49 protein-coding genes and 1 tRNA gene (1 of these 50 cut by a window edge) are annotated in these 57,671 nt (G+C 41.6%); 25 read left to right on the forward strand and 25 right to left on the reverse strand.

From position 1 onward, the window contains the following. Window positions 1-992 precede the first annotated feature (992 nt). The 5 genes from DQW11_RS03565 to DQW11_RS03585 all read right to left on the reverse strand — a co-directional run bounded on the left by DQW11_RS03565 (window position 993) and on the right by DQW11_RS03585 (window position 8,679). Window positions 993-5,471 carry an HYR domain-containing protein gene (locus DQW11_RS03565; RefSeq protein ID WP_113922614.1) on the reverse strand — a complete coding sequence of 1,493 codons (4,479 nt, stop codon included), beginning with the start codon at window positions 5,469-5,471 and terminating at the stop codon, window positions 993-995. A 612-nt stretch (window positions 5,472-6,083) separates the two neighbouring features. Next, window positions 6,084-6,722 (reverse strand): response regulator transcription factor, encoded by a 639-nt coding sequence (locus tag DQW11_RS03570; protein ID WP_113922615.1) that lies wholly within the window; start codon window positions 6,720-6,722, stop codon window positions 6,084-6,086. Between the two features lie 225 nt (window positions 6,723-6,947). Further along, window positions 6,948-7,205 carry a YtxH domain-containing protein gene (locus tag DQW11_RS03575; protein WP_113922616.1) on the reverse strand — a complete coding sequence of 86 codons (258 nt, stop codon included), beginning with the start codon at window positions 7,203-7,205 and terminating at the stop codon, window positions 6,948-6,950. Between the two features lie 189 nt (window positions 7,206-7,394). Beyond that, window positions 7,395-7,467, reverse strand: a tRNA-Gly gene (locus tag DQW11_RS03580). Between the two features lie 117 nt (window positions 7,468-7,584). After that, window positions 7,585-8,679 carry a DUF1573 domain-containing protein gene (locus DQW11_RS03585; protein ID WP_113922617.1) on the reverse strand — a complete coding sequence of 365 codons (1,095 nt, stop codon included), beginning with the start codon at window positions 8,677-8,679 and terminating at the stop codon, window positions 7,585-7,587. Between the two features lie 71 nt (window positions 8,680-8,750). On the opposite strand from DQW11_RS03585, the gene trpS reads away from it, so the two are divergent. Continuing rightward, a complete protein-coding gene (trpS, locus tag DQW11_RS03590) occupies window positions 8,751-9,734 on the forward strand; it encodes a tryptophan--tRNA ligase (protein ID WP_113922618.1) in 984 nt (327 codons plus the stop codon). A gap of 421 nt (window positions 9,735-10,155) precedes the next feature. On the opposite strand, the gene DQW11_RS03595 is transcribed toward trpS, so the two are convergent. Continuing rightward, window positions 10,156-10,578 carry a hypothetical protein gene (locus DQW11_RS03595; RefSeq protein ID WP_113922619.1) on the reverse strand — a complete coding sequence of 141 codons (423 nt, stop codon included), beginning with the start codon at window positions 10,576-10,578 and terminating at the stop codon, window positions 10,156-10,158. Between the two features lie 57 nt (window positions 10,579-10,635). Continuing rightward, window positions 10,636-11,979 carry a polysaccharide deacetylase family protein gene (locus DQW11_RS03600; protein ID WP_113923197.1) on the reverse strand — a complete coding sequence of 448 codons (1,344 nt, stop codon included), beginning with the start codon at window positions 11,977-11,979 and terminating at the stop codon, window positions 10,636-10,638. A gap of 96 nt (window positions 11,980-12,075) precedes the next feature. Here DQW11_RS03600 and DQW11_RS03605 point away from each other — a divergent pair, with 96 nt between their 5' ends. From DQW11_RS03605 to DQW11_RS03615, 3 genes are all read left to right on the forward strand, one after another. Continuing rightward, a complete protein-coding gene (locus tag DQW11_RS03605; RefSeq protein ID WP_113922620.1) occupies window positions 12,076-12,513 on the forward strand; it encodes a DUF6526 family protein in 438 nt (145 codons plus the stop codon). Then, window positions 12,506-12,910: a nuclear transport factor 2 family protein gene (locus DQW11_RS03610; protein ID WP_232826664.1), complete on the forward strand. Its 405-nt coding sequence runs from the start codon at window positions 12,506-12,508 to the stop codon at window positions 12,908-12,910. Before DQW11_RS03605 ends, DQW11_RS03610 begins: the two co-directional genes overlap by 8 nt. A 159-nt stretch (window positions 12,911-13,069) precedes the next feature. Continuing rightward, entirely contained in the window at window positions 13,070-13,477 is a 408-nt protein-coding gene (locus tag DQW11_RS03615) for a hypothetical protein (RefSeq protein WP_113922621.1), read from the forward strand. A 349-nt stretch (window positions 13,478-13,826) separates the two neighbouring features. On the opposite strand, the gene DQW11_RS03620 is transcribed toward DQW11_RS03615, so the two are convergent. Next, complete coding sequence (locus DQW11_RS03620; protein ID WP_113922622.1) at window positions 13,827-15,188, reverse strand: AGE family epimerase/isomerase; 1,362 nt, start codon at window positions 15,186-15,188, stop codon at window positions 13,827-13,829. A 127-nt stretch (window positions 15,189-15,315) separates the two neighbouring features. Between DQW11_RS03620 and DQW11_RS03625 the strand changes: the two genes are divergently transcribed. The 3 genes from DQW11_RS03625 (at window position 15,316) to DQW11_RS03635 (ending at window position 18,451) form a co-directional block, all read left to right on the forward strand. Then, entirely contained in the window at window positions 15,316-17,190 is a 1,875-nt protein-coding gene (locus tag DQW11_RS03625) for a mucoidy inhibitor MuiA family protein (protein WP_113922623.1), read from the forward strand. A gap of 99 nt (window positions 17,191-17,289) precedes the next feature. After that, a complete protein-coding gene (locus DQW11_RS03630; protein WP_157966023.1) occupies window positions 17,290-17,901 on the forward strand; it encodes a hypothetical protein in 612 nt (203 codons plus the stop codon). Then, a complete protein-coding gene (locus DQW11_RS03635) occupies window positions 17,882-18,451 on the forward strand; it encodes a hypothetical protein (protein ID WP_113922625.1) in 570 nt (189 codons plus the stop codon). The genes DQW11_RS03630 and DQW11_RS03635 overlap by 20 nt, the downstream gene beginning before the upstream one ends. On the opposite strand, the gene DQW11_RS03640 is transcribed toward DQW11_RS03635, so the two are convergent. The 4 genes from DQW11_RS03640 to DQW11_RS03655 all read right to left on the reverse strand — a co-directional run bounded on the left by DQW11_RS03640 (window position 18,452) and on the right by DQW11_RS03655 (window position 25,448). Then, entirely contained in the window at window positions 18,452-20,065 is a 1,614-nt protein-coding gene (locus tag DQW11_RS03640; protein ID WP_113922626.1) for a GMC family oxidoreductase, read from the reverse strand. A 90-nt stretch (window positions 20,066-20,155) separates the two neighbouring features. Continuing rightward, window positions 20,156-21,838, reverse strand: coding sequence for an AMP-binding protein (locus DQW11_RS03645; protein WP_113922627.1), 1,683 nt, complete (start codon window positions 21,836-21,838; stop codon window positions 20,156-20,158). A gap of 134 nt (window positions 21,839-21,972) precedes the next feature. Then, window positions 21,973-23,130 (reverse strand): acyl-CoA dehydrogenase family protein, encoded by a 1,158-nt coding sequence (locus tag DQW11_RS03650; protein ID WP_113922628.1) that lies wholly within the window; start codon window positions 23,128-23,130, stop codon window positions 21,973-21,975. Between the two features lie 782 nt (window positions 23,131-23,912). Then, window positions 23,913-25,448 (reverse strand): M20/M25/M40 family metallo-hydrolase, encoded by a 1,536-nt coding sequence (locus DQW11_RS03655; protein WP_113922629.1) that lies wholly within the window; start codon window positions 25,446-25,448, stop codon window positions 23,913-23,915. A 157-nt stretch (window positions 25,449-25,605) separates the two neighbouring features. Here DQW11_RS03655 and DQW11_RS03660 point away from each other — a divergent pair, with 157 nt between their 5' ends. From DQW11_RS03660 to DQW11_RS03680, 5 genes are all read left to right on the forward strand, one after another. Further along, window positions 25,606-26,583 (forward strand): phosphotransferase, encoded by a 978-nt coding sequence (locus tag DQW11_RS03660; protein ID WP_113922630.1) that lies wholly within the window; start codon window positions 25,606-25,608, stop codon window positions 26,581-26,583. Beyond that, window positions 26,580-27,863 (forward strand): ADP-ribosylglycohydrolase family protein, encoded by a 1,284-nt coding sequence (locus DQW11_RS03665; protein WP_232826665.1) that lies wholly within the window; start codon window positions 26,580-26,582, stop codon window positions 27,861-27,863. The genes DQW11_RS03660 and DQW11_RS03665 overlap by 4 nt, the downstream gene beginning before the upstream one ends. Before the next feature lie 160 nt (window positions 27,864-28,023). After that, complete coding sequence (locus DQW11_RS03670; RefSeq protein ID WP_113922631.1) at window positions 28,024-28,272, forward strand: DUF6364 family protein; 249 nt, start codon at window positions 28,024-28,026, stop codon at window positions 28,270-28,272. Continuing rightward, a complete protein-coding gene (locus DQW11_RS03675) occupies window positions 28,272-28,688 on the forward strand; it encodes a type II toxin-antitoxin system VapC family toxin (RefSeq protein WP_113922632.1) in 417 nt (138 codons plus the stop codon). The genes DQW11_RS03670 and DQW11_RS03675 overlap by 1 nt, the downstream gene beginning before the upstream one ends. A gap of 55 nt (window positions 28,689-28,743) precedes the next feature. Continuing rightward, the gene (locus DQW11_RS03680; protein ID WP_113922633.1) at window positions 28,744-29,694 is read left to right on the forward strand and encodes a polysaccharide deacetylase family protein; all 951 of its coding nucleotides are present in this window, start codon (window positions 28,744-28,746) and stop codon (window positions 29,692-29,694) included. 171 nt (window positions 29,695-29,865) lie between these two features. Here the strand turns inward: DQW11_RS03680 and DQW11_RS03685 are convergent, their stop codons facing one another. From DQW11_RS03685 to DQW11_RS03700, 4 genes are all read right to left on the reverse strand, one after another. Further along, complete coding sequence (locus DQW11_RS03685) at window positions 29,866-30,453, reverse strand: DUF3244 domain-containing protein (protein WP_113922634.1); 588 nt, start codon at window positions 30,451-30,453, stop codon at window positions 29,866-29,868. 391 nt (window positions 30,454-30,844) lie between these two features. Beyond that, window positions 30,845-31,351 carry an acyl-CoA thioesterase gene (locus tag DQW11_RS03690; RefSeq protein WP_113922635.1) on the reverse strand — a complete coding sequence of 169 codons (507 nt, stop codon included), beginning with the start codon at window positions 31,349-31,351 and terminating at the stop codon, window positions 30,845-30,847. Window positions 31,352-31,556: 205 nt separating this feature from the next. Then, the gene (locus DQW11_RS03695) at window positions 31,557-32,753 is read right to left on the reverse strand and encodes a succinylglutamate desuccinylase/aspartoacylase family protein (protein ID WP_113922636.1); all 1,197 of its coding nucleotides are present in this window, start codon (window positions 32,751-32,753) and stop codon (window positions 31,557-31,559) included. Beyond that, window positions 32,750-34,600, reverse strand: a complete 1,851-nt coding sequence (locus tag DQW11_RS03700) for a CBS domain-containing protein (protein ID WP_113922637.1) — start codon at window positions 34,598-34,600, stop codon at window positions 32,750-32,752. Before DQW11_RS03700 ends, DQW11_RS03695 begins: the two co-directional genes overlap by 4 nt. A 216-nt stretch (window positions 34,601-34,816) precedes the next feature. Between DQW11_RS03700 and DQW11_RS03705 the strand changes: the two genes are divergently transcribed. From DQW11_RS03705 to DQW11_RS03730, 6 genes are all read left to right on the forward strand, one after another. Then, window positions 34,817-35,554, forward strand: coding sequence for a class I SAM-dependent methyltransferase (locus DQW11_RS03705; protein ID WP_113922638.1), 738 nt, complete (start codon window positions 34,817-34,819; stop codon window positions 35,552-35,554). A 31-nt stretch (window positions 35,555-35,585) separates the two neighbouring features. Beyond that, window positions 35,586-36,515 (forward strand): bile acid:sodium symporter family protein, encoded by a 930-nt coding sequence (locus tag DQW11_RS03710; protein WP_113922639.1) that lies wholly within the window; start codon window positions 35,586-35,588, stop codon window positions 36,513-36,515. 18 nt (window positions 36,516-36,533) lie between these two features. Then, entirely contained in the window at window positions 36,534-37,541 is a 1,008-nt protein-coding gene (locus DQW11_RS03715; protein WP_113922640.1) for a lysophospholipid acyltransferase family protein, read from the forward strand. 269 nt (window positions 37,542-37,810) lie between these two features. Next, entirely contained in the window at window positions 37,811-38,905 is a 1,095-nt protein-coding gene (gene hppD / locus DQW11_RS03720; protein WP_113922641.1) for a 4-hydroxyphenylpyruvate dioxygenase, read from the forward strand. Window positions 38,906-39,094: 189 nt separating this feature from the next. Next, complete coding sequence (locus DQW11_RS03725; protein ID WP_113922642.1) at window positions 39,095-40,828, forward strand: phospho-sugar mutase; 1,734 nt, start codon at window positions 39,095-39,097, stop codon at window positions 40,826-40,828. A 200-nt stretch (window positions 40,829-41,028) separates the two neighbouring features. Further along, on the forward strand, window positions 41,029-41,592 hold the full coding sequence (locus tag DQW11_RS03730; protein ID WP_113922643.1) for a hypothetical protein: 564 nt from the start codon (window positions 41,029-41,031) through the stop codon (window positions 41,590-41,592). Window positions 41,593-41,657: 65 nt separating this feature from the next. On the opposite strand, the gene DQW11_RS03735 is transcribed toward DQW11_RS03730, so the two are convergent. Next, complete coding sequence (locus DQW11_RS03735; RefSeq protein ID WP_113922644.1) at window positions 41,658-42,596, reverse strand: succinylglutamate desuccinylase/aspartoacylase family protein; 939 nt, start codon at window positions 42,594-42,596, stop codon at window positions 41,658-41,660. A 77-nt stretch (window positions 42,597-42,673) separates the two neighbouring features. Here DQW11_RS03735 and murB point away from each other — a divergent pair, with 77 nt between their 5' ends. Beyond that, complete coding sequence (gene murB, locus DQW11_RS03740) at window positions 42,674-43,687, forward strand: UDP-N-acetylmuramate dehydrogenase (protein ID WP_113922645.1); 1,014 nt, start codon at window positions 42,674-42,676, stop codon at window positions 43,685-43,687. Here murB and DQW11_RS03745 read toward each other — a convergent pair. Beyond that, on the reverse strand, window positions 43,684-44,175 hold the full coding sequence (locus DQW11_RS03745) for a deoxycytidylate deaminase (protein ID WP_113922646.1): 492 nt from the start codon (window positions 44,173-44,175) through the stop codon (window positions 43,684-43,686). The genes murB and DQW11_RS03745 overlap by 4 nt on opposite strands. A 178-nt stretch (window positions 44,176-44,353) precedes the next feature. On the opposite strand from DQW11_RS03745, the gene DQW11_RS03750 reads away from it, so the two are divergent. Next, complete coding sequence (locus DQW11_RS03750) at window positions 44,354-44,635, forward strand: DUF202 domain-containing protein (protein ID WP_113922647.1); 282 nt, start codon at window positions 44,354-44,356, stop codon at window positions 44,633-44,635. Window positions 44,636-44,823: 188 nt separating this feature from the next. After that, window positions 44,824-45,708 carry a Ppx/GppA phosphatase family protein gene (locus DQW11_RS03755; RefSeq protein ID WP_113922648.1) on the forward strand — a complete coding sequence of 295 codons (885 nt, stop codon included), beginning with the start codon at window positions 44,824-44,826 and terminating at the stop codon, window positions 45,706-45,708. 39 nt (window positions 45,709-45,747) lie between these two features. Here the strand turns inward: DQW11_RS03755 and ppk1 are convergent, their stop codons facing one another. Then, entirely contained in the window at window positions 45,748-47,871 is a 2,124-nt protein-coding gene (gene ppk1 / locus DQW11_RS03760) for a polyphosphate kinase 1 (protein ID WP_113922649.1), read from the reverse strand. A 125-nt stretch (window positions 47,872-47,996) separates the two neighbouring features. Further along, window positions 47,997-49,955, reverse strand: coding sequence for a DNA topoisomerase (ATP-hydrolyzing) subunit B (gene gyrB, locus DQW11_RS03765; protein WP_113922650.1), 1,959 nt, complete (start codon window positions 49,953-49,955; stop codon window positions 47,997-47,999). Between the two features lie 378 nt (window positions 49,956-50,333). Between gyrB and DQW11_RS03770 the strand changes: the two genes are divergently transcribed. The 3 genes from DQW11_RS03770 to DQW11_RS03780 all read left to right on the forward strand — a co-directional run bounded on the left by DQW11_RS03770 (window position 50,334) and on the right by DQW11_RS03780 (window position 53,166). Continuing rightward, window positions 50,334-51,086 carry a bacteriorhodopsin-like gene (locus DQW11_RS03770; protein ID WP_113922651.1) on the forward strand — a complete coding sequence of 251 codons (753 nt, stop codon included), beginning with the start codon at window positions 50,334-50,336 and terminating at the stop codon, window positions 51,084-51,086. A 63-nt stretch (window positions 51,087-51,149) separates the two neighbouring features. Then, window positions 51,150-52,301, forward strand: a complete 1,152-nt coding sequence (locus DQW11_RS03775; RefSeq protein ID WP_113922652.1) for a lycopene cyclase family protein — start codon at window positions 51,150-51,152, stop codon at window positions 52,299-52,301. Next, window positions 52,288-53,166 (forward strand): Brp/Blh family beta-carotene 15,15'-dioxygenase, encoded by an 879-nt coding sequence (locus DQW11_RS03780; protein WP_113922653.1) that lies wholly within the window; start codon window positions 52,288-52,290, stop codon window positions 53,164-53,166. The genes DQW11_RS03775 and DQW11_RS03780 overlap by 14 nt, the downstream gene beginning before the upstream one ends. On the opposite strand, the gene DQW11_RS03785 is transcribed toward DQW11_RS03780, so the two are convergent. From DQW11_RS03785 to DQW11_RS03795, 3 genes are read right to left on the reverse strand one after another with little or no spacing between them, the layout of a single operon-like run. After that, window positions 53,157-53,522, reverse strand: coding sequence for a CoA-binding protein (locus tag DQW11_RS03785; protein ID WP_113922654.1), 366 nt, complete (start codon window positions 53,520-53,522; stop codon window positions 53,157-53,159). The two genes, DQW11_RS03780 and DQW11_RS03785, sit on opposite strands and share 10 nt — an antisense overlap. 5 nt (window positions 53,523-53,527) lie before the next feature. Then, window positions 53,528-54,484, reverse strand: coding sequence for a GNAT family N-acetyltransferase (locus DQW11_RS03790; protein ID WP_113922655.1), 957 nt, complete (start codon window positions 54,482-54,484; stop codon window positions 53,528-53,530). 11 nt (window positions 54,485-54,495) lie between these two features. Next, a complete protein-coding gene (locus DQW11_RS03795) occupies window positions 54,496-55,311 on the reverse strand; it encodes a 1-acyl-sn-glycerol-3-phosphate acyltransferase (protein WP_232826691.1) in 816 nt (271 codons plus the stop codon). 231 nt (window positions 55,312-55,542) lie between these two features. On the opposite strand from DQW11_RS03795, the gene DQW11_RS03800 reads away from it, so the two are divergent. Then, on the forward strand, window positions 55,543-56,376 hold the full coding sequence (locus DQW11_RS03800; RefSeq protein ID WP_113922657.1) for an SDR family NAD(P)-dependent oxidoreductase: 834 nt from the start codon (window positions 55,543-55,545) through the stop codon (window positions 56,374-56,376). Between the two features lie 49 nt (window positions 56,377-56,425). On the opposite strand, the gene surE is transcribed toward DQW11_RS03800, so the two are convergent. Together surE and DQW11_RS03810 are read right to left on the reverse strand one after the other, a co-directional pair. Continuing rightward, the gene (gene surE / locus DQW11_RS03805; RefSeq protein WP_113922658.1) at window positions 56,426-57,208 is read right to left on the reverse strand and encodes a 5'/3'-nucleotidase SurE; all 783 of its coding nucleotides are present in this window, start codon (window positions 57,206-57,208) and stop codon (window positions 56,426-56,428) included. Between the two features lie 5 nt (window positions 57,209-57,213). Further along, window positions 57,214-57,671, reverse strand: the 3' portion of a protein-coding gene (locus DQW11_RS03810; protein ID WP_113922659.1) for a hypothetical protein. 178 nt of this gene lie beyond the right edge of the window; 458 of the gene's 636 nt are visible here — the last part of the coding sequence; its start codon lies beyond the right edge, outside the window; its stop codon occupies window positions 57,214-57,216.

The raw sequence follows: 57,671 nt of genomic DNA on the forward strand, positions 1-57,671 counted from the left end.
AAAGGTTTCCTGAAATGGTTTCCCACCAAGTCACGGAGGCGCAAAGGAAAAGGTTCAAAGATTGGGGAAATTGGTTCACGCAAAGACGCATAGGCGCAAAAGAAATATTACCACTGAGGGCACTGAGCTCACAGAGAAAAAACCCTCCCTTTTTTAAGTCCAAAAATCTCAATTTACCCTCTGAAGTCTCTGAGCCCTCTGTAGTGAGTAATTTTATCGACTAATTTGGAGATACAAAAAAATCCCCTTCCGGATATCTCCGAAAGGGGTTCTTATAGTTTTTATAAAAAAGCTACCGTTAGTTTTTTTCCAAGTACCCGGCAGAACAGTATTGGAGTTGAATTTAAACCTAGAGAACATTCCGCTTCTCTTTGTTCGTAAAAGCTATTTCAAATCCCATTCTTTAGCCAGTCACGTTTTGCAAAATGCTGCTTTGGATTAGAAACTGGTAGGGAATGGGGAGAAAATGGTTAAATCAAATGGAGGAAAATTAACTAATATAAGACTTAAAGAGGAAATTAAAGGAGATGCATGAAACACTAAAAAACTCGGAAAACGGAAATAAATTCCCAAAAGAAGTTTTCATCGGTATTCAGTTTTGGGGAATACAAAGGGAAAAGCCACAAATCATCAAACTCAAATAAAGAATTTGATTTTGTACAATAAAGTTACCCAACCTTTGACATCCCAAAGACTAAACAAAGGTCTTTGTTTGGCAAAAAATGAAAACTCAAAAAATGATTTTGGTGATTTTTAATAATTCAATTTGTCCCTAAACGAAGATCTAGCTGTCATTCCAAAACAAAAATCATAAAACACCTTTACTTCAGCTCTTGAGAATTCATTCCCTTCCGAATACTTTATCTGACATGATGCTTTAGGAAGAAAAAAAAGAACCTGAACAAACCTTACCGACGGTTGGCCGGTAAAATTTATCCAGGTTCTTATTCAATTTGTATTCTCAGTTCACCGGTTTTCACCGGCATTCAGCATTATTCAAATATCAACTGCAAACGCTGCGGAGCAAGGTAATTGTTATAATCCAGGATCAGGATATACATCCCTGCCTGTTTGGCAGACCCTGAGAAATCCAGACTGATGGTTTTTCCTGCACCGATTTCTGCCTGACCTTCGGTAAGCTTCGCACCGTTGATGCTGTATAGGACATATTTCACCATTCCCTCCTGGAACCTGCTGTCCACAATACTCACCCTTCCATCTTTCACAGGGTTAGGGAAAGCTTTCAGAGAAGGTTCACTCATGACTTCCATGGTTGGTCTTTCCTTCTCCGTGACTTCATTTTCCACGTTGCCCTCCTCATTTGCCATTCTGAATAAATTATTTTTCAGAATCGTGAAAGTAATGGTACTTACCGTACCGGCCGTCCCTCTTCTTTTTGTCATAGAAAATGCCCTCGCCGTAACCGTATAGGTCCCTGCAGGCAATGACCTTCCCGAGTAATTGCCGTTGGTATCACCGAACAATGCATATGGTGCAACATTTTCCGTGATGGTACGATTTAAAGGTCCGGAGATCGTGATGAAAACACTTCCCACCACTGATGGATTGGTATTAGCCCTGATGTTAAGGTTCAACCCCTGTACCTGATTCTGGTTGATCTGCATCCCGTTTGTCAGAGTAAACATATCAACATCCGTTCGGGAATTGATCAAAGTAAAGCTGGTAATGGCTAATGAAGGTGCACTTTGGGTGACCGTCACTTTCTGGATCACTACCGCAGCATCATTTCCGGAAGGATCCTCCGCTGACCATGTGATGGTGGTCTGCCCGACCGGATAGGGATCAGTCAGAGGCTTGCCGTCACTCCTTACTCCTGTGACGGTGGCAGAACAGTTGTCAGATACCGAAGGCAGAGGAACCGACACACTGGTGACTGTCTGACCTGACGGTACGGTTACACTGATATCAGATACTGATCCTATCACCGGCAATTCATCATCTGCTACAGTTACATCAAAGCTACAGGTCACCTGATTGCCTGCTGCGTCGGTAGCTGTGTAGGTTACTTTTGTTGTACCCACGGGGAATACTGCACCTGACTCAAAGTTACTGACTAAGTCTACAGAGCCGCTGTTGTCGGTCGCAGTCGGAGCAGTCCAAGTAACTGCCGCACTGCAGTCCCCCGGATCGTTGGACACGGTGATGTCTGTCGGACAGTTGCTGATTATTGGGTCTACCGCATCAGCATCTTCCGTGATTGTCACTGTAAAGCTGCATTCGGCGGTATTGCCTGCTGCATCTGTTGCCACGTAGGTAACGGTAGTTGCCCCTATAGGGAAAGTTGCTCCGCTTGCCAGACCTGATTTCAGTTCGATACTTGCTCCTGTACAGTTGTCGCTGAAAGTCGGCGTGGCATAAGTAATAACTTTGCCTGTTTCTCCAAAAACCACTGTTTCGCTGACATTGGCAGGACAGGAGATTATAGGGTCTTCGGTATCCTCAACCGTTACCTTAAAGCTACAGGTCACCTGATTCCCTTCTGCATCGGTAGCGGTGTAGGTCACTTCTGTTGTGCCCACGGGGAATACCGCACCGGGCTCAAAGTTGCTGACGAAGTCTATAGAACCGCTGTTGTCGGTCGCCGTCGGAGCAGTCCAACTGACTGCGGCACTGCAGTCACCCGCATCGTTGGATACGGTGATGTCTGTCGGACAGTCGCTGATTTCCGGGTCTACTGCATCAGGATCTTCTGTGATTGTCACTGTAAAGCTGCATTCGGCAGTATTGCCTGCTGCATCTGTTGCCAGGTAGGTAACAGTAGTCTCCCCTAAAGGAAAAGTTGTTCCGCTTGCCAAACCTGCTGTCAATTCCATTTTTGCTCCTGTACAGTTATCGCTGAAAGTCGGTGTTGTATAAGTTATTATTTTGCCGGGTACTCCAAAAACCACTGTTTCGCTGACATTGGCAGGACAGGAGATTATGGGATCTTGGGTATCCTCAACGGTTACGGTAAAGCTACAGGTAGCCTGATTGCCTGCCGCATCGGTAGCGGTGTAGGTAACTTCTGTCGTGCCCACAGGGAATACCGCACCCGGCTCAAAGTTGCTGGTAAGGCTTACTGTACCTTTGTCATCCGAGGCTGTTGGTGCAGTCCAGGTAACTGCGGCTTCACAACTGTCCGCGTCATTGGAAACGGTGATGTCTGTCGGGCAGTCAGCGATCACAGGTGCGACACCATCAAGGCAAATTTCCTTTGTTTCACCGAACCCATATTGTCCATTACTGCTCGCCAATACAAGGCCTCCCTGGGTGAGTTTGTAAGATCCTCCACCGTCCCCAAAGCTATCTCTAATAACAAAATCATAACATCCTGCGGGCAGGCAAAATTCCTCCTTTCTAATAGAACCCAAAAAACCGGTATACCCGCCTCCGGATCTGATAACAGAACCGTCTTTATTCTTAAGTTCCCAGCTTACCTCACTAGGATAATCATCAAGAATAAGCTCTAATTCTATCAAAATGCTACCGCCGGGGCATGCTACATTGATTTCCCCTGCCGCCTGGCCTATTCGTATCCCATCACTTACTGTCAAAACTGGTTTAAATAATCCAGGATCCAAGTAAATATGGCTTGTATTCTGACCAGTTCCAACACTCCCATCACCAAAATCCCAGGTGTAAGTCAGCTCTTCATTTTCTGCATCACTTGAGCCTGAAGCATCAAAGTTCACTGTAAGAGGGGATTCACCTGAAATGGGGTCGGCCTGAAAAACGGCAACCGGAGGTGTATTATTCGGGTCAGCTGCCAACAAGACTGCCCCGTATGCATTGACTCTTCCATGACCAAAGCTATTGTCCCTCCCAAGAGTTCCCATATCAATGGCAGAGGAATACAATATGTTTTTTACTTCAGCGTCTGTCAGGTCGGGATTAACGGAAAGTACAAGGGCTGCCACACCGCTCACTACCGGGCAGGCTGCAGAGGTACCCGAAAATGAATTGGTATATTTGTCGTTGGGGTAGTTATTTGGATTTAACCCATTGTTATATCCAGGAGTACCGGTCAGGTCTATGGTGGTTACCCTTGCATTTCCATTGCCACTGGAGGGCGCTGCCAAGTCGAGTGCTGTACCTTTATTGCTATAAGCCGCAATCACGCCATTATTTCCAAAGGCACCAACTGCAATAACATTAGGGTTACGAGATGGATAGGCAGCACAATCGCTTCTTCCCTCATTCATTGAACAAAACACCAATATAGATCCCTTTCCACCCCTTCCTGTGGTGACCGCATATTCAATAGCAGCGTCAATGGCATCAATTTTAAAATTACAAGGCTGACCATTATAACCCCAAGAACTGCTGATAATATGTGCACCGTTGTCTGCAGCCCAAGTGTAAGCCGCAGCATAATCAGAAGCATCTTCTTCTCTTGTGAATATGTTGATGGGCTGGATTTTAACATTGGGAGCGACGCCCATGACCCCTATACCGTTATGCGAGGCGGCAACAATACCTGCGCAAGCTTGTCCGTGTTCATTTAATCCTGCAGGGTTATTCCCAGGCCTTCCGTTCTCCAAAGGCCTTGCAGGTGTAAAGCCATTGATCACATTTCCTAAATCCTCGTGTTCCTCTACCCCTGTATCCACCACAGCTACGATAATGTCAGCAGAACCTGTAGTGATACCCCATGCCTCGAGTGCATTGGAGTCGGCATCATTCAGTCCTGGAACTCCATTGATCAACTGCCCAGTATTGTGCATCTGAAACTGGTCAGAAAAGTAAGTATCGGCTACAAAAGTTTCGCGAAAGAGCGGATTGCCCTCAATACCGAAAAGTGGGTTATCAGAAGAACCATTTGCTTTTTTGTCTAAATCTTTTTCGTCTGTATGCTCGATTTCAGCATAAAAATCAGGGTGTGACCATGCTGCCAAGCCGCTTTCATAGATGAGGTTGGACAGGGTCAGGGTATTTTGCATATCTGCCACCTTTAAGATCACCATCTCATGGTCGGTCTTCAGATAAGCAGCCCGGTACTGCTTCATCAGTTGTTGCAGGTCTGAAATAGATTTCCCAGGCTTCAATTTTAACAAAACTTTGTTGGTCGGCCACAACTGCATTCCACCTTCCACCTGAAATGCAAAAGCGGAGCTTTCTATCTCACCGGTATTAGAGAAATAATTGGTGTTTAACTGTCTTGAAGTTACATTTTGACTGGCGTCAAACTTCAGAATTGCTCTCTTCTTGTTTGGCTGAACTTCGATTTTTTCCAAAGATTGCGAGGACCGCATGCCGGCCATTGTTCGCTGAACATTCGCATTTTCATTAAACTGGATAATCGTGGAAGATCTGTCTTCGATCAAAGGAATTTTTCCGCCCCCGCTATAAAAGTAGAGATCTTGTGCCCCAACACTCCCGATGCTGAAGAAGGTGATCAAGAAAATTCCAATCCAAAATGGGATATTCCGGAATGTCCGGATCAAGCAAAAATCAGAGTAGTTTTTTTTCATAAAGGGATAAAGTTTGCGGTTTGGGTATTTGGAAAATTAAATTTTTCAAAAGCTTATTATTTTCAATGGAATTTGATTTTCAGGTTTAATGAAGAATGAGTGGTACATTTCGTCTACTACATTCCATATTTTTCTAAAGAGGATTATTAATAGAAATTACATTCCAGTTACATTTTTCTGTAATTGAAATGGAAAATAGGGATAGTAAACTAAAAAATAGCGTAACTGCGGACGAACGACTCCAATTATTGTCCCAACTGATGGTTTTTTTACCCGAATGAATCTGAGGATCACGAGGCAGCTAAATGATAATCGAATTGACTGCGCTTAAGAGACAAAAAACCGATACTTCCAATGGAAAACTGAATCGGCCATTTGAGGGAATTGAGAAACCTTCAATAAAAAAAAGCTGCTGCCGAATAAATCAGCAACAGCGTTGGTCGATAAAAAATGTTCAATAAAGGGTAAATCTATAATGGGATTGATTTCAAATAAGTCTTTTTCTATTGTAACTCAGGTAAATATCGGGCTATCAAAGTCGGCAAAAAATACCCCAAAAGGAGTATATTTTGTTCATTTACGAAAAAATTTAAAACGAAAAAAATTCTATTCTCACAACCTCGGATAATCCTTGACCAAAGCCACCAATCCTGCCAGGTTTCTGACACCTAGTTTCCGGAAAATATTCTTGCGGTGTGTTTTGACGGTCAATGGACTAAGGTTCAGTTTGTCAGCTATCTCTGTGCTTTCATATTGGTTGATGATAAGTTGGATAATGTCCACTTCCCTTTTGGAAAGCTTATAGTGGTAGATCAGTTTTTCATAAAACCCCTTTCCTTCAGTATCAAAGGCTTCTTGGGAAGATTCTTTAAAGAACTTACCTCCATCCAAAATCACATGCACAGCATCCAAAAGCTCATTGAGCGATGAATCCTTTCCAATAAATCCATCTGCACCCAGCGTTTTGCAAAGAGCAATAGAGGACTCGGTATGATGCATGCTGATTACAAGTTTCTTGATTTGGGGATAGTCGCGGTGCAGGTGTCCAAGTAATTGGATCCCGTCCATTACAGGCATATTCAGGTCAAGAATCAAAATATCCGCTGTATTCCCATTTTCCAAAAATGAAAGAACTTCCTTTCCGTTTCGGCAATGGGCAATGACTTTTAAATTCTTGTCACTGCTGACCAAATTATCCAGACCTGAAGCGAACAACTCATGATCATCTGCAATGATTACTCTTTTACTCATGGGTTTTGGGTATAAGCAATAATGATGTGTGGGTTTGAATAATTTATTGGGATCCAAAATACAAACATGAGCCTAATAATCAAACACTTTTGGATTTTGAAACAAATCCATTTGGATGCGTCAACGGAATAAATTACTCTATAAATTTTCTTAAATGTAACCTGTGTAACAAATAAAAGATAAAAAAAGGGAGACTTTCGTCTCCCTTCCGTTGTCTTGCTAAGATTACTTGGTAACCTTATCTACTTCTCCCTTGGCTTTTCTAGCGAGCTTGTCTACTTCACCACTGACTTCACTTACCTTTTTGGTCAATCCTTCAAAAAACGAATTGATTTTGCCGGTGGCCTCGTCTAGGTATTCCCCGCTTTTCTTGGTGATTTTCTTTCTTGTATTTTCACCTTTGTCGGGCGCTATCAATATTCCGATCTGAACTCCGATCACTGCGCCTACCAATGCTCCTAAAATAAATTTTGTTGAACTCATAGCTATGTTTTATTTAAGTTGAAAATATGAATGTCCAGTTTTACTGAGCACATAAATTTAAACATTTATCATACCAAAGTATTTGAAATGCCTAATTAAAATACGATAAATAAACGATTACGTTCAATTTTTTAAAACTTGTTCAAACAATTTTTGAGACAAAGCAATTATTCTAAAACTAAAAAAATGAGCGGGTAATCGGTCTCGAACCGACGGCCTTCAGCTTGGGAAGCTGACGCTCTACCAACTGAGCTACACCCGCTTTTATACAAATCTAACAATCAATTTTCAAAGAGCAATACATCAAAACACTTAATCTTGAGGCCTAATTTGGGTTGGAAATCCGCTAACCATTCTTTCGGTTTTAGGCCTTGAAGTATTACCTCACACTGCTTCTGACCACAATTGTCCTCACAGGATTCAAAGGATCATTGCTGAAAATGGAGATGTGCTTGTGGTCTATTCCCCTCCTCCCCTTTGGATCAAATGTAAACTTGAGTTCTGTCGTTTCACCGGATTGGAGATCTTTTTTACCCAATTCAAGTTCCACACACTCACAGTTGACCGATACCTTCCTGATATTTAGAGCTTCTTGGCCCATATTGGTCAATGTAATGGACCGCGTGACTTTGTTATTGGCTGATATTTCTCTCAAGTCTATTTCCGCATTGGCTATCCCCAACTTGGGAACCCTGTTTTCCAGGCTTTTTGGCACAGGTTGAAAGTATTCATAGACCACCGACATCACCCTGATACCAAGATTCAAGTCATCCCGATCTAGCCCGATGCTGATGACTTCGTCAAAAAAGCCAAGGTCATTTTTGGCGGCACCATCATATGTCAATACCAAAAGTCCCCGCTGCGAAGGTTCCAATTGGGAAGGTTCCAAAGAAACAGCCATATAATTGGGGATTTTATCCTGAACCTCTTTGAAACCGATAGGACTGTTTCCAAAATTATAGACCTCCACGTATTTGACTTTCGGTTCATTGGTAAAAATATAGCCCATATTGACCGCTGTCAGTCTAAATCCCAAAGTTCCCACCCGGTGAGGAAAAGCCATTTCGTAATTTTCCGGAATCGGCATGTTGATTCCTTCCAAAAACAAAGTGTCTCCATAGATATCCAAATTGGTCCTGACGATAATGCCTTTGGAAAATTCCCCTCCTTTTTGGTCAGGGTCGAACTTTACTATGAGAGAAGCTATTTGCCCATTGGCCAGGGTATCCTTGGTATATTGGACGGTGGTACAGCCACAATCTGTAAAAATATCTGTGATATAGATGCTGTCTTGGTTTTCATTCAGTGCAAAAAACTCCGCTTCTACCGCTCCTTTTTCCTGCAATACCGCACCGATATCAATTTTTCTCTTTTCCCAAGTCAGCGTCTTTCTTTCAATTGTCTGGCCGACGAGAGGAAGGCTGCTGATTGTCAGCAGGATTAGACCCGATAGATACAACACTCTTTTTTTCATACGGGCAAATAACGATAAAAAACCAGCGAATTGTACCCTGATTTATTTATTTTGCGCCAAATTTTAAAACAATGGCAAGAGTACTGACAGGCATACAGAGTTCGGGCAAGCCCCATCTTGGAAACATATTGGGTGCAATCGTCCCTGCTATAGAGCTGACCAAAAGAGACAATAATGATTCTTATATATTCATTGCAGACCTGCATTCCCTGACCTCTATCAAGGACGGAAACCTCAGGAAAGAGAATACTTTGGCAGTGGCAGCAGCTTGGTTGGCTTTCGGCTTGGATATCAGCAAGACGGTTTTTTACAGACAATCGATGATCCCTGAAGTGACTGAACTGACTTGGTATCTGAGTTGCTTTACGCCCTACCCTATGCTTGCCAATGCACATAGCTTCAAAGACAAGTCGGACAGGTTGGCAGACGTGAATGCAGGTCTTTTTACCTATCCAGTGTTGATGGCTGCAGATATCTTACTTTATGGGGCGAATATTGTCCCTGTCGGAAAAGACCAACTACAGCATCTGGAAATTGCAAGGGACATCGCAACAACTTTCAATAATCGCGTGGATGAGGAAATCCTAGTCGTTCCTGAGGCCCGCATCAGTGAAGATGTGATGATCATTCCCGGAACTGATGGACAGAAGATGAGCAAGTCCTACAACAATTACATCGACATTTTCCTTCCTGAAAAGGAACTGAAAAAGAACATCAACTCCATCATCACCGACAGTACGCCTTTGGAAGAACCCAAGAACCCGGATACCTGCAACGTATTTAAGTTGTATTCTTTGGTAGCCAATGCAGACCAAACCGCCGCGCTGAGATCAAAGTACCTTGCGGGAAATTTTGGGTATGGTCACGCCAAGCAGGAGTTTATGACTTTGATTTTGGAAAAATACGCCGAAGAAAGAAAACTGTTCGATTACTTTATGAACCACACTTCTGAATTGGAAGCAAGACTTTCCGAAGGGGAAGCCAAAGCAAAAATCATCGCAAGAGGATATTTGAACAAAGTGAGAGAAAAGTTGGGATTTGGGGTGGTTGGTTAATGGTCCCGATAGCTATCTGGATGGTTAGTGGTTATTTGGTTTTAGGTCCCTGAGCTTGTCGAAGGGTTGGTTATTTGGTTATTTGATTAACTGATTAATTGACAACGGTCCACTGTCGACAGTCCACCAAGTTGAATTGGTTTGTTTGGCTGCTGAATTATAATTGGGTAATGAAAACTGATTCTGATATTAATGTGGCTGAATACTGACCACTGCGACTGAATACTGACCACTGTAAACTGCGCATTGCGACTGCCCACTGCGACTGAATACTGCCAACTGAACACTTCAAACTTCCCTACTTCCCTACTTCCCGACCTCCAAACTTCCCACTTTCTTTAACAACTGGAACACTCACCATTTACTTCTTACCTCCTACCAAATTCTTCGTACCTCGTACTTCAAACCTCGTACCTACTGATCACCTCCCCACCCAAAGGTCTTTCATGGATTTGCCGTTGATCTGCAAAATAAATCTAGCAGGATTTGGAACGAGGACAACCCTCACATCCATTTTGTCAAACTGCTCTGATTCGACCGGTACGCCTTCTTTTCCTTTGACTTCATACGTCACTTTGCCAAAAGAATCCGCAGCCAAAGGTGAATAGTTATTGGCCAAATAAGCGGAAGGCAAGAGCACGTCGTTGTCTGATTTCAACTGGTTGTAGATTTTTTCTAAAATCGACTCGAGCTCATCACCGAATTCTTCATTGAAGTCATCCTCCAAGTCATGGAGTTCTTCTTCGATGTCATCATAAGCCGCATCGGCATAGGAGATTTTACTCAAAGCGATTTTTTTCTCTACAAGGACTGAAAGATCCTGATCCAATTTTCTGAAATCCATGGCGTTTTTATTTTTAAAAGCACGAAGGTAAAAATTAAGATAAGGTTTTCAAAAATCTTATCGGCCAACATTTTTCAAAGCCAATTCCCCTCCGTTTGGATCGGCATTGTATTGGACAAATGATCCACCTGCATCCTTTTGGACCTCAAGAGTTTCGGTTTTCCCACCCTGAATGAAAGTGACTGACTTCCAATAAGTAGGGATGTAGGTCTTCATCGTTAATAATTGCCGGTACCAATACGGATCCAAATCCGACTCCAACTTTAAGGAAATCATATCTTTATTGACTGTCTTTGTCATGTTGGTATTCATCCTTTGCCTCATATATTGTGTCACATCCCTGAAAGGTGCCACCCAAACATCTTTGGATTTGCCGGCGATATATTCAAAGTAAGCCCTGATTCTGTCTTCAGGAATGGCTTCCCAACCGATACCTTCGATGCCGTGAAATACCAAAACCAACCAGGTATCTTCCCTTGTCAGGATGTCATCTACCCATGAATTCATAAGCTCAGGAGTTGTTTTAGAAAGCGGCCCACGCTGCCATTGGATGTATTCCTTACCATAATCCTGGGACGCGTCAAACTTCCCGGATCTGTTGATTTCCTCTAAATATGCTTCAGGCATCCTGTTTCTCAACGCAGGAAACATCTCCAAAGCATATTCCATAACCCTTTCATTTTCAGTTCCAAAAGGGCATTCGGCTGAAAAAAGCTGCTCTTTTCCCAATTCTCTTTCAATCTCATCCCGACAGGCTTCCAATTCAAACAACAGATTCTTTTCATCCAACACTGCTAGCCTTGGATGTGAAATCGTGTGTACCCCAAACTCATGGCCGTTATCAGCATACTTTCGGATCTCCTCCCAATCGATCATCTCACCATCAATAATTTTAGGATAAACAAGCTCTGTGACTTTCAATTCCCTAGCCTTGGCAAAACCTTCATCGAGAATTTTGCAGGCTTGCTCCACCCTTCCTTGTTCATAGGTGGAACCGGATCGGTCATGGTAAGACACGGCGCCCGGCATATCCAAAAAACGGATCAAAGAGGCTCTTTCAAAAATATTTTCTTCATTGGTAGGAATAGAGGCAGATTCGGCGATTATCACTTTTGGATCCCTTCCAAAAAACTGAGCCCGGGTTTGAGATGATGGGATTTCTCCAGTGTTGATATAAAAAGTCCCCTTCATCCCAAGTTCTTCCATGATCGGAAGGGCAACATGGAATTGGTTGTAAGTACCGTCATCATAGGTCAGGGAAATGGCTGCTTTTTTACCATCTGGCCATTTTAGGATTTCGGTTTTGAAAGCCTCTTCCTGACCGAATACTGACTGGAATTGGAACACCAAGATGATCAATGAAAGTAATCTTGGGCTTAATGTTTTGTTTTTGAGAATCATAGCATTTAAAATTAAAAAATAACTTTGCTGCCAGATCATATTTTTGATAATTGGTAAGAATGGGGTTAAATTTCAAAAAAATCAAAAACCATTTTTATGCAAAATTACAAGAACCACACCCGCAGTTTCGCAGTCCATAATTATGTTTTAATTCCATTGGCACTGGCATTTTTCATTTGGACAGTCGCGGATCTTATCCATTCCATGATGGGCGGTACTGATCTTCTTTATTCATTTTACCACCTGATCGCGGCCACAGTGCTGCTGCTGTTGCCTTTTGTAGCGAGATATTACGGACTCAAAAATCAGGACAGGATTATCCGGTTGGAGATGAGGTTCCGTTATTTTGAATTGACAGGTAAATCATTTAAAGAAAAAGAAAGCAAGTTGAGACTATCCCAAATCATTGCCTTGAGGTTTGCAGGTGATGAGGAATTTCTTCCCCTGATGGAAAAAGCCATCAAAGAAGATATGAAAGCAAAAGAGATCAAAATGGCAATCACCAATTGGCAGGAGGACAACAGACGTGTATAAATATTCATTGACGGTATTCCTGTTATTGGTAACAGCAACCGTTTTCGCCCAACAGACCGTGGAACAGGTAGCAGAAAAATTGGCACAGGAGCAACTTGATGCCTATAATAAAAGGGACATTGATGCTTTTGTAGCACCTTATGCCGATAATGTAAAAGTGTATAAATTCCCCAATGAGCTGTTATATGAAGGCAAAACGACCATGTACGACACGTATGGGCGGATGTTTGCACGGACTCCCGACCTGCATTGTCGCTTGGTCAACCGCATCGTCATGGGCAATACCGTGATCGATCAGGAAGAAGTCACCATTTCCAAAAAAGACCCTCCTATGAATGCCATCGCCATTTATAAAATCATAGACGGAAAAATTGCCGAGGTGTATTTTATCCAATAGATAGTTTTCAGTGGTCAGTATTCAGTTTTCAGTGATCAGTTTTCAGTGAACAGTTACCAGTCGCAGTTACCAGTCGCAGTTACCAGTAGACAGTAGAAGTGAGAAGTCGCAATAGTCAATAGGCAGTTGTAAAGCATATTAAGCCGACCACAATAACAAATGAAAGTATACGGGAAATGCAAAAATTGCAAAACTGAAATCAGTTACTCGACAAGTGCAAATACGAGAGTTGAGTTTGCAATACAAATTGGAGAAAAGAAAATTCTGAATTGCAAAAATTGCGGAATGAAAACGGAATTTCACATTGACGAATTATACAAGAAAGAATCAAAAATAGCTCAAATTGGAGCAGGACTAGTTTTTTTAATTGGAACACCATTAATGTTCTTTTTTGTAAATCCGATATTGATTGGTAGCCGAAATCATTATGTGATATATGTTGTCGGCGGATTTCTACTCATTCCTGTTATTGTGTACGGAATAATAAAAAAACAAGACCAGACAAGAGTGAACTCATTCAACCGAATTAGACTGAAAGGTAGAATTCATAATATTGGAAGAAAATAATACGTTTTACAACACCACCTTGGATACAGCGGGAGGTTTAGAGTAAATAAGATAATCAGGGAATTTAAGAATTTGGGCGTAGGTAGGAAGAGAAGTGGCCCGAATGCCTCAGTCTCCAAGCTGAATAACGTTGGTAGTTTGCAGTATTCACACAGAAATACAATGGGCAACAGTCAGTTTCCGGGTGAAGTGGTAAGTTCCAATTAGCAGTTAAGGCTCCTTCATAATTGCTTTCCCAATTCAAGCCGGTAGTCCTGCGACCGTGGACTCTTTTAACCTTCCAACTTCCCCAACCTTGAAACCTTTTAACCTTTTCTCATCAATCTTCCAATTTTGTAATTTTTCAATTTTAAAATTTCTCCAATCTTTCAATACACCCCTGCATCGCCCTGAACTGATGGTAATTGGCTTTCCAGATGTGTCCCTTATCTGCGGTTTTGAGTTCGGGCTGCTTTTCCAATCCTCCTGAATACCAATCTCCGTGCTCATGGTCGATGAGGTAATCCTGATTGTATTGCCACAGCTGCTCAAACTTCCCAAAGTAATCCCGTTCATCATTGGGAAAATATTCTGACATCAAAAGCAGGGTATTCATCCCCTCCGACTGTGCCCACCAGTTTTTGGTATCCTTGATAACCCTTGGTTTTTCTTCCCCCAAGAAATAATAGCCTTCATCAAAAAATCCCGCAAGGTCATTGTCCCAACCATAAAGCAAAGCATGGTCTACCATCTTTTTGGCTTTGGTCAATGTCACCTGATCATTTTCCCATCCCAACACATGCGAACTTTCCAAGATCAAATAAGCTGTCTCCACGTCATGTCCGTAGGAAACATGGTCCAAACCTTTGTGCTGCATGATGACTTCCTCGGATTGATCCTGAAAAGAGACAGGCGTCCAATCCGGTTGGAAAAAAAGGACGAGAGAACCATTCTCATTGGTAATGGTATCCCTGACGAGAAGCAGCATTTCCTCCAGCCTTTCTTTCAATATCGGGTCTTTCCAGACCATATATAATTCCGTAAATGCTTCCAACAAATGGATCGAACTGTTTTGGTCTTTAAAGCCAAGTTCTGAAGTGGAAGGCGTATCTGCAGGACGCACTACCGGAGTTCCCTCCTGATCCAAATGCTGGAAATATCCCTTATGCACCGGATCGTGGCTATGTTGATCCAACCATCTGAAAGCCTTGATCGCCATATCCAAACCTGCAGAATCGCCTGTTGCACCGAAATAGGCTGCCAAAGCATAAATGCCGAAGCTGTTCCCATAAGCGGTTTTATGAGGGGATTTGTCCAAAAGCGGCTTTCCTGACCGGCTGACCAATTGGTAAAAACCTCCTTTTTCTGAATCCCACATTTTGTCCCTCAGAAATTCAAAACCATGCTTAGCGCCGTCTGCGTAATGAGTTTGAGCAGGATACTTTTTGGTGGCTTTGGAATTGGACCAAAGGTGTCTTGCCTGCGTCACAATCATCTTTTCCTGACTGTCGTCTTTGAGCTGAAAGTCATAAGTGAAATTGCTGAAGTAGCCTCCCGAATCCAAGTCAATCGCTTTGGGATACCAGGTTTCTAAAAGATTTTCCCGAAGAGAAATCTCCATTTCATCGGCTAAGAGCTTGTATTTATTCTCTTCGATTTCTGATTTTTCGGTTTTTTGGCAGGAAGCAAGAAAAACAAGGGAAAGAAAAAAGAGGCTGATTTTCAGTTTCATAGGTTGGTTGTTTTAGGCAATCTTAAAAATAACACAAAATCTTTTTTGTTGAATACTTTTTTTGTTCTTAAAACTACTATCTTAAAAACGAAATCAGGTTTAATTGAAAACTCGAAAATCCCAACACATGAAAAATTTTGCGATTCTGCTTTTCCTTTGTTTAGGTTTCCAAAATATGATTTTGGCAAATGACAAAGAACTCAAAACTGAAATCAAAGAAGTAACAGTTTTCCTCAATGGTGCGCAGGTTTTTGAAACCGGTACGGTCCAACTGTCTGCCGGAGAAACCGTCCTCAAAATTGCAAACCGTTCCCCTTATTTGGATGAAAAAAGCCTTCAGGTCAAAGCCACGGGAGCATTTACCATCCTCTCCGTCAACCGGAGGCCAAACTTCCTGGAAAACAAAATCATTTCAAAAAATGACAGTCTTCAAGAGGTGTTGTCAGATGAAAGGCTGAAGCTTGAAAAATTAGCCGCAGAGGCAGATGTCCTTAAGGAAAAGTATTCTGTCCTGAACAACAATAAGAATCTGGGCGGACAGAATAACGGGCTCACAATGGCCCAACTCAAACAAGCCGTGGACTTTTTTGAAAAGGAAATGTCAGATATCAAAACCCGGGAAATCCAAAACAGGATGAACACCTCGGCCACCAAAAACAGGATCGAGCGGCTCGAAAAAACCTTGGATGAATCCCAAAATCAACCCATCACCCCCATCAGTGAGATCTATATCAAGGTGAGTGCCGAAAGACCGACAACTGCCAGTTTCTCGATTTCCTATCTCGTCGGCAATGCAGGATGGTTTCCAAAATATGACATCCGGGTACAGGATATCACCAAACCGCTCAATCTTAGCTATAAAGCGGAAGTATGGCAAAACACTGGAAACGATTGGAAGAATGTCAAACTCCGGTTTTCCAACGGTGAACCCAACCGAAGCGGAATCATGCCTGAATTACAAAAATGGGAATTGACTTATGCACGCAATACAGTATTCGACCGCATTGCAGCTTTTGTTCCGGTGGGTTCTGTAAGTGGTATTGTGAGAAGCAGTGAAGACGGACAGCCATTGCCCGGGGTTTCAGTTCTCATCAAGGGTTCTACCATCGGAACTACCACAGACATCAATGGCAGGTATGAACTGACGATCCCCAACAATTCCAGGCAAATCGTATTTAGTTTTGTAGGAATGACAATTCAGGAAAGGACTATATCCGGCTCAATTATGAATGTCACTTTGGATCCTGATTTCAATCAGTTGAGTGAGGTAGTGGTTACAGGATATAAGACTGAAAATAAGAAAACAATAAGAGGGGCTGTTTCTTCAGTTGAAACAAATATCCATACCCAACCAGAAGAATCTCAAATAATTGCCACCGTCATCAAAGAAAACCAAACCACTGTCGAGATTGAAGTCGAAAAACCATACAGCATAACATCCAACGGAGAAAAGCTTTTGGTCGATTTGAAGAAGTATGATTTGGATGCGATCTACGAGTACTACGCCATTCCCAAGATTGAAAAAGACGCATTTCTGATGGCCAAAATCACGGATTGGGAGAAATACAGTTTCCTTCAAGGTGAAGCAAACCTATATTTCGAAGAGACCTTTATCGGAAAGTCCATTTTGGAAGCAGGTGGATTGCAGGATACTTTGAGTATTTCTTTGGGAAGGGACAAAAGCATCGCCATCAGCAGGGAGAAAGTTGATCAATTCTCTCAGAAAAAAACCGTAGGCACCAACATCAATGAATCAAGAGGGTATCGGATCACCATCAAAAACAACAAGTCCCAAAAAATCAACCTGACTGTATTTGATCAGGTGCCGGTATCCATAGTCGGAGATGTCATTGTCAGCGTTGGGGAGCTTTCTCAGGGAATCAAAGAAGACCAAACCGGGATAATCACCTGGAAATTTGAATTGGCGCCGACCACCCAAAAACAAATTGAATTCCGATACGAAGTGAAGTACCCGAAAAAAGAGAGGGTAATTCTGGATTAATTTTTTATGAAATCAGGACAAAATCTTGTGGCATTCCGTCAAGTAAAAAGGACAGCTTTTCGGCTGTCCTTTTTGTCAAACCATAAATTGTTTTCCTTGATGAGATACAAGTTTATAGTGGTTACTTTTTTCGTTTTTTTCATCCAGATCCCGGAAGGTTTTGCCCAGGTCGGGATGATGGTGGGTACCAATTATTCCAATGTCAGGCATGATGGCCTTCTTGGAAAAACCCAGGGACAAATGAGCCTTCATCTTGGTGCCAATATCGAAGTGGTTCCGATCAGAGGAATCCCAAACTTAAGTCTGAGAACAGATTTAATATTGGTCCAAAAAGGCTATACCCCAAGACTTGACGGAAGCAGATATCGCGTCAATCTGGATTACGGAAGTTTTGCACCGATGGTCAAATATGCCATCGGAGAAGATTTCTCAATCCATTCCGGTGTGGAATTCAACAGGCTTATGGATTCAAATGTAGGCGACGAAATTACTTTTAGAAAAAACGAAAAAGCTGTGTTTTTTGGCGTGGATCTGTTCAACTCCAAGAGACTTTCATTCTATACAAGAGCTTCTTTCGGACTCACTCCTGTCCTTGATTATTATGACATTGACCCGATAGAGGGGATCCAAGGCAGGATTTCCGACCTATACACCACCACTATTATGCTTGGCATCCAATTAAACATCCACCATGAAAAAATCAGGTTTTAATTTGAGTGTCGCCTTTGCTTTGGCTTTTCTTATTTCTTCCTGTGACAGTTTTATTCCTGATCCAATAGATCCAAGGTTACCAGTCTACTCAGAATCCGGAAAAAACCAAGCCGGAGCAATGATCAACAATGAACCGTTTACTGACTTCCCGAAATCTGGACTTTTTGGTAAACTCTATTCAGGTTACATCTGGACCCTAGCCGATACTTCTCTTAATATTTCTTTCAATCTGGTAAATCAAAATAAGGCCAATACTTCATTTACAATTACTTTTTTCTTGGAAAAACTTACTCCGGAAGATTGGAAGGAAATGGAAAAGGATTTTGGTAAAAAATTCCGGTTTGAAAATCCAAACGTGAAAGGCACAATTACCACAAGTTCAAATAATGGGAATATTGAAAACAAAGCCACCTCAGGTCAGATTACAGTAAAATATATCCCCGGCGCAAAAGCCTTTGCCGGTACTTTTGGGTTTACGGCTCATGACCCTTCCGGAAAAAAATACGTAGTCCATTTTGGAAGATTCGATTATATTTTCGAACCCAATTGATTAAGGTTTAGGAATTCCCTTATCCAAAATCATATCTGAGGCCTTCTCCCCGATCATGATACAGGCAGCGTTTGTATTGCCGGAGATGATGGTGGGCATGATGGATGCATCCGCAATCCTAAGTCCGGAAATCCCCCTTACCTTCAGGTTTTCATCCACTACCGCCGTTTCATCCTGACCCATCTTGCAGGTGCCAACGGGATGGTAGAGCGTTTCCATATTTTTTTTGATATGTAAGATCAGGCTCTTTTCATCAAATTTGTTTGGCAAATAAACCCCTGACTCACTAAAATCCTTCAAGGGTGAATGTTCCATTACCGCCTTGGCTTTCAACATACCTTTGAGCAAAACATCCAAATCCCTTTTATCCGAAAGAAAATTAGGCTGAATCAAAGGTGCTTTCATTGGGTCTGATGATTTCAAACCTATAAACCCACGGCTTTCGGGTCGGATTAGGATCACCATGATACTAAAGCCGCTTTTGTAGGGGAAGGTCTTATAATCGTAAATGTCCGTACTGTAATCTTCTGCCACTGCAGATACCGCAAGGTGAAACTGCAGGTCAGGCCTGTCCAAATCCTCTTTTGATGTTAAAAAAGCATTGGCTGTCAAAGGTCCATTTCCTAAAGGCCCTTTTTTGAAAAGCAGGTATTTCAAAAGTGCCTTTCCCATCTGGATAGGCTTCAAGGTGTGGTTGTCGGTAAGAACCTTTGAAAATGAACTCACTCCCGACCAAACATGGTCAATCAGGTTTTGACCTACACCGGGAAGATGGAGCGTGGAAGCGATGCCAAATTTGGTGAGGTAATCCTTGTCTCCGATCCCCGACAGCATCAAAATCTGCGGTGACTTTATGGCACCGGCACTTAGGACAACTTCTTTGGCTGCTCCGATTTGTTCTTTCTCTCCTTTTGCATTGATGACCTCCACGCCTGTCGCTTTTAGATTTTGGATCAGGATTTTGGTGACATTGCAACCTGTTTTGACCATCAGGTTTTTTCTGTGTAAAACAGGTTTGAGGAAGGCTGTTGCTGTGCTTTGCCTTTGGTTATTTTTGATGTTGAACTGAAGCATAGATGCCCCAATTTGCTCGGTACCGTTGTATTCTTCATTATGGGGAATGCCTACTTTTTCACAAGCTTCGATAAAACTATGCCCAAGGTCATGCGGCTGTCTTGAGTAAGCAATATTTAACGGACCATTTTTCCCATAATATTCCCCGGTAAAATCTTCGTTATGTTCCGATTTTTTGAAGTAGGGCAACACATCCTGATAAGCCCATCCTTTATTTCCCAAGGCTTCCCATTCATCAAAATCAAGTCTGTTTCCCCTGACATAAGCCATCGCATTGGTGCTGCTGCTTCCTCCGAGTACTTTTCCCCTAGGCACAAAAAGTCTCTTTCCATCCACATGGTCCTGTGGTTCTGTCCAAAAAGCCCAATCCACTTCTGACCGGTGCAGTTTGGTATATCCACCGGGAATATGAATCTCGGGCTTGGTGTCCTTTTTTCCTGCCTCAATGAGCAGAACCGTGTTTTTTGGGTCTTCAGATAGCCTGTTGGCCAAAACACATCCTGCCGAACCTGCGCCGATAATGATATAGTCGAATAGCATTTGGGTAAAATTTGGGTTTATTGGATTAAAATGAAAAAGGATGCGAACTCCTCAAAGCACCGCATCCTTTTTGTTCTTCGGATTTACATATCAGGCCGAAATTGTTTTTTCATGCATTTCCTTAATTTTCCTACGGAGGATTTTACCCACATTGGATTTTGGAAGTTCATCGGCGAAGTACACTTCCCTCGGAACTTTGTAATTGGTCAGACTTTCTTTGGAAAGGGCAATGATTTCGTCAGCAGTGACCGATTTGTCTTTTGCCACGACATAAGCCACCACTTTTTCATTGGACTTGGGATCAGGCATACCGATGACTCCAACTTCAATTACTTTTGGGTGCAAGGCGATGGCATTTTCAACTTCGTTTGGATAGACATTGAATCCTGATACAAGGATCATTTCTTTTTTCCTGTCTACTATCTTTACATATCCATCTTCATCCAAAATGCCGATATCTCCGGTTTTGAACCATTCGCCGTCCATGACTTTGGCTGTTTCTTCAGGCCTGTTCCAATAGCCTTTCATGACCTGCGGTCCTTTGATGCAGATTTCACCACGGTGGCCGATTCCTACATCTTTGCCTTCATCATCGATAATCTTGACATCAGTATTGGGCAAAGGAATCCCGATTGTCCCGATTCTCTCTGTTCCATCTATCGGATTACAGGTCGCTACCGGTGAAGTTTCTGTCAATCCATACCCTTCAGCCAATGGTACTCCGGTGATTTTTTCCCACTTTTTGGCTGTGGCTTCCTGAACCGCCATGCCGCCACCGACTGCCACTTTGAGTGTTGAGAAGTCGAGATTTGCAAAACCCTCCGCATTCATCATCCCATTAAACAAGGTGTTGACACCGGTGATTACAGTGAATTTCACTTTTCCGAGTTCCTTCATGAATCCCGGCATATCCCTTGGATTGGTGATGAGGACATTGTGGGCACCGATCTTCATCATCGCGAGGCAGTTGACTGTCAGCGCAAAAATATGGTAAAGGGGAAGCGCGGTAATAACGATTTCCTCCCTTTCCTTCAATTTTGGTTTCATCCACTCTGATATCTGCTGCATGTTCGCGCAGATATTTCCATGGGTAAGTTCAGCACCTTTGGACACGCCTGTGGTTCCTCCGGTATATTGCAGAAAAGCAGCATCTTTCAAGGTCATCTCTTCCCTTTTGTAGCTGCTTCCCGCGCCAAGAGACATTACCTTTTTCCAGCTTATGGCTTTTGGAAGATTGTAAGCAGGCACCATTTTTTTGACATATTTGACCACAAGGTTTACGATGGTTCCTTTGAGTCCCCCAAGCATGTCTCCGAGTTCGGTGACAATGACATGTTTGGTTTCAATTTCTTCGTAGATTTTTTCAAGATTACAGGCGAAATTCGCCAAAATCACTATCGCTGAAGCGCCGGAGTCATTAAACTGATGCTTCATTTCGGTCGGCGTGTACAAGGGATTGGTATTGACTACCACCATTCCTGCTCTCAAAATCCCAAACATCGCCACAGGATATTGCAGACAGTTGGGCATCTGAATCGCGATCCTGTCTCCTTTTTTCAGCTTCAGGTGATTTTGCAGATAAGACGCGAAGTCTTTGGACAGCTTGTCCACTTCATTGAAAGTGATGGTCTTGCCCATACATTCGTAGGCCACGGAGGAACCGAATTTTTTGACACTTTCTTCAAAAAGGTTGACAACAGAACTGTATTCCTGAACATCGATGTCGGTTTTGACATTCTTTGGATAAAACTTATACCATGGGAAATTATGCATAGTAGGGTATCTATTTTGGGTTGAATTTGAGTTTGGGAAATATACAGTACTAAATATAAAATATTAATTTTTGGAAAAAAATAAAGCCAATTTCCTTTGACTGAAATTGGCTCCAACTCAAAACTTTTTTGTTTTCATTGCAAAATTTTCCTTGCAATCAGCTCCTTCATAATCTCATTGGTTCCGGCATAAATCCGCTGCACCCTTGCGTCAGCAAAAGCCCTTGCCACCGAATAATCCCACATATATCCATATCCCCCATGCAGTTGTACGCATTCATCTGAGACAGTACATTGAAGCTCGGTCAGAAGAAATTTGGCTGAGGAAGCCATTGCTCCATCGACTTTCTTTTGGTTGTGCAGCATCACCAACTGATCGGCATAGATCCTTCCCTGCTCGAGTTTAGCTCCCATTTCAGCGAGTTTGAACCTGGTGTTCTGAAAATCAGAAACCATTTTGCCAAATGCAGGTCGGTTTTTGACATAGTCCACTGTGGAGATAAAAGTCGATTCTGCCAAAGCTATTGCCGCCAACCCCACGATCAAACGCTCCTGCGCCAACTCCGTCATCAGGTATTTGAATCCTTCGCCGACATTGCCGAGGAGGTTTTCTTTTGGAACTTTCACATCTTCAAAAAACAGTTCGCAGGTATCCTGAGCATGCAAACCCACTTTGTCAAAAGGAACACCTTTGGAAAATCCGGCCATGTCCCTATCCATGATGAAAAGACTGATTCCCTTTGCTCCTTTGCTCGGATCTGTTTTGGCGGCCACGACCACCACATCACAGAGAAAACCATTGGTGATGAAAGTCTTGGAACCGTTGATCAGGTAATGGTCTCCCCTATCTTCCGCCGTTGCCCGGATCGACTGCAGGTCCGAACCGGCACCCGGCTCGGTCATGGCAATCGCAGATATTAAATCTCCGCTGATCATTCCTGGGATGTATTTGGATTTTGCGGCTTCGGTTCCGTAATGGTGGATGTAAGGAAAGACGATATCGCTGTGGAGCGGATAGCCTATCGCAGGACCTGAGCAACCCGAAAGTCCCAATTCTTCGATGAAAACGGCATTGTATCTGAAATCCTGGATTTCCAAACCTCCATATTGCTCCGGAGCTTGGAGACAGAGAAAACCGTTTTCACCCAATTTCTTCCAGGACTCGCGGGTCACCTGCTTGTCTTTTTCCCATTGGGCATTGTTGGGTGTAATTTCTTTGGCAATAAAATCTCGGAGCGAGTGACGGAACATGTCATGCTCTTCTGTAAAAATTGTTCGGGGTACTGAATACATGAGAATTTGGGTTTATACGATTTGATTATCCGCAATAGACAAGTAAGATAAATTTATAGCCTCGAGGATTGCGGATAATTGTCCATGGTCCACAGTCCATAGTCGACTTCCGGGCAAAACTTTTTTGACTACTTGGATTATTTAGGATAAAATTTTTAAATATATCCAACAATTTAAATGAGAAGGATATAACAAAGTTTAAAATTAATCAAAAATTTACCTTGAAACGGAATTTTTTGGGAGGGGGTTTATAGGAAGGTTAAATCTCACGCAGAGACCCAAAGAAAAAGAGAAAAAATGATTACCATAATATCATCAATGTGATCTATCTGTCTATGTGGTAAACCTTTGCGTCCATTGCGGTATAGATCTACCACCGAGAGCCCAGAGTCCACAGAGAAGAATTCTCATATTTTTTCTCTGTGTCCTAGTGAATCTCTCTATGGTTTATTGCAGCCAATCGGCCCTGAAAGGGCGAAAGATGCCAAGAGATTGTTCCGCCCCGTCAGGGCTAACCAAATTCAATCCACCCTTATGAGGATGGGCTGCACCCATCCGTTTGTTATACCGCCCTTTCAGGGCTTAAACCAGGAAAAACAAATATATTTTTATCTCAGTGCTCTCTGCGCCATCTGTGAAGATTGCTTAAACTCCATTGTGCCCTTAGCGAAAACCTTAAAACATTAAAGAAATTAATTTTACCTCAGAAGACCCAAAGTCCACAGAGAAGAATTCTCATATTTTTTCTCTGTGCCCTCTGCGCCCTCTGTGGTAAAAAAGAATCAATTCCAAGGTTTTCTTGGCAGTTTTTCGTCCCGTTGAGCGGTGTTATAGACCATTGCCGCAATGATGACCGCCGCCTGCGTCATGTCCGCAAACTGCATTCTTTCATACAAATCCATATTGGTATGGTACCCCTTGCCGTAATCAATTGGATCTTGAATAAACTGGAATCCAGGTACTCCCACCGCCTCAAAAGCAACGTGGTCTGTTGAACCTGTATTTCTCCTCGTGATCGTATTGGCACCAAGTTCATGGAAAGGCTCAAACCACTTCTCGAAAATCGGAACCACCATGTCATTTCCCTCCACGTAGATGCCACGGATTTTCCCTGAACCGTTATCTAAATTGTAGTAAGCGGAGATTTTATCCCATTCAGCCTTTTTCTCTTTGGATGTTCTGTCGGCTACATACTTTTGGACATATCCTCTTGAGCCGAATAATCCCTGTTCTTCCTCTCCCCAAATCGCAATGCGGATGGTACGCTTCGGTTGTACATTCAGCGCTTTCAAAATTCTGATCGCCTCCATCATCACAGCCACTCCGGCGGCATTGTCATTGGCGCCTGTTCCGGCATGCCAACTGTCAATATGCGCACCAAGCATTACGATTTCGGCTTTGAGGTTCTTGTCAGTTCCGGGGATTTCAGCCAATACATTGTAGCCTTTGTAATCATCGTCCAACCATTCCACTTCGATTTCGGCTTCAATGCTGACCGATTTTCCGTTTTTTAACAACCTGTAAATCCTGCCATAATGCTCTGCTGCAATTTCCATTTCTGGAACGGTGGGTTTCTTATCTGTGCTGTATGATCCTGCTCTTGTATGGAATACTGTACCGAAGCTTCCCCTTGTCCCGGTAAGCCTCAACCCAACCTCTTCTTCCAAAAGGAATGCTGTTAGCTTTTGGTCAAGGTCACGCTGGGCACGCATCTGGGCCAACACTTCGGGTGTATAGCGGGCATTATTGCCACCGATATTGATGGTCTTTCTGTCTTCCAATTCTTGGTCAGTCCATCTTTTGGCTTCTGCTTCGAAAGCAGGATTGAACGTCAGTGTCGCAGGTGCCATGACTACTTTACCTTTGAGCTTGCCTTTGTATTTGTCAAAATCAGCATCGGAATTGATTTCAAGTAAGGTTACCTCAGATTCCACCAATCCTTTGGTCCCATCTGTCCAGGCCTTTGGATAGCCGATCACTTGGGCATAATAAGGCAACTTCATCGCGATGTAGGATTTCTTCACATTCCATCCCCTGCCAAATTCCCCATAGGAATCGATTTTGACATTGGAAAGTCCCCACTCTTGGAATTTCTCTGAAGTCCAAGCCCTTGCATTTCGTAAGTTGGAGGATCCTGAAAGCCTTGGTCCTAGGTAATCCGTCAGGTGGAAGGAAATGTCCTGAATTTGGGATTTGTTGATGCCTTCAGTTTTGATGCGGTGCATCATCTCGAGGTCAACTTGCTCCTGCGCCCATATTTGGCCAATGAACAGTAAAAAAGCGAGGGATAAAATGGTAAGTCTGTATTTTGGATTCATAATTTAAGAGATTGAATTTTAAGTTTGGTTGTTAAGTTGGATGTCCGATGACCGGTGTAACGGTTGTTTCTTTAATTCAGAAACCAAAAATGTAAAAAAATCCAAAATGGTACTTGCCATCAATGTAATATTCTAAATTCGTCTCAAATACATTTTCATGATTTTACAGATTCCTTTAAATCCCCTTCAAGAAAAATACCTTAGAAAGTCCGGCCTCCTCTTTCCCGATGAACAAATCCTCGAATACAGCAAAGCAGGTGAAGGAAATATGAATGTGGTCGTCAGGCTTAAAACTGAAGACCGCAGCCTCATCCTCAAGCAATCCCGGCCTTTTGTCAACAAATACCCAACAATTCCCGCTCCCTTGGGCAGGATTTTTATCGAAGACGATTACTATCGGATCATCAATTTACATGAATTTCTTTCCGGATTTTCCCCAAAAATCATCCTTCGGGACAAAAAAAACCACCTCGTTGCCATGGATGACCTCGGTATCGGTGCAGACTTTATAGGTATTTACAGTAAGAAAATCAACCTTTCACCGGATGAAATAGCCACCCTCCCAGAATATCTTCTTTCTCTCCATAAACTAGAAATCCGAAATTTTCCGGACAACATGGACATGAAAAAGCTCAACCATGAGCATATTTTTTTCTACCCTTTTATGGAGTTCAATGGTTTTGACCTCGACAGCATACAGCCCGGATTGCAGTCAATGTCCATGAAATTCAAAACTGACCTTGCCCTTAAAAATGCTGTCAAAGCATTGGGTAAAAGGTACCTTCAGAAAGGAAAACACCTCCTCCACGGGGATTTTTATCCCGGAAGTTGGATCAGGGTAAATTCGGGACTGAAGGTAATCGATCCAGAATTTGCATTTATGGGAGATGTCGAATTTGACCTTGGAGTTTTGATCGCTCATCTCAAAATGGCCAAAACCAACCCGGAAACCATCCAAAACATCCTTGGCCGTTATACTTCTAAATCACCTATAGATGAAAAACTGCTCCACCAATATACCGGAACAGAAATCCTCCGAAGGCTTATCGGTTTGGCACAACTCCCCTTGGCACTGACCTTGAAAGAAAAATCCGCTTTGGCTGATGAAGCCTCAAAATTGATTCTAAAACCATGAAAAAAAATATATGTACAGTCCTAATGCTCGCCTTATTGGGTCTTGCCATTTCCTGCAAAAGCCCTGAAACCAACACCGACATCCCGGAAGAGGAGATCAAGCCGCTGACACTTACAGACGAAGAACTCCAAGACAAAGTATTGGGAATGCTCGTGGGTTCGGCGATCGGAGATGCCATGGGCGCACCAACAGAAATGTGGTCACGGGAAAAGATCAGCGCAGAATATGGTTTTGTACAGGACTTGGACTCCATGGTGAGGGAAGTATCACCTGAGGGAATATGGAAGGCAAACCTACCAGCCGGCGGTACCACTGACGATACAAGATGGAAGAAACTCGCCTTCGAATACCTTGCAGGAGAAAATCCAAAATCACTCGATCCAAAACAGTTCGCCTCTCATATCCTGGCTCAATTTGACGGGTATCTCGCTGAATACAAAACCATCGAAAGCGAAAATGCCGAACCCTTTGAAGCAAATTCCCTCAAAGTCGGTTGGCTGCAGGAATGGGCAAAAGCCGCTCGCCCCTATGTCAAAAATGACCTCAACGGCTATCAGATCGGACTCAGTACTTTCTATGGCGGGGAAATGGTCTGTGCAGGATTGCTCTATGCGCCTGCGATCGGGGCGTTTTTTCCTGAAAACCCCGAAAAAGCCTATTCTGAAGCCTTCAAATTGGCATTGTTTGATATCGGCTATGCGAAAGATATCACGGCACTTTCCGCAGCAATGACCTCAGCCGCAATGAAAAAAGAGGCAACCCAAGCCGACGTCCTCGACGTGCTGAGGTCAGTCGATCCGGAGCAATATTATGGGGCAAGGTTGGTAGGAAGAAGTTCTTACAGGATCCTGCAGACTGCCCTGCAGATCGTGCAGGAAGCCAAAGCCATCAACGAAGCCAAGGTCACCACCGAAGAGGAAAGGATCGCAAACGTCCAAAAATGGACCCCCGAGTACCTTCAGCCTGCCTTCGAAAAACTCGACCAACACCTTCAAGACATGCCTTTCCATGCAGGAGAAATACACCTTCAGGTCCTCACAGCCTTGATTTTTGCGGATTTTGATTTTGAGAAAACACTCATCTTCCTTGTCAACTATGGCAGGGACAACGACACCACAGCAGCCATCGCCGGAGGAATTTTGGGAGCATATTATGGTTTCGACCGACTTCCCGAACAGATGAAAAACCAAGTTCTCGAGGTCAATAAAAGAGAACTCGACATCGACTTGGTGGAATTGTCGGAGAATATGACTGAGAATTTATTGAGGAGGTATAAGTGAGTGGGTTAAGGGTTATTTGGTTAATTGGTTAATTGGTTAATGGTTAATTGGTTATCTGAAGCCTTGTTTAAAGAAACATTTTAAATAAAATACACGTGTAAAAAATTTAGTATTGACACGTGTAAATTTTATTGCTAAATTGGTATTTAAATTCAAAGCTATGAATACGAAACTGACGCTAACTATTGAGAAATCAGTCATTGAAAACGCCAAAAAGTACGCCCGAATAAAGGAAAGGAGTCTCTCGGATTTGATTGAAAACTACCTGAAGGCCTTGACCAATGAAGAACCTTTGCCTGAAAATGAATTGACTCCGATTGTCAAATCTTTGAAAGGATCATTTAAAATGCCGGAAAATTTCGATTATAAGAAAGAATTAACAGACCGCCTATCTGAAAAATATTTGTAATGGATACGGTTTTAATAGATACAGATGTTATCCTGGATTTCTTTTTTGACAGAAAACCATTTTCAGAAGAAGCATCGAGACTTTTGAGTTTATGTGAAAAAGGAGAAGTCAAAGGTTTTGTTACTTCTATCATGTTGAGCAATGTCTATTATTTATTGCGGAAAACAGCAAATCATGAAAAGGTGATTGAAAATCTAAAAATGCTGATGAACATCATTGATGTCACCACAACAAACAAAAATACTGTCATTCAGGCACTTAACTCTGAATTCAAAGATTTTGAGGATGCACTTCAGAATTTCTCTGCCATAAATGAAAAAGAAATCAAAGTCATCATTACCAGAAATATTAAAGATTATAAATCGAGCACTTTATCCATAATGACCCCGGATTCTTATCTGAAATCAGCCAAATAGAAAGGTCAATTTGAAATCATAAGTCTCTTTGGGGCTCTAATGTTTCTTTAAAAAAATGAAAAGAAAACCTACATTCAAATGGCTTCTCTGCTTACTGACCTACCTTGTCTTTGGAGCGCTTTCTGCCAATAGTCAAACGAATGTGGCAATAACGATAGATGATGTACCAAACACCCGGCAGTTTAAAACGGATAATTTTCAATCTCAATTACTCGATAAACTGGATTCATTCAGTATTCCGGTTGCTGTTTTTATCAATGAAGGATTGCTCTATAAAACTGATTCAATTACCAGAAATTTTGAACTCTTGATTGATTGGGCAAAAAAGGATTTTGTTACTCTTGGTAACCACACGTTTAGCCATCCTAGGTATTCAGATGTGGGGTTTGAACCATTCAAGGCAGATGTTGAAAAAGGTGAATTCATCAGCCGGGAGCTCGCAGGCAAATACAATAAACCACTTCAATATTTTCGCTTCCCATTCAATGATTTAGGGAAAGATTCCGTCCAACAAATTTTGATTCACAGCTTTCTCAGGGAAAAAAAGTACATCAGCACTCCTTTCACAGTGGAAAGTTCTGATTGGATGTTCAATTATATCTATGAGTATTATCTTTCACATTCTGAACCAGAAAAGGCAAAGGAAATCGGTGATTTATATGTTTCCAAAACCATAGATTATTTCCATTTTTTTGATTCCCTTTCTTTAGAAAAATATGGAAGGAAAGTAAACCAAATCTTTCTTTGTCATGATAATGCTTTGAACTCTAAATACCTTGGTGAAATCGTCCGGAAGTTAAAAGAGGAAAACTACAATTTCATCAGTCTGGAAACCGCTTTGCAAGACACTGTTTATCTCCAAGAAAATCAGTATTACCAAAAATGGGGAGTTTCTTGGTTCTACAGGTGGATGCCTGTGCAGCAGGAAAGAACCCGTTGGATGAGATTAGAACCAGATTTGAGTCTAATTGAATCATTATACCGAGAATTATTGGATAAAGAATAGAGAAATGGAAAAGCCCTTCTTTCTCCCTATTGAAAAATCCCTGTTCAAACCAAATCCCATAAAAATCAATTGACCAAACAGAATCCATCCTGATAGCCAAATATCATGTTTTGATAAAAAAAAGCCCTGAAGAATTAACTCCAGGGCTTCGGTTTACAATAGTGGTTAAGTTTACAAGAAAAGGGTTTTTGTTCTTCCGGTCGCGTCAGTGACTTTCAATGACACTTCATTGGTATTCAGGTTTTTTAAGTGATAGACTTTGGAAAAAGCTTCGGCTTGGTCGATTTTTTCAGAAAAAATGGATCTTCCGTTTTGGTCTAAAATTTCAACTTTTGTTCCGGGTTCTTCCAATCCGATCACTGCCAATCTGAAAGAATTTTCGTCTATGCTTTTGCCGTAGGCCATCAAAGGAAGCGGTGCAGGTGCCTCTTTGGTTTCTACTGTGTAGATCATCTTCTCAGCACTTGGCTCTTTGATATTGCTTTCGATCGAGATTTGATATTCTCCGGCCGGCAGTTGCGAAAGATCATATGGAACCTGCATGTCTTCTTTTACCTTCACATATTGCTGGTGAAGCTTGTGGCCTTCACAGTCTAGGACTTCGAGTTTGACTTTGCCCAAACCTTCTTTTAGGGAGATGGCTACTTTTTTGTCTTTGGAACGTACAGAAGACAACTCTTCGATTCCTTCATTTGATGCTTTTACAATGCTGGCTACACCTAGTGTGGCGGCTAATGCGAGTGTGAGTAATTTTTTCATTTTGTGTGGTTGTTTATAAGTTGGTATGATCCCTTATCCATCTTCTGTTCCAATTTTATTTTGGTAGTGACCGTGCCGGTTTTCAGGTTAAATAATTTTAACCCAAACGTTAAAAATTTAACATTCAATCGGTTGCGAATAAGGCGATGAAAGCTAAAAACTGTATTGTCCTGATACAATTGACCAAGAAAGTGTCCTGTTTCGAAACAGATTTTGGCAAAAAACTAAGTTTACCACTTTGCCAAAGGTTGCATGAGGCTGGAAATATTAACCTAATTTAATTTTGAAAAATTTTTAGAAAATTCTTTTAGCAAAAATCAAATAAAAAAACCTGTACGGTTTTGTACAGGTTCCGTTCTACATCGGTCAAGAAAAGCGTACATACAAGCGATTACAATTCTGATTTGATGATTTTGACCCTTTCGGAAATGGTCATGTTGCTTATATCGAGGTTTTCGGAAGTGGCTTTGAGAAATTCCAAAACTGCTCCCTCGTGGTCGGTCGATGCGCCTTCTTTGACAGTCACATAGCGCATCGTGGTCCAAAGGACAGTTTTGAGCTCCTTCTGTGTGTCATCGGTCATGTAGTATTCGACGACGATGGTGTTGTGGTTGTACCAAAGCAGACGGCTCATGATTCGGACCCACTCTCCTACTTTGGCCGGTCGGACATAGGAGATGTTGTGGTTATAAACCACCCAAGCTGATTTATACTTCCGGATAAAATCGATCACTTCGACACCGTAGAGCTTCGGAACCTGATCTTCCCGTGCATTGAAAAAATAATCAAAGTATTTGGCGTTGTTAAGGTGCTGGAGCGGGTCGCAATCCTGAAACCTGATGACCACACGGCTTTCGGTTTCCTTTGGATAGTGCTTTTCTGGATTAAATTCAAACATGTGGATATTGGTTAATGGTTATTTGGTTTTAGGTCCCTGAGCTTGTCGAAGGGTTGGTTAATTGTCATTCGAGACCTGAATTAAAATCCATTAAACCACGACCTCTTAGCCAATATCAATGAATATCCAATATCAATAAATATCAACTAACAATGAACCTCTAAATTTCAACGAATCCTCAATATCAATCAATATCAAAAAAAAACTACCACCAGCCTTCATTTTTATACATTTTCTTTTTGGAGGCTTTCTCACGGTTATAGAGCCTGAGGTATTGGGCATCCAAATGCCGGACACGGTATCCAAGCAAATGAAACAGCGGCTTGGTCATATATTTGGCTATTTTGAGGTCAACAAGCAGAATTTCCTTGTCCCTATGTTCCCACTTCACTCCGGGGAGTAAAGTAAAGATGTTGTCGATTTTGATTTTCCTTAGAAAAGCGGATAGCCTCAACACCCAGATCGGAATCTTGCGGATGATAAAAAATCCATCACTTCCTTGATTTTGGTAAAGGGGCATAAACAGCCTACCCCCAAATGCCGCATAGACCGGCTGAGCATTGTTGGTTGCCAAATGGGTTCCTTTATTGATTTTTTGAAAACTCTCAAATCCCGGCAGCATTTTAAACACATCCATTCCGATGATCCTGTGAAGGTGTACCACTTCAAATATATCCCTTACTGCGGCAGCTGATTTCTCCAATTGTTTCACATGGCTGGAATATTTCTCAACATCGAGTTTGCCGAGGGACCTTGCCGACACCAAAGTCATGTAGGTAAATGCTACACTGTTGCTCACTGCTTCAGGATCCTGATGTTGTCCGGATTCAAAACCAATGGCAACATATCCCAACTGATTGATATAGCTTAGCAGAGGTCCTTCGAGAAATTCTTCAATACCGAGGACTACGGGAACGGGAAATTGCAAGGCAAACTTCCTGTTGATCATTGAGTCATTGATGGTGATGAAAGGAAGAGTCTTGCTCGATGTGGTATGGTAATCGATAAAATAAAAGGGACCTTTTTCTGTTTGGATGATTTTTTTCAGCAAATCCAAAAGTTCTAGAAGTTCTTTTTCTTCTTCCAAAAGAATTTTTTTGTTTGCGACCATTTTGATATTTGACTTGGTCCAAAGTCTGTTGAGGTCAATATCCAAAAACCTTTTGCCTTGGGATAGCGCTTTGAGATTTCCCACTATCCCATAGATCGTTCCTCTGAGGTTATCCTCCTTTGTGGAAAGGTCTTCAAATACCTTTTTCATTGCCACGAGTCCGGCAGGTTCGTTGCCATGAATACCGGCAAAAAACAGGATAGTAGGCCCGGGCTTTGCCCCTTTCAATTTACGGATAACCCTACTGACAGGCATATCAATTTTGGAGTGTGACGTTTGGGTATCAATCATAGGTCATTTGAAGTCAAAATCCCAATTAGTTTGTTTTCTCGCACCACAGGCAATGCATGTATCTTGTGCCGGTCCATCAATTCTTTGGCTTCATCCACAGTACTGTCCTGTCCGATGGTGATCAATTCGGTTTTCATCAGGGATTTGACTGTTGCTTGGGTAGCATTGCCTTTTTCAAAAAGAAGCTGGACATCAACCCAAGACAAAATCCCGAGGAGTTCCTTGTCGCCTTTGATGACGGGCATGTGGTGGATATTTTTCCATTTCATCATATGGGCGACCAATTCGATCGAATCTTTTTCCTCTACCGAAAATATGTCCGTACTCATGACATGGTGAACTTTTTTGGTGATGTTAAACTGCGACATTGCTTCAGGCGGAAGGATTTCCCATTCAGACACCGGCTTTTTACTTTCTTGGTTGAGGTATAAGTTGGCCGTCAACACCTGAACGGCAGCATCGGGTTTTTTGGTAGTAAGGAGATTCCTGTAGCTTTTGCTGATCCATTCAGATCCGTTGTGGGCATTGATACGGTTTTGGATGACAGTAAGGTACTTATCTATATCGCCTTCAGAAATTCTGACTTTTCTCAAACCTTCCTTCGCCATAGGTAAAAACACTTCTGACAACAATTTTTGGGCGGAATACAATTTCCCTTCCCAATGAAACTGCACTGCCATGCCGTACCTTGCTGCTGCCAAAAAATTGGATTTTACATCTTTAAAATCCATAGTCCTGTGGATCTCCTTGTATTTCTCAGGTCTTCCTTTCATCAGTCCAACCCAAAAAGCCATATTGGCAATCTGATCAATGACCGTAGGACCCGAAGGAATATACCGGCATTCGATCCTGAGGTGAGGCTTTCCATCTCCCACTCCGAAGCAGGCGCGGTTCCACCTATACACCGTTCCGTTGTGAAGGCAAAGGGCTTTTAACTTAGGAATTTCTCCCCTTTCGAGGAGGTCCACGCTGTCATCTTCAAAGTCTGCTGTCAGGATACTTCTAAATCTTGCAATATTATCTTTGAATACATCCGAAATGGAACCTGTCTGCCATTTGCTTTCAAAACTTACCCTCGGTTGGTTTTCATTGAGCAAAAAGGAATTGGTCCTGACATCCACACTTTGGGTAAAAAGGGCAATCCTTGTTTCACTCCAAAGCTCTTTTCCAAAAAGCAGTGGAGAATTACAGCAGGCCGCCAACACAGGCCCTGTGATGGCCTGAGACCAATTAAACATCTCTACAAACTCCTCAGGATCCAACTGCAGGTGCATCTGAAAACTCGTATTGCACCCCTCCAACATCACAGAATCGTGGAGCATTGTCACCTCATCCACTCCTTTGATATGGATACTGAAGTCCTGTCCCCGATAATCCTTGGCAGCTTCATTCAATGCATAGTACCGGTCTACAGCCGTCATGCTTTCCAAAGTCGTATGCTTGTGCGCGATCGTGGGCAATATTCCTGTGATGATAATTCTGGATCCGGATTTTTGGGCAGCGGCTTTGCCTTTGTCCAACAGTGAATCTAAATCCTGATGGAGGATGGAAAAACAATCCTTGCCTAGAACAATGGGGTCTGTATTGATTTCGAGGTTATAATTTCCGATTTCGGTAGTGAAATGCCTGTCATTTATTTCACCAAGGACTTGAAGTGAATTACTATGGGGCAAAAACTCCCCATCCACAATACAGAACTCCTGCTCGGCACCGATGCGAATCGGAGATTTCTCAAACATGTCGCGCTGTATCATCAGTTCGAGGGCTTCCATGTCCCGGACCAAATGGTGCAGGTATATGGCTCTCTGTTTTTTCCCCGTTAATTTCCTAACATTCTTAGACCCCATATTTCTGTTTCAAGAGAATGTGAAACTAGCGAAAATCAATACCCGAAAACATGAGAAATGTCATTGAAGCTATTGATATATATTTGGTATAAATGAATGAAATGGGGAGCAGCAGGTCTTTAAGGAAGAATTGGAGTCGAGGTCTTAAACTTAATATTTGACTTTATTTTACTAAGTTTGAATTTAGGCTATTGACAAAACCCAAAACAGAATCTTATGAATCGTATTCAACTCATACAGGAAATATTTAGTAAAACTGACTTTACAAATTACCTTGAAATTGGGTGTCAAAAAGGAAAATCCTTCCTCCCTATAAAGGCAAAAAACAAGACAGCCGTAGATCCTTTGTTTAAGATTCCTATCAGAAGAAGATTAAAATGGCTGATTAAATGGCCTAGCAACAGAAAAAACAGGTATTTTCAGGAAGAGAGCGATAACTTTTTTGCCAAGAGAAAGGAGTACTTACGTCAACTCGGCCATTTGGATATTGTCTTGGTGGATGGGCTGCATAATTTCCGGACATCACTCAATGATGTGCTCAATTCACTGAATTACCTCAATCCAAAAGGGCTGATTCTGATGCATGACTGCTATCCGCCGAATGCTGCAGCCGCTTACCCATCTGAGTTTTTTCCTTCTGATGAGGAAATAAAAAACATTGAAGGATGGGCAGATGAATGGTGCGGAGATGTATGGAAATCTGTAGTATACCTGATCAGAAAGTATCCCGATACGCTCGAAGTGGGTGTCATCAATACGGATTATGGATTGGGATTTGTGATGCCAAAATCCGCAATGAAGGAAAGGGATTTTAGAATTGATGAGAAATTATTTGCCGAAATAGACAAGCTCACCTATGAGGACATGATGAAAGACCCTAAAGGAACCATCAACCTCAAGGAAGCGGGACATGCAGAAAAGATCATTTCTAAGATTACCTCAGGATCAAAGTAATTGTATTTAACTTTCTATTCTCCTCTTTCAAATGATCGAAGCCTTAGACAGCAGCACATTAAACTTTAATCAGGATTCTCTCTTCCTCCTCAATATTTCACTGGCGATCATCATGTTTGGTGTTGCATTGGACCTGAGAATTACCGATTTCAAGTACATCGCCAAAAACCCGAAAGCATTTTGGCTGGGGATTTTTGCACAATTTTTCGTCTTGCCCTTTTTGACTTTTATTTTGGTTTATCTGATCAGTCCCCCGCCTTCTGTGGCTTTGGGAATGTTTCTGGTAGCGGCCTGTCCGGGAGGAAATGTTTCCAATTTTCTGACGCACCTGGCAAAAGGAAATACCGCTTTGTCAGTATCATTGACAGCTTTTTCCACAGGATTTTCAATATTTATCACCCCGTTCAACTTTGCCCTTTGGTCGGGTTTTTATGGGCCGACTGCGGATTTGCTTCAGGAAATTTTCCTTTCTTACACCGATGTTTTTCAGACTGTGGCGCTGATTTTGGGTATTCCTTTGCTATTGGGAATGATTGTCAACCACAGGTTTCCCAATTGGGCTGCTAAAGCCACCAAGATCCTCAAACCTGTGAGTATCCTCATTTTTGCGGCATTTGTGGTGATTGCTTTTGTCGGCAATTACAACCTTTTTTTGAAATTCATCGGGTTGATTTTCCTTTGGGTATTGGGACATAATTTCGTCGCCCTTTTTTCAGGATTCTTTATTTCAAAACTCGGAAAACTGAGTTTGGCTGATACCAAAACACTTACAATTGAAACAGGGATCCAAAATTCCGGTTTGGCATTGGTACTGATATTTACTTATTTCGATGGTTTGGGAGGAATGGCTATCATTGCAGCTTGGTGGGGCATTTGGCACATCATTTCGGGAATGAGTCTTTCACTTTACTGGAAAAGAATAAAAGAAACAAATCCGCGATGGGTCACCCAAAAAGGATAGCCACGAAAAATCAGATTCATGAAAAACCTTTTCAACGCCATTCTAAGGCTTGCTGTCAAAATTGCCCTCCATGTTTATTTTTCCCAAATCAAAGTCTATGGAAAGGCAAACATCCCAAAAGGCAAGGCTGTGTTGATCGTATCCAACCACCAAAATGCTTTGATTGACCCAATTTTAATTGCTACCCATACCAATCTTAAACCCCATTTTTTGACCAGGGCTTCTGTATTCAAAAAATCATTTGTGGCCACCTTACTTAATTTTATCAGGATGATTCCCATTTACAGGGTGAGGGACGGAATCAATAACATGGAAAAAAACAATGAAACCTTTGACAAAAGCGTCAATATACTTTTGGAAAAGGGAAGCATTGTGATTTTTGCGGAAGGCAACCACAGCAACCAAAGAAACCTGAGGCCTCTGAAAAAAGGATTCGCCCGCATTGCATTCCAAACTTTGGAAAAACATCCGGATTTGGACTTGGTCATCCTTCCTGTAGGCATCAATTACAGCAATCACCGCTTCTCCGGCAGCAAAGTCAGCCTGGTTTTTGGAAAAACCATCCAACCCAAAGATTACTTTCCGCTTTTTGAACCTTTGATGGTGGATACATTCAATTCTTTGGAACCTTTGGTCAGCACCATCCCAGAAACTGACTATCAAAAAAACCTTGATGCCCTGATACAAAGCAGAATTGACCTCACCAAACCCGATGATGTCAAAGAATTCTTGTCCAATAAAAATCCGAAAACAACTGAAAAGCCCTATTCCAAACCATATTTTTCAAACAAAGTCATGAAAGTACTTCATTTTCCCATTTATTGGATTTGGCTTTGGATCAGGCCAAAAATCCAGGATTTGGTCTTTTATGCCACCTTCAAGTTTGTGATCGGCTTGGTGATGATTCCATTATGGTATGGGTTTTTGGTCTTTGGACTCCCCAAATTAGGCCTTGAAGAATGGTCTTTTTCTTGGGCATTTTTAGGAGTCGTTTACCTATTGGCAAATAGAAACGGGCAGAAGTAGGAAGTTGGGAAGATTGGAAGATTAAAAAATTGAAAGATTGAAAGATTGGAAAACAAATTCGTAAAGGGTCGACGGTCAATCTTGGATATCCTAATTAATTTTAGACTCTTCAACCACAACTGAATCCTGTTAACTGAATTCTGAGACAAACACTGCAAACTGATCACTGCCATCTGAAAACTGAAAACTGACCACTGAATCCTGCCCTAATTCCTCCCCATTTCCCTATATTTGAACCAAGAAATAATAAACCCAAAAACAATTAGATTATGAAACAGGATTTTCTTCCCCTCAACGGGACGGATTATGTGGAACTGTACGTCGGCAATGCAAAGCAATCTTCCCTTTTTTACCAGTATGCTTTTGGCTATGAACTCATTGCCTATGCAGGGCCGGAGACAGGCATCAGAGACCGTGCGTCTTATGTCTTGAAGCAGGACAAAATCAGGCTAGTTCTTACCACGCCTTTGAAGGAAACCCACCCCATTGCAGATCATATCAAGAAACACGGAGACGGAGTCAAAGTATTGGCACTATGGGTGGATGATGCTGCACAATCCTTCATCGAAACCGTAAAGCGGGGAGCTATTCCTCACGAAGAACCCAAAGTCAGCAAAGACGAGTTTGGAGAAGTTGTCACCGCCTCCATCAAAACCTACGGTGAGACAATCCACACTTTTGTAGAAAGGAAAAATTATAGAGGTGTCTTTTTACCGGGTTTTAAGCCGAGGAAAAGTGAATATCAAGCAAAACCGATTGGATTGAAATACATTGACCATTGTGTGGGTAATGTCGGTTGGGGTGAAATGAACAAGTGGGTGGATTTCTACGAAAATGTGATGGGTTTCAAGCTTCTGATCACCTTCGATGACAAGGACATTTCCACTGAGTATTCAGCATTGATGTCAAAAGTAGTCTCCAACGGCAACGGATTCATCAAATTCCCCATCAATGAACCTGCCGAAGGCAAAAAGAAATCCCAGATTGAAGAATACCTCGACTTCTACAATGGACCAGGAGTGCAACACATGGCTATTGCCACGGATGACATTATCCATACCGTCTCCGAATTGCGAAAAAGAGGCGTTGAGTTTTTAGAAGTTCCTGCTTCTTATTATGATGATTTATTGGATAGAGTCGGGAAAATTGAAGAAGACCTACAGCCTTTGAAAGACCTTAATGTTTTGGTTGATCGCGATGAGGAAGGATATCTTCTTCAGATTTTTACCAAGCCCGTTCAGGACCGTCCTACCTTGTTCTTCGAAATCATCCAAAGAAAAGGAGCCAAATCATTTGGAAAGGGAAATTTTAAGGCTTTGTTTGAAGCGATTGAAAGAGAACAGGAATTGAGGGGAAATTTGTAGGAGGAGAGGGAAGTTGGGAAGTAGGAAGGTGATCAAAGTTTAGTGAGAGGTGGAAAGTTAGAGGTAGAAGGTGGTGAAGAAAATGGAATTATGAAACCCAATCCTACATTATTTCTACATTTTCCATGAGGAATGCAGGTTATTTTATTGAAATATTTAAATTAGAAATCCAATTAAAATTTTTCCAAGATGACAACAGTAGATCCAATGATTTTGGCCAAAGCAAACAGCTGGCTAAACAGTAACATTGACCAAAAGAGTAAAAAAGAAATACAGTCCCTGCTCGATGCACCTGACAAAACAGAACTGATCGACTCCTTTTACAGGGATCTTGAATTTGGGACAGGAGGTCTGAGAGGGCTGATGGGGGTAGGATCCAACAGGATGAATGTCTACACCGTTGCCATGGCTACTCAGGGATTGGCAAATTATTTATTGAAATGCTTTCCCGGTGAGGAGGTAAGTGTTGCGATAACCCACGACTGCAGGATTAACAACACGCTTTTTGCCGAAACGACAGCCAATGTATTTACAGCCAATGGCATCAAAGTCAAATATTTCAGAGAAATGCGGCCTACCCCGATGCTTTCCTTTGCTATCCGGCATTTTGGATGCAAAAGCGGTGTCATGGTCACTGCATCACACAATCCCAAAGAGTACAACGGCTACAAAGCCTATTGGGATGATGGCGGACAGGTAGTCGCCCCGCATGACAAAAACATCATCGATGAGGTCATGAAGATTACCTCCATGGATGCTGTCAACTGGAATAAAAACGATAGTCTCCTTGAATACATTGAGGAGGACTTCGATAAAATCTATTTGGATCTTGTCAAGAAACTGAGCCTCTCCAAAAGTGAAATCCAAGCTCAGAAAAACATGCCAATCGTCTTCTCCCCTATCCATGGTGCCTCCGGCAAAATGGTGCCTGCGGCATTGAAGGCTTTTGGATTTGAAAATGTCCATGTCGTCAAAGAACAGGAACATCCTGACGGAACTTTCCCTACAGTTATTTACCCAAATCCGGAAGAAGCCGAAGCGCTGACAATGGCGATCGAACTCGGTAAAAAAACAGCCGCAGAACTGGTCTTGGCCTGTGACCCTGACGGCGACCGCTATGCGGCTTGCGTACCTGATGGCAGAGGAGATTATGATTTGTTGAATGGAAACCAAACAGGTACCCTATTGACCTACTATCTTTTGAGCAAATGGAAAGAACTCGGAAAGCTTGACGGAAACCAATTTATGGTAAATACCATCGTGACCACAGAACTCATCGATGAGATCTGTAAAGGTTTTGGCGTCACCTGCTTTTCAGTACTGACAGGATTCAAGAACATCGCTGAAATCATCCGAAATCTGGAGGGCAAAAAACAATTTATCGGTGGTGGCGAAGAAAGCTATGGCTATCTCGTCGGCGATTTTGTGAGGGACAAAGACGGAGTTTCCGCCTGTGCGATGGTTTCTGAGATAGTGGCCTACTATAAATCCCAAGGTAAAACTGTCCAAAATGTATTGGCCGAGATATATACCCAGTTTGGCTTCTACAAGGAATCCCTGATCTCTGTGACCAAAAAAGGCAAGGATGGGGCGGAACAAATCCAACAGTTGATGGCAGGTTTCAGAACCAACAGACCTACAGAAATGAATGGCGTCAAAGTAGTGAAAGTAGTGGATGTAAAGGAGAGTAAAGTGTATGACATTGTCAACGGCACCGAATCTGCTCTAAAAATGGATAAATCAAATGTCATCCAATTCTATTTGGCTGATGGAAGTAAGATTTCAGCAAGACCTTCCGGAACAGAACCAAAGATCAAATATTACTTCTCTGTGAATGAACCACTTCCAAACAAGGAAGCTTACAAAGCTGTAGAAGCTTCTCTTGAAAGAAAAATAGAAGGCCTTAAAAAATTCTTCAGCTAAAAATACAGACAAGAAAAAAGTAAATAGGCCACTTCAGCAATTTGAAGTGGCTTATTTTTTGAAAAGGGTTTGATGAATGTTAAAAAATCCAACCCAAAATTAAATAGGTAACATAAATTTAATTTTTACCCTATTTTTGTGCCTTGCAAAACATCCTCCCGTCAAGAATTTCCGTTATTCCAAAAAAATTCCAACATATCATGAAAAATATTGGCTTATCCATTCTATTGCTATTCGCGGTATTTTCATTTTCCTCCTGTGAAAAAGAAGATCCAAAACCCGATTATTACTACAGCTTCAAAGTAAATGGCGTCCAGAAAGAATTTAAGATCAACAAAGATGCGGGCATTACTTTCCTGGAAGATGGACCAAATAGGTTTACGCTGTTTAACATGGTTACCGGAGATGTTTTAAGCAAAAACGCCATGATCATGTCTTTCAGAAATACCGAACAGATTGAATTGGGTCTCAGGTATATCATGCAAAACCCAATTGTGGTCAATGGAACTGTATCTCCTTCTTTGGTACTGATCTATTTTGATGAAAACGGTAAAGAGTATGGCGCCACCTTATTGCAGAGCTCAAATCCCGGCGCTTTGGATGATTGTTCTTTTAAAATCACTGAATTCACGACGGAAGGATCTGTCGGGGAATTTGAAGGTGTGGTTTTTGACCTTTCCGATTCGGGACCTAAAGCAAATAGAACTCCTGTTTTGATCACAGAAGGTAAATTTTTCCTACCCAATTTCATTTCAACCTTATAAATGAAAATAGAAAAAGCCGGCGCATCAGTGATGCGCCGTCTTTTTTTTTGCCAAGAATGCTTTGGTTACGCTCTTCCCACGTGTACCAAAGCATCCCCTGAATTGACGACAGGATTATTGTTCAATCCGACAACATGGCCATTGTGGGTTCCTTTGACCACCACTTTTACCTGGCCGTATGGATCAGTAATAGTGGCCAATATCTGTCCTTTTTTCACTTCCTCTCCCAATTTTACCCTAGAGGAGAATATTCCTGAAACTTTCGCCCTTACCCAAGAACTTTCAGAGATCATAATAGTCTGCTTCGATGAAACATTGCCTTCCATCATCCCCAAATGGATCAGCATGCGCTGCGTTCCCAAAAGCGCTTCTTCCACCGCATAATCATCCAACCTCATCGATTCCCCGCCTTCATAGACCAAAATATGCTTTCGCCTTTTATAAGCTTCCTTCCTGAAAGATTTGTCAATATGGGAAGAATTCAGAATGTAATGGGTCCCAAAAGCGGTGGCAAGCTCCACCCCTTTTTTATCCTTATAATCTACCCTGATCTGGGGATAATTGGATAGCATCCTTCCACCGGTATGGAAATCAATACCGTAATCTATGAGCGGAATGATTTCATTTGATAGGATAAAAGCTATCTGCGAGGCCAAAGAGCCTTTTTTACTTCCCGGAAAACTTCTGTTCAGGTCCCTCCCGTCCGGAAATGTTCTTGAATTACTCAAAAAACCATACACATTCACAAGGGGCATGAAAATGACAGTGCCTTTGACAAGTTTAATGAGTTTCTCTTCTAACATTCTTCTCACGGCCACGATTCCGTTTATCTCATCACCGTGAACTCCTCCTGAAATCAAAACAACAGGCCCTTCAGCCTCTGCACGGTTGATAAAAACCGGCAGGTCAATGAGCGTATGGGTAGGCAACCTTGCGATTGCAATGTCGATATTCATCGATTGGCCGGGTCGGACCTTGACCCCATTGATGACCATTTCTTTCATAGGTGATTATTCTAAAAGCATCGAATTCTTTCTAATTGACCAAATTCTTGTTTAATTCGCAGCATCGGATCAATGCCATGAATATACAAGAAAACATTTCTCTATTGCCTTTCAACACTTTTGGAATTGATAAAAATGCAAGATTTTTTGCTGTTGCCACCTCCACCGAAGAAGTAAAACAACTCCTCCAAAAATCAAAAGAAATGAATGTTCCGCTCTTCATTTTGGGAGGGGGAAGCAATATTCTATTGACAAAGAATCTCGAGGCTCTGGTGATAAAAATGGAAATCAAAGGATTCGAATTGATCAGAGAAAATGAAAATGAGGTTTTTTTAAAAGTCGGTGCGGGAGAAAGCTGGCACGATTTGGTCAAGTTTTGCATCCAAAACAACTGGGCCGGGGTCGAAAATCTTTCTTTGATTCCGGGCACGGTCGGAGCCTCACCCATGCAAAATATCGGCGCCTATGGAGTGGAGATCAAAGAGGTATTTGACCATTTGGAGGCTGTGGATAGGGATACCCTAGAAATCAGAAGTTTTTCAACCGAGGAATGTAAATTTGGGTACAGGGAGAGTGTCTTTAAAAATGACCTGAAAGAGCAATTTGTCATCACACATGTGGTGTTTAGGCTTTTGAAATCACCACGGATCAATACTGACTATGGTGCAATTAACCAGATTTTGAAAGAAAAGGGAATTGACTCCCCAACCATCAAAGACATCAGTGACGCTGTCATCGAGATCAGAAGGAGCAAATTGCCTGATCCGGCTCTCATTGGAAATGCAGGAAGCTTTTTCAAAAACCCTACAGTTCCGGTTTCAACATTCGAAAAAATAAAATCAGATTACCCCAATGTCCCTGGCTTTCCCAATGAAGATGGTGTCAAAATACCCGCTGCATGGCTTATCGAACAAACCGGTTGGAAAGGAAAGCGTTTCGGAAACATCGGTGTGCACCAGTTTCAACCTTTGGTATTGGTCAATTATGGTGGCGGAGATGGATATGAAATCAAAGAATTGAGCAAAAAGATCCAAGAATCTGTGTTGGCACAATTTGAAATCCTACTTCATCCAGAGGTGAATTTTCTTTAGATCAAAGGATCTTCAAAGATGACTTCCTTTTCATATTTGAAAACCTCCACGCCAAATTTTTTCAAAAATTCAAGTCCCTCATCGAAAGGTAATCCTTTATAAGCTGCATAGGAGTACATGTATACTACTTTGACAATTCCCATTGAAAAGATGATCCTCGCGCAGGCAAGACAGGGTGCCAAAGTCACATAAAGCGTCGATCCTTCCACTGAAGTGCTGTTTTTGACGGCATATAAAATCGCATTTTGCTCGGCATGCAAAGCTAGAGTGCAGCTCCCTTTACTGTCTCTGGCGCATCCCGTGTCTGGAAACTCCTCGTCACAATTGTGTGTCCCGGCAGGAGGCCCGTTATATCCGATGGAAATGATCCGAGTATCTTTGGTCAAAACTGCCCCAACGTGTTTTTTGATGCAATGCGATCTTTTGGCCAAGTTGACCGCCAACTCCATGTAAATATCATCAAAATGAGGCCTGTTTGGATTCTTCATCTAAATCTTGTTACCCTGGCAATTTATGCCCTTTCTTGTCAATTTTCTTCAAAATCCAAAAGTAAAAAATCAGCGAAACATTTCCGTTAAATTCACAAAATACTGGATTTGTGCGTAAAATCACGGATTAATAAACTAGAAATAGGTTTTCTTTGTACTTGGATTTACTTAAACACCTATGGAAAAAGAGAATTTATCAGAACAGGATCTCATTGTCAGGGACTATTTGGCCAGACAGAGAACCTACCTCGCCAATGACAGAACATTGCTTTCCTTTATCAGAACATCATTGTATTTTTTGGTCAGCGGCACTGCCCTGATGGAAGTAAATGCCTTAGCACATGTCAGAAACTTGGGTTGGATAGCATTTGCCTTGAGTTTGGGTACACTGATTTTGGGGATTTATAGTTTTTTCAAAGTAAAAAAACGACTCAAAAAACACTACTACCAAAAGATGTGATCGGTTTAAGGTAGCCGAACTTCCCATTAAATATCAAAAATACCGACCTTCCCCCTCCACATCATCTATAAAAGGATTGAATTCTATTTCGGAAGGAAAATGGTTTTAAGGGTTAATATTTAGTAAATGTTTTTTGGGTAATTTAGTGTTTCCAAGAATCAGATTTTTGAATTAAAACCTCCCGGATATTGAAATTAGCCGCAGTTGATATAGGTTCGAATGCAATCAGGTTGCAAATTACCAACGTCACGCATTTTGAAGGAAAAACCAATTTCAAAAAACTAGAATACCTCAGGTTTCCTTTGCGACTGGGTCTTGATGTCTTTCATTCCCAAAAAATCTCCGACAAAAACAGAAGGAAATTTGTCAAATTGATGAAAGCTTTCAAGCTTCTCATTGACCTTTATGAAGTGGATGATTACATGGTCTGCGCTACTTCTGCCATGAGAGAATCTGTAAACGGAAGGGAGATTTGTGAAGAAGTAAGAGAGGATATTGGATTGAAAATCAACATCATAGACGGTAATCATGAAGCGGAATTGATCAATATGGCACTCGGTGGCTATATCGACGAAAAATCATACCTGCACATTGACGTCGGCGGCGGAAGCACTGAACTGAATATCTATAACAACCAAGAAAAAATCGCTACCAAATCCTTCAAAATCGGCTCTGTACGGGCTTTGGATGATAATATCCCCATATCAGTATGGAAAAGTATGAACAAATTCATCACTGACCATGTCACCAAACAAGACCACATCACCTGCATCGGGACAGGAGGCAACATCAGTAAAATATTGGAACTCTCCAATCCAAGAAAAAACATAAGGCTCATCGGAATAGAAAAAATCAAAGAAGTGCAGGCATTTTTGGAATCATTTTCCTACGAAGACCGGATCAACAAACTGAATCTAAATCCTGACAGGGCGGATGTGATTATTCCGGCCTCCAAAATCTACCTTGCGGCCATGTCTGCAGCAGCCTCCAAAAAAATGATGGTTCCAGATGTGGGACTCAAAGACGGTATGATGCAGGTATTATACCGGAAAAACAAAAACAAAAGGCTGTGAAAATCCACAGCCTTTTGTATTGCATATACCACAAAGGATTTACCCTATCAATTTGACTTTTTGGATATCTACCGCATTGAGATTGAAAAATTCTTTGTGGACATTGAATTCTTCCTCTCCTTCTTTGGCGATTTTCGGAGAATAATTCCCATCCTCCTGCATGATGTAGGAGTTTACATTGTCCTTTAAATTGAAAGAAATAATATTCATCAACTGCTTTTCGAGAAAAGGATCTTGGATCCTAAATAGCGATTCCAATCTCTTATCAAAACTTCTGACCATCATATCTGCACTTCCGGCATAGGTTCTTGTCTGCCCGTTGTTATGGAAATGATAGATTCGGGAATGTTCAAGAAAATCACCCACCAAGGATAAGACTTCTATATTTTCACTCAGCCCCAATCTTCCGGGACGGAGACAACAAATACCTCTGATGATCAATTTGACAGGGACGCCGGATTGGGAAGCCCTATACAAAGCATAAATGATCTCAGAATCTTCAAGTGAATTGACTTTGATAAACACGCCGGAAGGAAGGCCTGCCCGTGCATTATAAGCCTCTTGCTCTATAAATTCTATCAACTGATTCCTCATGTCCCTTGGCGCCGTGATCAGATTTTGATAGGTGGACGGCACAGAATGGCCTGTGATTACATTGAAAAACTCTGACACGTCATTTGCCAATGTCTCATTGGTAGTTAATAATCCGATGTCAGTATATAGCCGGGCAGTGTCCTCATTGTAATTGCCTGAACCAAGGTGCACAAAACGCATCACCATGTCCTCCTCTTTTTTGACTATGAGCAATAATTTGGTATGGGTTTTCAGGTTGCTGATACCATAAATCACAAAGCAACCGGCTTTTTGAAGCTTTTTCGCCTCCCTGATATTGTTCTCTTCATCAAACCTCGCTTTCACCTCAAAGAGAACCGAGACGTGCTTGCCGTTTTCAGCAGCCCTCAGCAAGGCTTTGGTGATTCGGCTTTCTTTTGCCAACCTATAAATTGTCATTTTGATGGCCATCACAGAAGGGTCATCCACTGCTTTTTCGATCAGTTCAAGTATCGGATCAATATTGTTATAAGGATGGTGAAGGAGGATATCCCTTTCCTTCAGAACCTGAAAAATATCTTCCGATCCCTCTTCCGGATAAGACAAAGGTGGAACCGGCGCAGGAATCTGCGGTAGCTTGTCTTTGAAACGTCTGTTGCCTATCACCTGCCATAGCCCGGTAAAATCCAACATGCTGGCGCGCTCCACTTTAAAGATACTGTCATCACCTATATTCCAGCGCTCTTTGAGCAAAGCCACCATCCATTTGCTGTACCCTTCTTCAATTTCAATCCGGACTACCCTTCCTGTCTTGCGCTCGTTCAGTTTTCTTTTTACCTCTTCGAGGAAATTGGCATCCATATCTTCACTTTCTTCCAAAGTAAAATCACCGTTTCTCGTAATCCTGAAAAGGTTGATGGATTCAATATTTACATTTCGAAACAACGAAACTATATTTTCCCTTATGACTTCTTCGATAGGAATGTAGACAACCATATCTTCCCTTTCGATCTCAAAAAACCTAGGGATGTTTGCCGGAATCTGTACGAAAGAGAGTTTTCTGTTTTCTTTTTTATCTCCCGGAGCCAAAGTGACAACACCAAAAATCAGAAGCTTATTCATCAATATCGGAAAAGTCCGATAACCATCGAAAACCATCGGAGTCAACATAGGATAAACCGCCTTATTGAAATAAGACTTGATAAATTCCTGCTCGTCGGGCTCAAGGTTTCGGACATTGCTGAGAATAAAACCATCCTCAGACATTTTGGGGAGGAGTTCTTTCAGAAAATGTTCCTGTTGGCGCTTATGGAATTCCTGACATTCCAGCATCAGCTTCATTTTGAAGGGTTCCTCCCGCAAACCGGAATAATCTACCCTTTCTTTGTCATAATCCAGGTAATTGTAAAGTGACCCTACACGGATCATAAAAAACTCATCCAAATTGGAAGCTGTGATGGCCAAAAATTTCAATTTCTCAAAAATACACCTGCTCTTTTTCTTGGATTGGTCAAGTACGCGGTCATTGAATTTCATCCAACTCAGGTCCCTGCTGACCAGATCACTGCTCTCTATGATGCTTTCAAATTTATCTCTAGAAGTTACTCTCATGACAATGTGGTGTATGTTACAAATCTAATAATCTATCCAAATCAATTTGCCCGAAGGGGTTAATTAATCATTAATTAACAAAAAAAAAGGGCTTTTGGCCCCTTTTTGATTTGAAATTTCGGATATCAGGTGTCGATTTTTGCGTATTTGGCATTTTTTTCAATAAACTCCCTTCTTGGCGCCACTTCATCCCCCATCAACATGGAGAACAAATGGTCTGCCTCAGCTGCTGATTCGATGGTAACTTGCTTCAAAGTCCTTGTATTAGGGTCCATCGTCGTACTCCAGAGTTGCTCAGGGTTCATTTCACCAAGACCTTTGTACCGTTGTATGTTGACACTATCCTCTTTGCCTTCCCCTGCCATCTCTCTTGTCAGTCTTTTCCTTTCCTCCTCATTCCAACAGTATCTTTCATCCTTGCCTTTTTTCAATAAATAAAGCGGTGGCTGTGCGATATAGACATATCCATTTTCGATCAATGGGCGCATATACCTGAAGAAGAGCGTCAATATCAAAGTTCGAATATGAGAACCGTCAATATCAGCATCCGTCATGATGACGATCTTGTGGTATCGAAGGGATGACATGTCGAGTTCCTTGTCGTTAGTGAGTGTCCCAAATCTAACACCCAGCGCAGTCAGGATGTTTTTGATTTCTTCATTGTCGTATATCTTGTGCTCGTGGGCTTTTTCCACGTTGAGGATCTTTCCTTTTAGAGGAAGGATCGCCTGAAAATCCCTGTCACGGCCTTGCTTGGCAGATCCACCTGCCGAGTCTCCTTCGACGAGATAAAGTTCGCATACAGTAGGGTCGGAATTGGCACAATCCGCGAGTTTTCCCGGAAGGCCTCCACCGCCAAGTACGTTTTTACGCTGCACCATTTCACGCGCTTTGCGTGCCGCGTGTCTTGCCTGGGCAGCTAGCACCACTTTTCCAACTATGATCTTGGCTTCTCTAGGATGTTCTTCAAGCCATGACTGTAAAGTTTCAGATACAGCACTGTTCACAGCACCCTGAACATCGGAATTTCCCAGTTTGGTTTTTGTCTGTCCCTCAAACTGCGGTTCTTGGACTTTAACCGAAATCACCGCCGTGAGTCCTTCTCTAAAGTCATCGCCTGAAACTTCAAGCTTCAGTTTTTCGAGCATCCCGGATTTATCTGCGTAGCTTTTGAGCGTTCTTGTCAAGGCCATTCTGAAACCGGAAACGTGTGTTCCTCCTTCGTAAGTATTGATGGTATTGACGTAAGAAACGACATTTTCAGAATAGGAAGAGTTGTAACTCATGGCCACTTGGACAGGTACATTTCCTTTTTCGGACTCTATATAAATGGGATATTCAATGATTTTTTCTTTGGATGCATCGAGGTATTGGACAAATTCGACCAACCCGCCTTCAGAATAAAATTCGTCTGACCTTGGTGAACCGTCATCCTCTAATTCTCTGAAATCCTTCAAAAATAACCTGATGCCGGCATTCAGGAATGACATTTCCCTCAACCTTGTTGCTATGGTTTCATATTTGAACTCAGTATGGGTAAAGATGGAAGCGTCCGGCTTGAAATGGATGATGGTCCCTCTTTTTTCCGTAACTCCGATTTCTCTTACAGGATATTGGGGGACACCTATTTTGTATTCCTGTTCATAAACTTTTCCGTTTCTATGAACAGTGGCCTTTAAATCTGTAGAAAGGGCATTCACACAGGATACACCTACACCGTGAAGACCGCCGGAAACTTTGTAAGTATCCTTATCAAATTTACCACCCGCGTGAAGCACCGTCATGACCACTTCCAATGCAGACTTTTTTTCCTTGAGGTGCATGTCTGTCGGTATACCCCTTCCATTATCTTCGACAGTTACAGAATTGTCCTCATTGACAACAACATGTATGGTATCGCAATGACCTGCGAGGGCTTCGTCAATGGAGTTATCAACCACTTCCCAAATAAGGTGATGGAGTCCTTTGATCCCAATGTCACCGATGTACATAGCAGGTCTTTTTCTAACCGCTTCTAAACCTTCTAAAACCTGGATATTATCTGCTGAATAATCCTGATGATTTCCTTCTTTTTGTTCGCTCATAACTTGTTTAAAACGCCTTTTTTATGAAAAAAAAGAGATTTTTTCATTCTTTAATTAACCCGTAATTATACACAAAAAAATTGAGAGCGCCTACCCTAATTTTAACCTATTAATGGACCTTTCCCTTCAAAAATTATCTATTTTTTAAATATACAGAAGTTCGGAATTTTTTACTGGATCCAATCTAAAATGCCAAATATCATAAAAATTAAGATCGCACATTTTTCGACTGTTTATATCTGTTTTTAAGGACTTTATATACAATTGTTTAGCATTTAGCCATTTACATTAAACAAATCTTATTCTGTTTATCTTATGTGATTGAGGTCTCACCCAAACAATATTTCAAAAATCCATTTTAACTAAAATCATTAATCTATGAACACCCTATTGACAGCAGATTTGATTGGTCTTGATAAGATCATCAACAGTGATCCGGTAGCCATAACCTTCTTTATTGGTTATATGGCAATGTTTGCTTCGGCAGTTTTCTTTTTCGTTGAAAGAAGTTCTGTAAGCGACAAGTGGAAAACTTCCCTATTGGTATCCGGTCTGATAACCGGTATTGCCGCAGTACATTATTATTACATGAGAGATTTCTATTTGCAAACAGGTCAGAGCCCAACTGCCTTCAGGTATGTCGATTGGACTTTGACTGTTCCTTTGATGTGCGTAGAGTTCTATTTGTTGACCAAGCCATTTGGTGCCAAAACAAGTACTCTAACCAAATTGATTCTTGCTTCCTTGCTGATGCTTATTACCGGTTACATCGGTGAAACCTCAGGAATTGAGAATAACGTAATGTGGGGAATTATTTCAACAATTGGGTATCTCTACATTGTGTATGAAGTATTTGCAGGTGATGTTGCCAAATTGGCTAAGAGCTCTGACAGTCCGGCTCTAGGTAGAGCAATGTTCTTGTTGAAAATATTCATCACATTAGGTTGGTCTATCTATCCTTTGGGTTACATGGTGTTGCCAGGAAACCTACTATCAGGTGCATTTGAAGTAAGCAGCATAGACTTGTTCTACAATTTGGCTGATGCCATCAACAAAATCGGTTTCGGCTTGGTAATTTATTCGGTTGCCATCTCTGAAACCAACAAAAACAAAAAAGTACAACACGCTTAATTAAATTAGAAAAGGCTTCTCTTGGACAAGAGAGGCCTTTTTCTTTATCAACCCAAGAGACCCATGGTAACCTACGATTACATTATCACAGGACTTGGATGTGCAGGTTTAAGTTTGGTTTACTATTTACTTGACAGCCCACTCAAGGATAAAAAAATCTTACTTATCGACAACTCATCCAAAACTGAAAATGACAGAACGTGGTGCTATTGGGCAGAAAAACCACTTGGGATACATCCAAAAAATACTCCTTTGGTTTATTGGGATTCAATCAGAATTACTGAATCCAAAAAATCGGTTTCAGCTGATCTTCAGAACCTGAAATACTTTCATGTCAAATCTTTAGATTTTTATAAGGAGATAATCGAAAAAATAAAGCAATTTCCCAATGTCTCAATTTTAAAAGACAGCGTGGAAAAAATTGAAAGCATTGTCGGAGGTCCAGTACAAGTTTTGACTTCCAAATCCGGTGTTTTCAAGTCTAATTTTTTATTTAACAGCATTCCTTTTCCTTCACAAAGGAGCGAAACTCAAATTTTAAAGCAATCATTTGTCGGCTGGAAAGTTTCATGCAAAAATGATTATTTTGATCCAAGTGCTGTATCCATGATGCATTTTGTCACCGATCAACAAAGCAAAACTGATTTCTTTTATATCCTTCCCTACAATAAGAAAGAAGCGCTCATTGAATACACCCTCTATACCAAAAGTGGGGTAGAAATGTCAGAAATGGAGAAAAAGCTTTCTGGGTATTTGGAACAAGAACTTGGAGTATCCGAATATGACATCACTTTCAAAGAATCCGGTAGCATTCCGATGACTACTCTTGAAATCCCGCCTCACCAAGACCCAAAGATCATCCACCTTGGCACATTGGCCGGCTGTTCAAAACCATCTACAGGATATACTTTCTATGATATCCAAAAACACTGCCTGTCCATTGTAGCAGAATTGCAGAAAACCGGAAAAGTAAACTCGAGAAGGTGGAATAGAAATCCAAGGTTTAGATTTTATGACAATATCATTTTGAATATTGCTGTCAAGTGGCCCGGTGCATTGCCTGATATTTTCAGACAGATGTTTTCTAACAACCAAGCCAATCTAGCCCTGAAATTCCTTCATGAAGAAACAAGCATTTGGGAAGAAATAGGGCTTCTTTCCAGATTGAAGTTTTCAATTTTTCTTAAATCACTTCTGAACTATGAGAGGCATTGAGACTGCGGGGAAAATTATTGGGGCAGCTTTGGGAATCAGCTACCTTTTGTTTTTCGAAGGAAATGAAATGTTTCAATGGATTTGTTTTGGAGCAATACTGATTACAATCGGGATTCCCCACGGTGCGATTGACCATCTTTTGCTTAACCCTGTTGTAGGCAGAAAAAATCTGATCAGATTCATCTTTAAATATCTGTCAATCATCGCAGTCTATCTCGCAATTTGGCTTATTTTCCCTATTTTGGCTTTGGCAGCGTTTCTTATTATGTCTGCTTACCACTTTGGACAAAGTCATTTTATAAAGCTACCCCTAAAAAAACTTGAAAGATTGACCTACCTGATATTAGGGTCCTTTTTCCTGAGTACTATACTTTGGGGCGACTTCCACTACACCACCTCCATTTTGACTAACATCACTGATGTGGGTTTCTTGGGACCTTATGGCACAGCCGTCATTTTGTTTACTTTTGGATTATCAGCTATTCTTATTACCGCCAATTTGGGCAAAAAAGGGATTTGGCTATTGCTTGAAATCAGCCTTCTTGGTTTGTTTTTATACCAGCTTCCACTTCTTTTGGGTTTCATCATTTACTTTGGTTTTTGGCATTCATTACCAAGCATGACCGAAGAATTTGAAGCATTGAAAGATTACCTTGAAACAAAAAAAATTAAAAATTTTATTAAAAAACTCTTGCCCTTTACACTGATGAGTTTGATGGGAATGTCCCTGATTCTGATGTTTTTCTACAACATAATGGAATCTGATAAACTCACCTTGCTTTTCTTTATCTTGGTGTCACTGATTTCTGCACCACATATTTGGTATATGAATTTATTTTTGGATGCAAGAAAAAATCAATACTGACCGGTACTCATCAACACCAAAGTACAGGCTTCCCACGTGTCTATCCCTTTTTCCTTTGCCAATTTCTCAAACTCAGGATTCTCAGTGCCCGGATTGAAAATAATTCTTTTTGGCTTCAATGAAATGATGTAATCATACCACTCCGGCTGGTTTTGTGGACCTAGGTAGAGGGTTACAGTATCAACATCTTTAATTTCCGGTTTTTCTTTGATGTTCAAAATTTCATTGCCAAACAACACGCCGGTTTTGATTCCTACAGGAACAACCGGTATTTTACGTTCAGAAAACATCTCCGCTGCCAGATAGGCATACCGGGAAGGGTTGGTAGATGCTCCAATGATTACTGTTTTTTTCATAATTTCTATCCTCTGCTTCCAAATACCCTATCACGCTCAAAAGTCTCGATATGCCTCTGCTTTTTACTTTCAAATATATCTTCCAAGGTGATCAAAATGCCGGTTTCTTCCACCGCACCAAACTCATCATTCATCGCAGTACCAAATGACTTCATGGTAGGCGACAGGTTCATATAGGTATTGATCAGAGGAGGGATATTTTCCCCCAAGGCACGCACTCTACTGTTGAGAACCTTGTATCCTTCTTTATAATCCAGGCCGTTGAGTTGCTCGGAAAATTCTGAGATATCAGTTTCATAGGTAAGAAGCAATTCAGGATGTGGCGCCACCAGCTTTTCATTGTCAGGAAAATAATACTGCATAAAATACAGCAAAAAATCCCTTGCTTCCCTGTTATAATGCGGATACATCGTGACTTTTCCAAAAAGGTATTTGATATCAGGATTGAGTTTTACCACGGCACCGAGTCCGTCCCAAAGGTTGTCCAATGAAAAAATCCCTTTCCTGTTGTCAAGGCTAGGTTGGTATTGCGGCTGGACAAATGACCTTCCCAGCTCAATGGTATAGGGTATATATTCTTGTAGAAATTTGTCAGAAAATGTAAATAGATGGGCTGTAGAAAGGTTGATATTTCCGTCTTTATCTGTGCCGGCCTCTTTGCATTTGATCAACCTATAGCCTGCCACAATTTCCTCGTCCTCAGGGTTCCAGGTGATAAGCTGTTGGTAACAATTCGGAAGAATGTCATTGTCATCAATATCCACAGATAGACCTGTCCCTCCGCCGGCGTACCTAAATGTCAATTCCCTTAACCTCCCGATTTCCCTCATGGTATTTGGGGCATTGTGGTGATTGACCAAATAGATCAGGTTGTTTCCGTTGTTGGAATAACGCAAAAACCTCTCGGGAGTAAGTTCCTTTTTAATTGATTCTCTGTCTACTGCAGGGATTACCGGTTGCATAAATCTATCATTTAGGCCATTTTATACACAATCTGCTTTACTTCCTCGGCCCATTCGCTTTCATTTTTTGACTTATCAAAATAACTGTAAGGAATTGGTTTTCCTATATGGATGATGACTTTTTTACCTCTTTGTGAAAACATTTCATCCGGCAAATAAAACATTTCAATGTTTGTTTTGATGCCGATTCGCTTCCTGAGATTGGCGAAGTTATAGAAGAAATTTGAATTTCTTCCTTCAATATAAACCGGCACGATGTCCTTTTGGTACTTTTTGGATTTGCTTATAAAACTTTTCTTCCATTCCAGGTCTTTAATTCCGACTGGCTGCTTTCGCGACACCAAACCTGCAGGAAAAACCAAGACAGCGTAGTTTCCTGCATAGGTCTCTTCTATCAATTTTGAGACATCCCGACTGTTGGTTCCCAACTTATTTACAGGGACAAATAAGGGCTCAAAATTTTTGATATTGGTCAGAATATCATTGACCAAAAACCTAAGGTCAGTTCTGTATTTGCCCAAAGCATACATAAAGGCTATTCCGTCCATTCCGCCCAAGGGGTGGTTGGAAGCAAAAATAACAGGTCTGTCAAGGGGGATATTTTCGGCACCGGTAAGCGTCACTTCCACACCGAATTCACCAATCAGGGCATTGACAAACTCCATTCCCTGAAGATGACCAATATTGGCCATCACTTTATTTATCTCATTTTCATGGACAACTTTTTTGACATAATTGATCACAAAACTTGGTAGCCACCTATGCAGCCCGGGGTTTTTGCTTTTGAATACTTGGTCAATGTCAATAAAAGGCTTTTGGTTTTCCACTTGGTAAAAGGTGAGGTCAATCGATGATAAAGCAGGTTTCCTATAACTTGCTAGATACCAATGTGAATCGAAAACCATCGGTATTGCAAGTTTCTTTTTTGTGGTTTTGAAAAAAGCACAAGCCTAAAAATACAAATTTTTTAAATTGGACATGCATAAATTAAAGGCTTTGAAAATTAGTTTTCTTGAACCAAATGAGGTGCAAAATGTTAATTGACAAAACACAGACAAATGAAACTCGCCATCACAGGACCCACTTCAGGAATCGGAGCTGTAGCTTTCTCCCAGCTTACCCCATATTTCGATGAGATTTTTTTGGTCGCCCGAAATGAATCCAAAGCCAATAAGCTGATCCAATCCCTCTCACCCAATGATCAAAAAAAGGTGACATTCATCTATTGTGACTTGACAGATATGGATACAGTAGTGTCGGCAGCCAAAAGCATCAAAGAAAAAACGGCCATTTTGGATGTATTGATCAATAATGCAGGCGGGATTTTTCAAAACAAAGAGATTACCAAAGATGGATTTGAAATGAGCCTTGCCGCCAACCATTTGGGTCATTTCCTTTTGACCCATCATCTCCTGCCTTTGCTCTTGGCCTCCCCAAGTCCAAAGGTCATCAATGTAAGTTCAGAAGCACACCGTGCTGCAAAAGTGGACTTCAATGACTTGAATTATGAACACAAAAAGTTCAGTTCATTCCTATCCTATGCCAATGTGAAGCTTTTCAATATTTTGTTTACCAAATCCCTTTCAGAAAAATTCGGGGAAAAAGGATTGCGGGCATTTGCACTGCACCCCGGTGTGGTCAAAACCAATTTCGGAAATGAAACTTCAGGGTTATTTGGTTTTTTTTGGAAATTGTCAGCTCCATTTATGATTACTGCTGAGGAAGGTGCAAAGACCACCATCTACTTGGCCAAGACCAAAATCGATTCTTTGAAAAACGGTTATTATTTCAAAAAAAGTAGACCGGTAAAACCCTCCTCTGAAGCAAATTCAAAGAAAATGAGAGACAGACTTTGGAAGGAAAGTGAAATTTTGTTGAAAAAATGGCTATAATATAAGCAAGCAGGTAAACAAAAAGGAGGATAAATATCCTCCTTTTTGTTTACAATTCATCCCAGTTCCATTCTTCATTAATCTGGCTGATAGCGTGGTGTGCGGTCAGGTCATATTGACAAGGAACGATGGAAACGAAGTTATTGGCGATAGCCCATTCATCATTGTCTTCACCTTTGTCGAAGTTTACAAAATTGCCTGCCATCCAATAGTATTTTCTTCCATTGGGGTCAAATCTTTCAGAAAATTCTTCCTGCCATTTGGCATGTGCCTGCCGGCAGACTTTGACTCCGCGGATCGGTTCATTTCTTTTGGGTGGGAAGTTCACATTCAGGGCAACTCCCTTAGGAATGCCGTTTTCCAATACCTGTTTTGCGATTTTATAAACATAATCTTCTACATGGCTAAAATCTGCTTTGGAGGAATAATCGCACAGACTGAAGCCAATGGATGGCAACCCTTCCAAAGCTCCTTCTATCGCAGCTGACATTGTCCCTGAATACAGAACAGAAATAGAAGTATTGCTGCCGTGGTTGATCCCGCTGACTACGAGATCCGGCTGCCGGTCTTTCATCACGTGGTGTTTTGCCAGCTTGACGCAATCCGCAGGAGTACCGGAGGATTTGTATGCAATTACATCCTCGAAAATATCTTCTTCGTAAAGTCTCAAAGTTTCACCGATGGTGATGGCGTGGCCCATTCCGGATTGGGGACTGTCAGGTGCCACCACGACTACATCCCCTAGTTTTTTCATTACATTTACCAATACCCTGATGCCTTTGGAAGTGATTCCATCATCATTGGAAACCAAAATCAATGGTTTTTTTGACATAAAAATTATCTAATTTGATTGTAGTAAGCTGTGATTCGAAGCAGATCACCTCTCTGATCGTGGGTTAGTCTGTTTTTTCTCATGAACAATTCCACCTCATCTGACCTGTCATATAGGATGTCCAACAGTTCTTTTTTCTTTTGGGAGTACTTCTGGATTTTTTCATCCTTGAGAAAATAAAAATTAAAGGCAAGTTTATAAGCACCTGACATCGGCGGTCCCCAAATAGGATTCATGACCATCGGGGAATACATTCCCATTCCCCTGTTGTCGGTAGTGATATATTCCCTGCACAGTAAGACGATGTTATTGCCCTCGGTCAAAACCTCAAAGAAAATGGGGGTCTCATATTCACCGGTAAGGGAATAAGGCAGAGAGTAGAAAGTCCTGACTCCACCATATTGTTCATCGAAGATTTCAAATTGGACCACACCGGAAGCACCAAAGGTTTCGATTCCGTTAT

This window comes from Cognataquiflexum aquatile, from assembly GCF_003316845.1.
In the GTDB taxonomy this organism is placed as follows: domain Bacteria; phylum Bacteroidota; class Bacteroidia; order Cytophagales; family Cyclobacteriaceae; genus Cognataquiflexum; species Cognataquiflexum aquatile.

What these genes read in the sequence shown, in the direction of transcription:
- DQW11_RS03565 (WP_113922614.1), bottom strand. Translation starts at nt 5,471, where the DNA reads ATGAAAAAAAACTACTCTGATTTTTGCTTGATCCGGACATTCCGGAAT.
- DQW11_RS03570 (WP_113922615.1), bottom strand. Translation starts at nt 6,722, where the DNA reads ATGAGTAAAAGAGTAATCATTGCAGATGATCATGAGTTGTTCGCTTCA.
- DQW11_RS03575 (WP_113922616.1), bottom strand. Translation starts at nt 7,205, where the DNA reads ATGAGTTCAACAAAATTTATTTTAGGAGCATTGGTAGGCGCAGTGATC.
- DQW11_RS03585 (WP_113922617.1), bottom strand. Translation starts at nt 8,679, where the DNA reads ATGAAAAAAAGAGTGTTGTATCTATCGGGTCTAATCCTGCTGACAATC.
- trpS (WP_113922618.1), top strand. Translation starts at nt 8,751, where the DNA reads ATGGCAAGAGTACTGACAGGCATACAGAGTTCGGGCAAGCCCCATCTT.
- DQW11_RS03595 (WP_113922619.1), bottom strand. Translation starts at nt 10,578, where the DNA reads ATGGATTTCAGAAAATTGGATCAGGATCTTTCAGTCCTTGTAGAGAAA.
- DQW11_RS03600 (WP_113923197.1), bottom strand. Translation starts at nt 11,979, where the DNA reads ATGATTCTCAAAAACAAAACATTAAGCCCAAGATTACTTTCATTGATC.
- DQW11_RS03605 (WP_113922620.1), top strand. Translation starts at nt 12,076, where the DNA reads ATGCAAAATTACAAGAACCACACCCGCAGTTTCGCAGTCCATAATTAT.
- DQW11_RS03615 (WP_113922621.1), top strand. Translation starts at nt 13,070, where the DNA reads ATGAAAGTATACGGGAAATGCAAAAATTGCAAAACTGAAATCAGTTAC.
- DQW11_RS03620 (WP_113922622.1), bottom strand. Translation starts at nt 15,188, where the DNA reads ATGAAACTGAAAATCAGCCTCTTTTTTCTTTCCCTTGTTTTTCTTGCT.
- DQW11_RS03625 (WP_113922623.1), top strand. Translation starts at nt 15,316, where the DNA reads ATGAAAAATTTTGCGATTCTGCTTTTCCTTTGTTTAGGTTTCCAAAAT.
- DQW11_RS03630 (WP_157966023.1), top strand. Translation starts at nt 17,290, where the DNA reads ATGAGATACAAGTTTATAGTGGTTACTTTTTTCGTTTTTTTCATCCAG.
- DQW11_RS03635 (WP_113922625.1), top strand. Translation starts at nt 17,882, where the DNA reads ATGAAAAAATCAGGTTTTAATTTGAGTGTCGCCTTTGCTTTGGCTTTT.
- DQW11_RS03640 (WP_113922626.1), bottom strand. Translation starts at nt 20,065, where the DNA reads ATGCTATTCGACTATATCATTATCGGCGCAGGTTCGGCAGGATGTGTT.
- DQW11_RS03645 (WP_113922627.1), bottom strand. Translation starts at nt 21,838, where the DNA reads ATGCATAATTTCCCATGGTATAAGTTTTATCCAAAGAATGTCAAAACC.
- DQW11_RS03650 (WP_113922628.1), bottom strand. Translation starts at nt 23,130, where the DNA reads ATGTATTCAGTACCCCGAACAATTTTTACAGAAGAGCATGACATGTTC.
- DQW11_RS03655 (WP_113922629.1), bottom strand. Translation starts at nt 25,448, where the DNA reads ATGAATCCAAAATACAGACTTACCATTTTATCCCTCGCTTTTTTACTG.
- DQW11_RS03660 (WP_113922630.1), top strand. Translation starts at nt 25,606, where the DNA reads ATGATTTTACAGATTCCTTTAAATCCCCTTCAAGAAAAATACCTTAGA.
- DQW11_RS03665 (WP_232826665.1), top strand. Translation starts at nt 26,580, where the DNA reads ATGAAAAAAAATATATGTACAGTCCTAATGCTCGCCTTATTGGGTCTT.
- DQW11_RS03670 (WP_113922631.1), top strand. Translation starts at nt 28,024, where the DNA reads ATGAATACGAAACTGACGCTAACTATTGAGAAATCAGTCATTGAAAAC.
- DQW11_RS03675 (WP_113922632.1), top strand. Translation starts at nt 28,272, where the DNA reads ATGGATACGGTTTTAATAGATACAGATGTTATCCTGGATTTCTTTTTT.
- DQW11_RS03680 (WP_113922633.1), top strand. Translation starts at nt 28,744, where the DNA reads ATGAAAAGAAAACCTACATTCAAATGGCTTCTCTGCTTACTGACCTAC.
- DQW11_RS03685 (WP_113922634.1), bottom strand. Translation starts at nt 30,453, where the DNA reads ATGAAAAAATTACTCACACTCGCATTAGCCGCCACACTAGGTGTAGCC.
- DQW11_RS03690 (WP_113922635.1), bottom strand. Translation starts at nt 31,351, where the DNA reads ATGTTTGAATTTAATCCAGAAAAGCACTATCCAAAGGAAACCGAAAGC.
- DQW11_RS03695 (WP_113922636.1), bottom strand. Translation starts at nt 32,753, where the DNA reads ATGATTGATACCCAAACGTCACACTCCAAAATTGATATGCCTGTCAGT.
- DQW11_RS03700 (WP_113922637.1), bottom strand. Translation starts at nt 34,600, where the DNA reads ATGGGGTCTAAGAATGTTAGGAAATTAACGGGGAAAAAACAGAGAGCC.
- DQW11_RS03705 (WP_113922638.1), top strand. Translation starts at nt 34,817, where the DNA reads ATGAATCGTATTCAACTCATACAGGAAATATTTAGTAAAACTGACTTT.
- DQW11_RS03710 (WP_113922639.1), top strand. Translation starts at nt 35,586, where the DNA reads ATGATCGAAGCCTTAGACAGCAGCACATTAAACTTTAATCAGGATTCT.
- DQW11_RS03715 (WP_113922640.1), top strand. Translation starts at nt 36,534, where the DNA reads ATGAAAAACCTTTTCAACGCCATTCTAAGGCTTGCTGTCAAAATTGCC.
- hppD (WP_113922641.1), top strand. Translation starts at nt 37,811, where the DNA reads ATGAAACAGGATTTTCTTCCCCTCAACGGGACGGATTATGTGGAACTG.
- DQW11_RS03725 (WP_113922642.1), top strand. Translation starts at nt 39,095, where the DNA reads ATGACAACAGTAGATCCAATGATTTTGGCCAAAGCAAACAGCTGGCTA.
- DQW11_RS03730 (WP_113922643.1), top strand. Translation starts at nt 41,029, where the DNA reads ATGAAAAATATTGGCTTATCCATTCTATTGCTATTCGCGGTATTTTCA.
- DQW11_RS03735 (WP_113922644.1), bottom strand. Translation starts at nt 42,596, where the DNA reads ATGAAAGAAATGGTCATCAATGGGGTCAAGGTCCGACCCGGCCAATCG.
- murB (WP_113922645.1), top strand. Translation starts at nt 42,674, where the DNA reads ATGAATATACAAGAAAACATTTCTCTATTGCCTTTCAACACTTTTGGA.
- DQW11_RS03745 (WP_113922646.1), bottom strand. Translation starts at nt 44,175, where the DNA reads ATGAAGAATCCAAACAGGCCTCATTTTGATGATATTTACATGGAGTTG.
- DQW11_RS03750 (WP_113922647.1), top strand. Translation starts at nt 44,354, where the DNA reads ATGGAAAAAGAGAATTTATCAGAACAGGATCTCATTGTCAGGGACTAT.
- ppk1 (WP_113922649.1), bottom strand. Translation starts at nt 47,871, where the DNA reads ATGAGAGTAACTTCTAGAGATAAATTTGAAAGCATCATAGAGAGCAGT.
- gyrB (WP_113922650.1), bottom strand. Translation starts at nt 49,955, where the DNA reads ATGAGCGAACAAAAAGAAGGAAATCATCAGGATTATTCAGCAGATAAT.
- DQW11_RS03770 (WP_113922651.1), top strand. Translation starts at nt 50,334, where the DNA reads ATGAACACCCTATTGACAGCAGATTTGATTGGTCTTGATAAGATCATC.
- DQW11_RS03775 (WP_113922652.1), top strand. Translation starts at nt 51,150, where the DNA reads ATGGTAACCTACGATTACATTATCACAGGACTTGGATGTGCAGGTTTA.
- DQW11_RS03780 (WP_113922653.1), top strand. Translation starts at nt 52,288, where the DNA reads ATGAGAGGCATTGAGACTGCGGGGAAAATTATTGGGGCAGCTTTGGGA.
- DQW11_RS03785 (WP_113922654.1), bottom strand. Translation starts at nt 53,522, where the DNA reads ATGAAAAAAACAGTAATCATTGGAGCATCTACCAACCCTTCCCGGTAT.
- DQW11_RS03790 (WP_113922655.1), bottom strand. Translation starts at nt 54,484, where the DNA reads ATGCAACCGGTAATCCCTGCAGTAGACAGAGAATCAATTAAAAAGGAA.
- DQW11_RS03800 (WP_113922657.1), top strand. Translation starts at nt 55,543, where the DNA reads ATGAAACTCGCCATCACAGGACCCACTTCAGGAATCGGAGCTGTAGCT.
- surE (WP_113922658.1), bottom strand. Translation starts at nt 57,208, where the DNA reads ATGTCAAAAAAACCATTGATTTTGGTTTCCAATGATGATGGAATCACT.